This is a genomic window from Sphaerisporangium rufum, assembly GCF_016863395.1.
Lineage (GTDB): Bacteria > Actinomycetota > Actinomycetes > Streptosporangiales > Streptosporangiaceae > Sphaerisporangium > Sphaerisporangium rufum.
Window position 1 is genome coordinate 54,694 of record NZ_BOOU01000073.1, and the last position, 52,022, is coordinate 106,715.

Genomic DNA, 52,022 nt, shown 5'->3' on the forward strand with positions numbered 1-52,022 from the left:
CGCATGTGGTACCGGCCGACCGGCTGCTGCTGGCCAACGCGGTCACCCCGACGTCCGGCACCATCGCCACCTTCGTCGGAGCCGGTGTCGGCTACCTGCTCCGCGCGCTGTCCGGGGCCGAGCACACCGGCACCGCCGTGCTGCTCGTGGTCTCCGGCGTGGTGTTCGGCCTGAGCGCGCTGGTCGCCTCGACCATGCACCGCACGCTGCTCGGCCCGTCCTTCGACCCCGGACTGCCCGAGGCGCGCGAGGCGGTGCGGCACGTGCTGGCCGGCCTGGTGGACGGCGCCCGGCACGTCCTGCACGCGCGCACCCCGGCGGCGGCGCTGGCCGGCATGGCCGCGCACCGGTTCATGTACGGCCTGAGCATCGTGATGACCGTCATGCTGTACCGCTACTACTTCACCCACGACGCCGAGGCCGGGCTGAACCAGATGACCGGGGTGCTGGCCACCTCCGGGCTGGGCTTCTTCGCGGCCGTCCTGATCACGCCGTGGGCCACCCGCCGGTTCCGGCCCGAGGCGTGGATCCCCATCATGCTGGCCAGTGCCGGGGTGCTGGAGCTGGCCCTGTGCCTGCCGTTCCACCAGATCGGCTTCCTGACCGCGGGATTCGTGCTCGGGGTGACCGGGCAGAGCGTCAAGATCTGTGCGGACACCATCGTGCAGCGCGACGTCGAGGACGCCTACCTCGGCCGGGTCTTCTCGATCTACGACATGCTGTTCAACGGGGCGTTCGTGCTGGCCGCGGTGGTCGCCGCGTTCATGCTGCCGCCGGACGGCCGGTCCTACCCGGTGCTGGTGCTCGCCTCGGCCGGGTACGTGCTGAGCGCCATCGGATACCGGCTGATCAGCGGCGGCGCCGGTTCGCCGCGGCCCGAGCGGGTCGCCGGCTGACCGTGCCGGGCCGCGCTCAGCCGCGCGGCGCCGCGGTGGCGGCGACCATGGCGGCGGTGATGGCGGCCACGTCCTGGTCGCCGGTGACGTAGGGCGGCATCGCGTACACCAGCCGGCCGAACGGGCGCAGCCACACCCCGTGCGCCATGGCGATGTCCTGGACGCGCGGCACGTCCACCGGGTGCTCGGTCTCGATCACGCCGATCGCGCCCAGCACCCGGACATCGGCCACCCTCGGCGACCGCGCCGCCCGGGCCAGCCCGTCGGCCAGACCCGCCTCGATCCGCTTGACGTCCTCCCGCCAGGGGCGCTCGTCCAACAGCGCCAGCGACGCCTCGGCGACCGCGGCGGCCAGCGGGTTGCCCATGTAGGTGGGGCCGTGCATGAGCACGCCGATCCGTTCGGCCACCTCGGCGGTGCACAGGGTCGCGGCCATGGTGAGGTAGCCGCCGGTCATCGCCTTGCCGACGCACATGATGTCCGGCCGGACGCCGGCGTGGTCGCAGCCGAACATCTCGCCGGTGCGGCCGAAGCCGGTCGCGATCTCGTCCGCGATGAGCAGCAGGCCGTGCCGGTCGGCCAGCTCGCGCAGCCGGCGCAGGTAGGCCGGGTGGTAGAAGCGCATGCCGCCGGCGCCCTGCACCACCGGCTCGACGATGATCGCCGCGAGCTCGGCCGCGTGCCGGGCCACCATCTCGTCCAGGTGGGCCAGGTAGGCCTGGTCCACCGGGGCCTCCTCCCCGGCCGGTGCGCCGGGACGGACGCCGTACCCGCCGGGCGGCCGGTCGGCGAAGACGTGCCGGGGCAGCACGCCGGAGAACAGGTGGTGCATGCCGTTGACCGGGTCGCACACCGCCATCACGCCGAAGGTGTCACCGTGGTAGCCGCCCCGCACGGTCAGCAGCCGGCCGCGCCCGGTGCACTGCACGGCCATCTTGATGGCGACCTCCACCGCCACCGAGCCGGAGTCGGCCAGGAAGACCTTGTCCAGCCCGGTCATGGCCGACAGCCGCCGGGCCAGCCGGACGGCCGGCTCGTGGGTCAGCCCGCCGAACATGACGTGCGCCATGTCACCGAGCTGCGCGCGCACCGCCTCGTTGAGCCGCGGGTGGTTGTAGCCGTGGATCGCCGCCCACCAGGAGGACATGCCGTCCACCAGCACCCGCCCGTCGGCGAGCCGCAACCGGACGCCGTCCGCCCCGGCCACCGGATGTGCGCCGGCCGCGCCGGCCGCGGCGTAGGGATGCCACAGGTGACGGCGGTCGAGGTCGCGCAGCGTCTCGGCGTCCATGCCGTCACCCTACGGCGCGGCCGATCAGGCGGGAAGGACGCCTTCGGTGCGCGCCCATTCGAGCAGCGCCTCGCGGGCGGCGTCCTTGCCGAGCAGCCCGCGGTCCAGCCGCATGTCGAGCAGGAACTTGTACGCCCGGCCGACCACCGGACCGGGACCGACGCCCAGGACGCCCTGGATCTCGTTGCCGTCCAGCTCGGGGCGGATCTTGGCCAGCTCCTCCTGCTCGGCCAGCCGGGCGATGCGGATCTCCAGCTCGTCGTAGGTGCGCGACAGCGCCTGCGCCTTGCGGCGGTTGCGGGTGGTGCAGTCGGCCCTGGTGAGCTTGTGCAGCCGCTCCAGCAGGTGACCGGCGTCGCGCACGTAGCGGCGCACCGCGGAGTCGGTCCACTCGCCGGTGCCGTAGCCGTGGAAGCGCAGGTGCAGCTCCACCAGCCGGGAGACGTCGGCGGTCACGTCCTTGGGGAAACGCAGCTCGGTCAGGCGCTTCTTGGTCAGCTGCGCGCCCACCACCTCGTGGTGGTGGAAGGAGACCCGCCCGCCTTCCTCGAAGCGGCGGGTCTTCGGCTTGCCGATGTCGTGCAGCAGCGCCGCCCAGCGCAGCACGCGGTCCGGACCGGCCGCCTCCTGGGCGATGGCCTGCTCCAGCACGATCAGCGTGTGCTCGTAGACGTCCTTGTGCCGGTGGTGCTCGTCGATCTCCAGCCGCAGTTTCGGCAGCTCGGGCAGCACGTGCTCGGCCAGGCCGGTGTCGGCCAGCAGGGCGAGGCCCGCACGCGGGAACGCGCCGCAGATCAGCTTGTCCAGCTCGTCACGGATGCGTTCGGCCGAGACGATCTCGATGCGGTCGGCCATCGCGGTCATGGCGGCGACCACCGCCGGGTCGACCGCGAAGCCGAGCTGCGCGGCGAACCGCGCGGCGCGCAGCATGCGCAGCGGGTCGTCGTCGAAGGACCGCTCCGGCGGGCCGGGGGTGCGCAGCACCTTCGCGCCCAGATCGGCCAGACCGCCGTACGGGTCGACGAACTCGTGGCCGGGCAGCCGCACCGCCATCGCGTTGATCGCGAAGTCGCGGCGCTCGAGATCGGCCTCCAGGGTGTCTCCGTAGTCGACCTCGGGCTTGCGGGACCTGGGGTCGTACGACTCGCTGCGGTAGGTGGTGATCTCCAGGATCCAGTCGCCCTTGCGGACCCCGACCGTGCCGAAATCGATGCCGATGGTCCACACCGAGTCGGCCCAGCCGCTGACCATCTCCAGCACCCGCTCGGGCCGGGCGTCGGTGGTCAGGTCGAGGTCGTTGCCGATGCGGCCGAGGAAGACGTCGCGAACCGAGCCGCCGACCACGGCGAGCTCGTGGCCCTGGCGGGCGAACACCTCGCCGAGCTCGTCGGCGACGGGGGCGATCCGCCGGAACAGATCGGTCACGGCCTTCTGTTGGCTGACACTCAGGTTTGAGACGGACAAGCTGGGTAGGTCCTTCGGTTACGGACGAGAATCTCCGCGCTGGCCCTGGTCTGACCCGCCGGGTTCGCACCCTGCGCGATCACCAGGTTTGGTCGGTCGTAGATCTGCCGCGGGCAGCCGGGCAGGGCAAGGAGCACGAGAGATGAAAGACGCCCTCGCGATCCACCGCCGCCTGCTGTCGCTTCAGATCCACCATGAGATCGTACGACTTCCGCGCGCCATGACGTGCGCCGACGACCTTCCCGACATTCTGCACGTGGATCCGGCGAGCTGCGTGCGGGTCACGGTCTTCGAGGTCACCGCCCGTTCCGAACGCCGGCCGGTCGCCGTGGTCGGCGCCGTCGCCGCCCCGCCCAGACCCGGCGCGGTCGCCGCCCTGCTGGGCGCCCGTAAGGTGCGCCCGGCCCCCGCCTTCCTGGTGAACTCCGCCACAGACTACGCCGCGTCGGCCGTCGCGCCGCTGCTGCTGCCCGACGAGCTGACCGTGCTGGTCGACGAGCGGCTGGCGGCCGGTCTCGACCCCGACCAGCCGGTGCACACCCCGACCGGCGAGCGCCGTACGGCACTGCGGATCCGCGCCTTCGACCTTCTCTCCCTCATTCATGGAAAACATGTCGACCTCCAGGCGGCACGGCACCGCCACGGGCGGCACACCGCCCACCGCGAGGCCCGGCCGGCCGCGGGCGCCACGTGCTGACGACGCCGCCCGCCCCGCGATAGGCCATACCATTCTGGGCGTGCGCCGAACTCCACCCCTGGCCGGCACGTGACCCGCGGAGCCGCCCTCGTCTCCGTCCTCGCCGCGGCGTGCGCCACCGCCGCGGCGGCGCTCTGCGGTGCCCCGGCGGCGGACGCGCGCAGCGCGGCGGGTGCGCCGGCGACCGCCCAGGCCGTCTCCGCCCCGGTGCCCGGCCAGGCCGCCCGGCGGCAGGTGGCGCAGATCTCGATCGACTCCGTCTCGCCGCAGGCACCCCGCGATCCGGACCAGCCGATCAAGATCTCCGGCACGGTGACCAACACCGGCTCCGCCCCGCTGTCGTGGATCTCCATCCGGCTGCGCTTCTCCCGCAGCGCGTTCACCGACCGCGCGCAGATGCAGGCGTTCGCCGACGGCGGGCAGGTGCTCGACCAGACCAAGCAGAGCAGGCCGCTCAGCCAGCTGCCGGCCGCGGGCAAGGCCGCCTTCGAGTTCACCACCAGCCCGGCCGAGCTCGGCATCACCGGCTTCCGCTTCGGCGTCTACCCGCTCACCGTGGAGCTGGTCGACACCGCGGCCCGGCAGCTCGCCGCCCAGCGCACCTTCCTGCCCTACGCCCAGCGCGGCGTCGCGGTGTCCCGCACCCGCGTCTCCTTCGCGCTCCCGCTGATCGACCAGCCCCATCGCGGAGCCGACCTGCCCGGGCAGGCGGGCGGCAGCGCCGACGAGGTCTTCCTGGACGAAGGGCTGCGCGAGGCGGTCGCGGCCGGCGGGCGCCTGGACGACCTGCTGAAGATCGCCGAGGCGCCGGGCAAGGGCGTGACCTGGTTCGTCGATCCGGCCCTGCTGGACGAGGCGAGCGCCATGGCCCAGGGGTACCGGCTCAGGTCCAAGGACGGGACGACCGCCCGGCCCGGTGACCGTCAGGTCGCGGAGTGGCTGCGGCGGATGCGCGAGGCACTCGCCGACCGGACGGTCGCCGCCACCCCGTACGCGGATCCCGACGTGGCCGCCGCCGCGCACAACGGACTGGAGGCCGCCACCCGGACGGCGCTGGACAAGGGGGCCACCGTCGCGTCCGCGCTGCTCGGCCGGGAGATCGGCACCACCGTCGGCTGGCCGGCCGGCGGGGTGGTCGACCACGACGGCCTGGACGCGCTGGCGATGGGCGGGGTGCGCACGGTCCTGCTGGCCGCCACCGCGTTGCCGCCGCAGCCGCCGGTCACCTTCACCCCGAACGCCGCGGCGACGCTGGAGACCGTCCGGCACGAGGTCAAGGTGCTGCTGGCCGACCCGCTGCTCGGGCAGCTCTTCGGCGGGGCGACCGCCCCGGACACTCCCGCGCTGGCCGCGCAGCGGTTCCTCGCCGAGACGGCCATGATCAGCGCCGAGCCGGGCGGCGGGCCGCGCGGCGTGGTCGTCGCCCCGGCCCGCCGCTGGAGCCCTGATCCGGCCTACGTGACCGCGCTGCTGAAGAGCGCCGGTTCGGCGCCCTGGCTGCGCCCGGCCGGCCTCGGCTCGATCAAGGCGGCGGACGAGGTGCCGCGCGGTCCGCTGACCTACACCGACAAGGACCGGCAGGCCGAGCTCGACCGTTCCTACCTGACCAAGGTCCGCCGCCTCGGGCTGCGTGCCGAGGTGACCGCCACCGTGACCGACGACCACCGCCAGATCTTCGACACCGCGCTGCTCAACCTGGCCTCGTCGGCCTGGCGTGGGCGGATCAAGGAGGCGGGTCCGCTGTTCGACCAGGTCGACGCCGCGGTCACCGAGCGCACCGAGAAGGTGTCGGTGAACACCGTCACCCAGCGCACGCTCGCCGGGGACAACGGGGTGGTGCCGATCAGCATCCGTAACGACCTGGCCGGCCAGGACGTCGAGCTAGGGGTACGGATCACCTCGGGAAACGAGCGCGTGCTGGAGATCGGCCGCTACGAGTCGCAAGTGAAGATCAGCCCGGGCAAGACCAAACCCATCGACATCCCCATGATCGCGCACCGGGCCGGCAGCTCGACGACGGTCAAGGTGCAGCTCACCACGGCGGACGGCCTCATCCGGTACGGCAAGCCGGTCTCGGTCACGGTCCGGGTCACCGGCTACACCGCCATCACGCTGTGGATCGTCGGCGCCGGCCTCACCGTGATGCTGGCCGCGGTGGTGCTGCGCGTGCTGCGCCGGCACGCCCGGCGGCCGGCCAAGGGACGCCGGGCGGCCCCGCCCGAGCCGGTGGCCACCGTCCCCGAACCCGCCCGAAACCGAGAGGGGCCCTCTTGACCTCCCCCCCGCGACCGGCACCGGTCCGGTGCCGGGCCGCGCACCCGCCGGCGGGCCCGCGATGAGCCGGGTGCTGCGGGCCAGCGCCATCATGGCCGCCGGCACCATGGTGTCCCGGCTGACCGGTTTCGTGCGCACCGCGGTGCTGGCCTCCGCCATCGGCATCGCGGCGCTCGGCGACGCCTACAACGTCGCGTTCATGATCCCGATGATGCTCTTCGACCTGCTGATCGGCGGGGTGCTCAGCAGCGTCGTCGTCCCGCTGATCATCCGGGCGCAGAAGCAGGACGCCGACGGCGGTCGCGCCTACGAGCAGCGGCTGATGACGGTGGCCACCATGGTGCTGGTGGCGATCGCGGTGGCCGGCGTGCTCGCCGCCCCGCTGCTCGTCGATCTGCTGACCACCGACCTGTCACCGACGGAGGCCCAGGTCACCGTCACGCTCGCGCGCTACATCCTGCCGCAGATCGCCTTCTTCGGCGTCGGCGCGGTGGCCGGCGCCATCCTGAACACCCGCGACCGGTTCGCCGCGCCGATGTGGGCGCCGGTGCTGAACAACATCGTGGTCATCGGGGTCGGGCTGCTCTACCACGTGGTCAGCACCGCCGGCGGCGACATCTCCCGGGTGAGCGGCGCGGACCTCACCCTGCTCGGCCTCGGCACCACCGCGGGCATCGTGGCCCAGGCCATCGTGCTCATCATCGCCGTGCACCGGGTCGGGTTCCGGTTCGTGCCGCGATTCGACCTGCGCAACGCGCGCCTCGGCGAGATGGGGCGGATGGGCGCCTGGACGTTCGCCTTCGTGATCGCCAACCAGATCGGCCTGACCGTCACCAGCAACCTGGCCACCGGGGCGACCGGGCGGGCCGGCGCCGAACAGGTGGCGGGCATCGCCCAGTACAGCTTCGCCTACCAGTTCTTCCAGCTGCCCTACGGCATCATCGCCGTCTCGGTGATCACCGCGATGCTGCCGCGGATGAGCCGGTACGTCCAGGAGGGCCGGCCCGACCTGGTCCGCGACGAGTTCGCCTCGGGGGTACGCCTGGTCTCCTGCGTGATCGTGCCGTGCGGGCTGCTGCTCATGGTGCTCGGCCCGGCGGTGGCCGTGCTGATCTTCGCGCACGGCAACACCTCGATCAGCGACGCGATCAACCTGGGGAACGTCCTGCAGGTGTTCGGGTTGGCGCTGGTACCGTTCTCGATCTACCAGCTGCTGCTGCGCGTCTTCTACAGCTTCGGCGACACCCGGACCCCGGCGCTCATCGCCGTCGGCAACGTCGTGGTGAACATCGCCGGCAGCCTGATCGTCTACTACACGCTGCCGCCCCGATTCATCGTGATGGGACTGGCGTTCTCCTTCACCGTCGCCTACAGCGTCGGCGGCGCGGTGGCGTGGAACCTGGCGAGCCGGCGGGTGGGCGGCGGTCTCGGCGGCCGGGTGGTCGCGGCCGGCCTCTCGCGCATGTACGTCGCGGCGATCCCCGCGGCGGCCGTGGCGCTCGCCGCGCTGTGGGCGACGCAGCGGATCGCCGGGCTCAGCCCGCTGACCTCGGGAATCACCGTGGTGGTGGGCGGCGGGCTGGCCGGGTTGATCTACCTGGTCACGTCACAGCGGATGCGCATCGCGGAGATCACCTCGATCATTGGACTTGTGGCCGGCCGGGTAGGCCGCTAGGCATGGAAGGCCCGGACGTCCGCGCCGCCGGTGTCGCAAGCGCAACCCCGGCGGCACCCGCTCCGGACTACGATGGTGCGCACGCGCGGTGGAGATGTGGCACCACCGGCCGAAGGAGCAGCAGGAGGGGCGTGGGGATATTCGCTCGGACATCGCCCACGACCGGAGAGAGGACCGCCTCATGAGCGCCCCCGCCGTGGAGCCCGGCGGCCGGCTGGCCGACCGGTTCCGCCTGGAGGATCGCGTCAGCGAGTCAGGTGGCGCCACCCTGTGGAAGGCCATCGACGAGGTGCTGGCCCGGCCGGTCTGCGTCCTGACGCTGGCGCCGGACTTCGACCGGACCGCCGAGGTGGTGACGGCGGCGCGCGGCGCCAGCCGGCTGACCGATCCACGGCTCACCCAGGTCTTCGACGCCGCCGAGGAGGACGGGCAGGCGTACGTCGTGAGCGAGTGGGTCACCGGCGAGACCCTCACCGACATGGTGGCCGCCGGCCCGCTGGCCCCCGAACGCGCGGCCGCGCTGGTGGCCGAGGCCGCCGAGGCGGTCGCCCACGCCCATCAGTCCGGTCTCTCCCATCTCTGCCTCACTCCCGACCGGCTCATCTGGACGGCGGGCAACACCGTCAAGCTGCTCGGCCTGGCGGTGGACGCCGCGCTGTGCGCCGAGGAGAGCGACGATCCGGCCCAGGAGGACGCCCAGGGGCTCGGCCGCCTGCTCTACACCGCGCTGACCGGCCACTGGCCCGGCGGCGGCGACGTCGATCTGCCGCCGGCGCCGCTCGACGACGGGAAGGTGTGCACCCCCCGCCAGGTCACCGCGGGCGTGCCCGGCTTCCTGGACGCCATCACCTGCCGGGCCATGCTGCAGGAGGCCCGGCGCGGCCTGCCCGCGCTGGCCACCCCGGCCGAGGTGGCCGACGCGCTCGCCGAGGTGCCACGTCCGGCGCCGGTGCCGGTGACGTCCGCGCCGCCCGCGGTGGCGCTGCGGGCCGAGGCGCCGGAGGACCCCCGCGGCGGCTCCGCCACCGTCTCGCGGCCGGCCCAGCAGACGTCCCCGCACGCGCTGGGCGGTCCGCGCCGCCAGGGCGCGGCGGGCCGGGTAATGGTCACCATGGTGATCCTGCTGGTCATCGCCGCAGTCGGGCTCGGCGCGTGGAGCCTGGGCCAGAGCCTCGGCCGGCGGCAGCCGGAGCCGGGCAACACCCCGCAGGCCTCCCAACCGGCCCCGCCGAAGATCGTGACGGTCAAACCGGTCGGTGCCGACGGGTTCGACCCGCTGGGCGACGGCGTCGAGCATCCGGAGTGGGCCCGGATGGCGATCGACGGCAAGCCGTCCACCGAATGGCATACCGACAGTTACCAGAGCGCCGATTTCGGGCGGCTGAAGACCGGGGTCGGGCTGGTCCTCAACATGGGCAAGCAGACGCCGGTCTCCGACGTGGTCGTCTCCCTGGGCGACACGCCCGGCGCGTCGCTGGAGTTGCGGGTCGGCGACAGCACCGACCTGAAGTCCCTCAAGAAGGTCGCTGAGCAGGACAACATCTCCGGCACGGTGACCCTCACCCCGGAAAAGGCGGCCACCGGCCAGTACGTTTTGATCTGGTTTACGCGCCTTCCAGCATTTGAAGGGAAGTTTCGTGGCACCATCTATGACGTAGTGGTGCACTCTCCCGGATCGGCCTAACAGGACACGCGTTGTGAACCCTCCTCCCGACAGCCCGCCGGCGGCCCAGGCCTCCGCACGGTCCGCGTTGTCCGACGCCGACCTGCTGACGAGCCATATCGGCGGCGATCCACACGCCTTCAGCGAGATCGTCCGGCGACATCGCGACCGCATGTGGGCGGTCGCGCTGCGCACGCTGGGCGACCCCGACGAGGCGGCGGACGCCGTCCAGGACGCCTTCGTCTCCGCCTACCGCAAGGCCGAGAGCTTTCGCGGCGAGGCGGCGGTCACCACCTGGCTCCATCGCATCGTCGTGAACGCCTGCCTGGACCGGATGCGCCGCAAGGCCATCCGCCCGGTCGCCGACGACGAGCTGGTGGAGGCCGCCGAGCGCGACACGCCCGTGCCCGACCAGACCGGGGACCGCGACGTCTCCATGGAGGTCACGGCCGCGCTCAAGCTGCTGCCCTCCGACCAGCGGGCCGCGCTGGTGCTGGTCGACATGATGGGTTACTCGGTGGACGACGCCGCGCAGGTGCTCGACGTGCCCACCGGCACGGTCAAGAGCAGGTGCGCCCGGGGCCGCGCCAAACTCGCCCCGATTCTTGCGCATCTGCGGAACCGATCAGATCTCACTCGCGTCTCATCCGCGAAGGGAGCACAACTTCGTGACGGGTGATACGCACTACGACCTGGAGACCTTGGGCGATCTGGCCGAAGGTCTCCTCGACGCCGGTACGGCGGCGCGGGTCCGCGAGCATCTCGCGGTCTGCGATCCCTGTGGGGAGAGCCTCGCCGACCTGGCGGCGGTCCGCGAGGTGCTCGCGGCGATGCCGGTGCCGGCGATGCCCATGGGCGTCGCGCTCCGCGTCGACAAGGCCCTGGCCGCCGAGTCGGAGGCCCGGCAGGCGCGGGGCGGCCTGCAACTGGCGGAGGCGCCGGACTGGGACCGCATGATGGCCGGCGCGCCGTGGGAGGTCCCGGCCACGCCGGTGGAGCCGGCCGTTCCCCAGCTGCCCGCGGCACCGGCCCCCGAGCCGGTGCCGCGTCTCGGCGTGGTGGCCGGCGACGGTTCGATCACGCCGGCCAGGTCCCGGCGGCCCGGACGGCGCCGTCGCTGGCTGGCGCCGCTGGCCGCGGGAGTGGCCGCCGCGGGCGCCATCGGCGTCGGCGGTGTGACGGTCAATCTGCTGAGCGCCACGGGCACCGGCGCCGCGCCGGCGACCGTCGCCCAGGGACAGCACCCGGCCGACGTGCCGGGGGCGGCGCAGCGGCCCCCCGGTGGCACCGAGCGCGCGTCGGCCGGCCGCCGGTACGTGATCGGCAAGAGCGGCTACAACTACTCCGCCGCCGCGCTCAAGGGCCCGCTGAACACCTACCTCGGCGCGACCCCCGGATCGGGCAACGACGCCTCGGCCGATCCGGCGGTCACCCGCTGCGTGTCGCAGATCTCGGCCAGGGTCGGCCGCCGGCTGAACCTCCAGCGGTCGCCGAACCCGATCGGGGTCGACCGGGCGCAGTACCGCGGCAAGGACGCCACCATGATGGCCTTCTGGAAGGACCGCCTGCACAACGCGGTCTGGGTGTACGTGGTGGACGACCGCTGCCAGAACGTCCGCCAGCCGGTGGTCAGCCGCTGGCAGTGACCGTGCGTCCCGCCTGACGATCGGAGTCCCCCGCGGCGATCCGCGGGGGACTTCGCCATGTCGGGGCGGGGCGTCGGCCGGCCGGGAACACCAGGCGCCTAGGATCTGTTGACGCCACTGCACCGGCACGAAGACGACCCGGCCGGGGCACCGGGTGGCCGGGAGCGACTACCAAGGGCAGGAAAGGCGACAGGCGTGAGCGACGTCCGTAACGTGATCATCATCGGATCCGGGCCGGCCGGTTACACGGCCGCGATCTACGCGGCACGTGCCGACCTGCACCCGCTCGTGTTCGAGGGGTCCGTCACCGCGGGCGGCGCCCTGATGAACACCACCGATGTGGAGAACTTCCCCGGGTTCCCCGACGGCATCCTCGGGCCGGACCTGATGGACCATCTGCGCAAGCAGGCGGAGCGGTTCGGCGCCGAGCTGGTCGCCGACGACGTCGTCGAGGTCGACCTGGCGCGTACGCCGAAGGTCGTCAAGACGGCCACCGACACCTACCTGGCGAGCACCGTGATCGTCGCCACCGGTTCCGGCTACCGCGAGCTCGGCCTGCCGAACGAGAAGCGGCTGTCCGGCCACGGGGTCTCCTGGTGCGCCACCTGTGATGGTTTCTTCTTCCGCGACCAGGACATCGTGGTCGTGGGCGGCGGCGACACCGCGATGGAGGAGGCCACCTTCCTGAGCCGGTTCGCCCGGTCGGTCACCGTGGTGCACCGGCGCGGCGAACTGCGGGCCAGCAAGATCATGCAGGACCGGGCCTTCGCCAACGAGAAGATCCGTTTCGTCTGGGACAGCCAGGTGATCGACGTCCTGGGCGAGTCCAGGGTCACCGGCGTGCGACTGCGCAACCTGAAGACCGGAGACGAGAGCGAGCTTCCGGTCACCGGGTTGTTCATCGCCATCGGCCACGACCCGCGCACCGAGCTCTTCCGCGGGCAGCTCGATCTCGACGAGGAGGGTTACGTCGTCGTCGACGCGCCGTCCACCAGGACCAACCTGGACGGCGTCTTCGCCGCCGGCGACGTCGTCGACCACACCTACCGCCAGGCCATCACGGCCGCCGGCACCGGCTGCTCGGCGTCGCTGGACGCCGAGCGGTGGCTGGCCGACCACGCCAGCGCCAACAGTTAAGGGGAGATCATCATGGGCGCCATCAAGTCCGTCACCGACGCGACCTTCGACACCGAGGTCCTGCAGAGTGACAAACCCGTCCTGGTCGACTTCTGGGCGGAGTGGTGTGGTCCGTGCCGCCAGGTCGCGCCGATCCTGCAGGAGATCGCGAACGAGCACGCCGACAAGCTGACGATCGTCAAGATCAACATTGACGAGAACCCGCAGGTCCCGCGGGATTACGGCGTGCTGCAGATCCCGACGCTGAACGTCTACAAGGGCGGCGAGGTGGTCAAGCAGATCATCGGTGCCAAGCCGAAGGCGATGCTGCTCCGCGAGCTCGACGGCGTCATCTAGCCGGCCACGCTGAGCCCGCCGCGCCGGTCGCGGCGGGCTCTTCGCGTTTCCGGCGGTGCGACGCCGCCGGCGGGCGGCTCGGGGATCGCGACGTTGCCTCACCGGCACGCCTCGCCGCGTGGATCCGGCAGCGGGCCGGACATGTCCCGCGCAACCGGTGGTGGCCGCCGGGTCCGCGAACCGGGCGTGGCGGCGGATCCGGTCCGGCGCGGCGGCCACCGGAGCCGCTCAACCGGGCTCATACCGGGTTCAGACCGGGCGCAGCGCGCGTTCCGGGCTCATAGAGCCCAGCAGGCGCTCCAGCGCCACCTCGACGTCCTCCCGCCAGGAGACGGCGGTCTTCAACTCCAGGCGCAGCCGCGGATAGCGCAGGTGCGGCCGGACGGTCTTGAACCCCACGGCCAGCAGGTATTCGGCGGGCAGCACGCATCCTGGCTGCTCCCACTTCAGGTCGCCGAAGGCCTCGATGGCGCGCACCCCGCGCCGGGTGAGGTCCTTGGCGACGCCCTGGATCATCATCCGGCCGAGGCCTCCGCCGGAGAACTCCGGCACGATGTGCGCGGTCATGAGCAGCACCGCGTCCGCGCTGACCGGGGAGGTCGGGAAGGCGACCGCGCGAGGCACGTACAGCGGCGGCGCGTAGAGCACGAAACCGGCCGGCACTCCGTCCACGTAGCAGATCTTGCCGCAGCTGCCCCACTCCAGCAGCGTGGCCGAGACCCACGCCTCCTTCTCCAGGCCGGGATCACCCGCCTGCTGGGCCCGTTCCCCGGTCACCGGGTCGAGCTCCCAGAAGACGCACCGCCGGCAACGACGAGGCAGGTCGTCAAGGTTGTCCAGCGTGACGTTCACCAGCCGACGCGACACCCGGGCCCCCGATCCTGGCGAAGACGAACGCGAGTCATGGCGGAAAGGCGCGCCGATACGGCGTCTCCCGACTGGCATGGTAGCCGAGGGAAGGCCGCCGGCGGTGATCCCTCGCCCCGGGCCGCCCTTCCGGTCGCCCGCGCCGTCCGTTGGATGATCTGGGCGGCCGGCAGCCGGTACCACCAGGTCATATGTCATGAACTGCACCTTTAGTCAGTAAAACCGGAAGGGCTGGACGGCGCACTGCCGTACGCTGGACTCTCACGACGTCATAGCCCCGCTATTGACCTAGGAGGTGGACCGTGCCGGAAGAGCAGGATCACGGTCGGCGGACGGCGGCCCAGGGGTCGCGAATCGACACCTACATCGACCGGTACGCCGCGCGTGCCGCCGGGATGGTCGCCTCCGAGATCCGAGCTCTTTTCGCCGTCGCGTCGAGGCCCGAGGTGGTCTCGCTGGCCGGCGGCATGCCGTACGTCACGGCCCTCCCCCTGGACGCGGTCGGCGAGCTGGTCGCCGATCTGGTGGCCCGGCGCGGCACCGTCGCGCTGCAGTACGGCTCCGCGCAGGGCGACCCGCATCTTCGCGAGCAGATCTGCGACTTCATGCGCCTCGAGGGCATCGACGCCGCCCCCGACGACGTCGTCGTCACCGTGGGCTCGCAGCAGGCCCTGGACCTGATCACGCGTATCTTCATCGACCCGGGCGACGTCGTGCTGGCCGAAGGGCCGTCCTACGTCGGTGCCCTCGGCACCTTCGCGGCCTACCAGGCGTCCGTCGTGCACGTCGACATGGACGACGAAGGCCTGATCCCGGAGGTGCTGGCCGAGACCATCGCGTCGCTGGACCGGGCCGGCCGGCGGATCAAGTTCCTCTACACCGTGCCCACCTTCCAGAACCCCGCGGGCGTCACGCTCAGCGCCGCCCGCCGCCACCAGGTCCTGGAGATCTGCCGGCGCGCCGGCGTGCTCGTGGTGGAGGACAACCCGTACGGCCTGCTCGGCTTCGACGGCGAGCCGATGCGCGCGCTGCGCGCGGACGACCCCGAGGGGGTGGTCTACCTGGGGTCGTTCTCCAAGACGCTGGCCCCGGGGTTCCGGGTCGGCTGGGCCCTCGCCCCGCACGCCGTCCGCGACAAGCTGGTGCTCGCCCTGGAGTCGGCGGTGCTGTCCCATTCCAGCTTCACCCAGCTCGCCGTCGGGCAGTACCTGGCGACGCAGCCGTGGCGAGAGCAGATCAAGGCGTTCCGCGAGCTGTACCGCGAGCGGCGGGACACGCTGCTCGGCGCGCTGGAGGCGCTGATGCCGCCCGGCTGCAGCTGGACCCGGCCGGCCGGCGGCTTCTTCGTCTGGCTGACCTTGCCGGAAGGGCTGGACTCCAAGGCGATGCTGCCGCGTGCCGTCGCCGAGCGGGTCGCCTTCGTGCCCGGCACCGGGTTCTACGCCGACGCCGCCGGGGTAAGGAACATGCGGTTGTCGTACTGTTACCCCGAACCGGAGCGCATCCGCGAGGGCGTCCGCCGCCTCGCCGGGGTCGTCCAGCAGGATCTTCTGCTGCGCGACACCTTCGGCACCGGCTCGGTGCGTGCGCACGGCGGGGTGGACACACCCGGCCCCGACGTCACCTGATCCTGGCACCGGGTGACCGACCGGTGATTCCACGGCCGGCGACCGCACGAGTGGCGGGCGCCGGCCACCGTTTTCCGCTGACACGAGAAGGGCGCTAGATGAGCGATCTCGGCCATGTCCTGGTGCTGGCAGGCGGCCTGTCCTACGAGCGTGAGGTCTCCCTGCGCTCCGGACGCCGCGTGAGCGACGTGCTCCGGGCCGGCGGGATCGACGTGCAGGTGCGCGACACCGACGCCGGCCTGGTGCCGGCGGTGCTCGCCGATCCGCCGGACGTGGTTTTCGTGACCCTGCACGGCGGCAGCGGCGAGGACGGCGCCATCCGGTCGGTGCTGGAGCTGCTCTCCTTGCCGTACGTCGGCGCCACTCCCGACGCCTGCCGGATCGCCTACGACAAGCCGACCGCCAAGACCGTCGTGCGCTCGGTCGGCGTGCCCACGCCCGAGGCCGTCGTGCTACCCAAGGAGACCTTCCACGACCTCGGCGCGTCCGCCGTGCTCGCCCGCATCATCGAGCGTCTCGGGCTGCCGCTGTTCGTGAAGCCGTCTCGCGGTGGGTCGGCTCTCGGCGGCTCCATCGTCCGCAAGGCCGACGAGTTGCCGGCCGCCATGGTCGGCTGCTTCGCCTACGGGGACACCGCGCTGATCGAGCGGTACGTGGAGGGGGTCGAGGTCGCGGTCTCGGTGATCGACCTCGGTGACGGCCCGGAGGCCCTGCCGCCGGTGGAGATCGTCGCGGACGAAGGCGTCTACGACTACTCGGCCCGCTACACCGCCGGGCACACCGAGTTCTTCGCGCCGGCGCGGCTGCGCCCCGAGGTGGCCGACGCCTGCGCGGAGCTCGCGGTCACCGCGCACCGCGCTCTCGGCCTGCGCGACCTGTCCCGGACCGACATGATCGTCGACGCCGATGGCCGCCCGCACTTCCTGGAGGTGAACGTGGCACCCGGCATGACCGAGACCTCCCTGCTGCCGATGGCCGTCGAGGCCGCCGGCAAGGACCTCGGCGCCATCTGCCACCGTCTGCTCCAGGTCGCACGCGACCGCCGCTGATCCCCCGCCGCACTTTCTCGCCGGCGGGGCCGGGTGCCGCAGCCAGGTGCGGGCGGAACGGGCTTCCGTTCGGCGATCAGTCCTTCAGCATTCCGCGGATGTCGGCGACGAATCGATCGACGTCCTCCGCCGAGGTGTCGAAGGCGGTCATCCAGCGGACGACTCCGGCGGCCGGATCCCAGACGTGGAAGAGATAGCGGTCCTGGAGCTCACTGATCGCCGGTGCGGGCAGCGAGGCGAAGACCGCGTTCGACTCGACCGGCCAGCGGATCCGCAGATCCGGTAGATCATCGATGCCGTCGGCCAGCCGGCGGGCCATCGCGTTGGCGTGGGCGGCGTTGCGCCGCCACAATCCGTCGGTCAACAGCGCGGTGAGCTGAGCCGAGACGAACCGCATCTTCGAGGCGAGCTGGAGCGTTTGGCGGCGCAGGAACCGGCCGGGTTCGGCCAGCTCGGGGCGCAGCATCACGACCGCCTCCCCCGCCAGCGCACCGTTCTTCGTGGCGCCGAAGCTGAGGACGTCCACGCCGGCATCCGTGGTGAGGTCGCGCAGCGAGCAACCGAGGAAGGCCGCCGCGTTGGCCAGCCGGGCGCCGTCCATGTGCAGCAACATGTCGTTGTCGTGCGCGGTCCGGGCCAGCGCGGCGATCTCGTCCGGCGAGTAACAGGTGCCGAGTTCGGTCACCTGCGAGATGGACAGGACGCGCGGCTGGACCTCGCTGATGTTCCCGCGACCGCCGAGCCGTGCCGTGACGTCATCCGGGCTCAGCTTGCCGTCGGCGGTGGGCACCGTGACGAGCTTGACGCCGAGGACGCGTTCGGTGGCGCCGGTCTCATGCGTCGCGATGTGCGCGGTGTCGGCACAGACGACGGCGTCGTAGCGGCGGGTCAGCATCGCCCCGAGGCCCAGCATGTTGGCACCGGTCCCGTTCAGGACGGCCAGACCGGTCGCTGCCGCCCCGAACTCGGCACGGATCCGGCCGGCGAAGTCACTCGTCCAGCGATCGTCCCCATAGGCGGGCGCGTCACCGACATTGGCCGCGCTGATCGCGTCGAGTACCGCCGGATGCGTCCCGGCGTGGTTGTCGCTGGCGAAACTCTTCGGGTAACGGGAGTCGGTCACCCGGTAAGGCTACGCCGCGGCGGATCATCGGCGGGCGTCCCCGGGCATCGACCCGCTTCGACCCGGTCGAAGATCCACCGTCGGCGGCCCTGTGGCTCCTCGACCCTGTGGCTCCTCGGCCACCGGCGACGGCTGCCATGGGCGGTCGGCTCGGCCCGGGAACATCACCGGCGAACCTCACCGCCGCCCTCGATCGCCTGGGCCGGCACGCCCGATCGTGCTGCATGCGGTCACTGTTTCACGTGAAACCGGCCGACTCTTTCGCCCCCGCGGCAAGAACGTCCTCTAGCTGTTTCACGTGAAACCATGACGCTCGGCCGGAAGTCAGTCGTCGAGAACGTTCATGGCCGCGGCGGCTCCAGGAGCCATTGCGCCGATGATGCGCTCAAGGTCGTCCATGGAGGCGAACTCGACGACGATCCGGCCTTTGTGCCGGCCGAGGTCCACCTTCACCCGGGTCTCGAAGTGGTCGGACAGCCGGTGCGCGAGGGTGGCCAGTGCCGGCTCCGGCGCATCCTTCGCCCGCTTCGTCCGCGGCGCGGGAGCGGCGGTCGCCTCACCCATCGAGACGATCTCCTCCACGGTGCGCACCGAGAGGCCTTCGGCCACGATCCGGCCGGCCAGGTGCTCCTGAGCCGCCCCATCGCTGAGCGTCAGCAACGCCCGGGCGTGGCCCGCACTGATGGTGCCGGCCGCCACCCGCAACTGGACGTTGGGCGGGAGGTTGAGCAGGCGGAGGGTGTTGGTGATGTGCGAGCGCGAGCGTCCGATCCGCTGGGCGAGCTGCTCGTGGGTGGCGCCGAAGTCGTCGAGCAGCTGACGGTAGGCCGCCGCCTCCTCCAGCGCGTTGAGCTGCTCCCGCTGCAGGTTCTCGATGAGTGCGTCCCGGAGCAGGTCGTCGTCCTGAGTGCTGCGGACGATCGCCGGAATGACCTCGAGACCCAGGAGCGTGGAGGCACGCCAGCGCCGCTCCCCCATGATCAGCTGATACCGTCCCGGTCCTGATGCCCGGACCACCACCGGCTGCAGCAGGCCGACCTCCCGGATCGAGTCCGCAAGCTCGCTCAGCGCCTCGTCATCGAAGATCTCTCGTGGCTGCCGGGGGTTGGGCACGATGGCCTCCACCGGGATCTCCATGAAGTAGGCGCCCGCGACCGGCACCAGCCGGTCGTCGGCCGGCGCGGCCGGTTCCGGCACGGCCGCCGACGCGGCCGGCCTCTCGACGGCAGGCCCGGTGGGGATCAGGGCTCCCAGTCCCTTCCCCAGTCCACGCCTCTGCTGGGCCACGACTCCTCCTCGCCCGACATCCCACCCGGGAGACCGTCACCATCCCCGGGAGAACGTGCTGATTGCTGCGGATGTACTGATACGCCCGGCGAGCGGACCACTCCACAGGAGGGTACCGCCACCGGCCTCGATCACTCGGTGGTCGCCGCACCCCGGAAGGCGATCTCCCGTGCGGCGTCCATATACGCGAGGGCACCGCTGGATCCCGCGTCGTAGGTGAGCACGGACTGCCCGTAGCTCGGCGCCTCGGACACCCGGACGCTGCGCGGGATCACCGTATTGAGGACCGTCTCCCCGAAGTGCGACCGGACCTCTTCGGCGACCTGGGACGCCAGCCGGGTGCGGCCGTCGTACATGGTGAGCAGGATGGTGGAGACACGTAGTGCCTGATTCAGGTGCACCCGTACCAGTTCCACGTTCTGCAGCAGCTGGCTGACCCCCTCCAGCGCGTAGTACTCGCACTGGATCGGGATCATCACCTCCTCCGCGGCCACCATGGCATTCACGGTGAGCAGCCCGAGGGAGGGCGGGCAGTCGATGAAGATGTAGTCGAGGTCGATGGAGTCGAAGGCCTCCAGCGCCCGCTTCAGCCTGGCCTCCCGGGCCACCAGCGAAACCAGCTCGATCTCCGCGCCGGCCAGGCCGATGGTGGCCGGCGCACAGTAGAGATCAGGCATGTCAGGGACCGGGTTGACGATCTCCTTCAACGGCAGGTCTTCCACCAGAACCTCGTAGACCGACGGGATGTCCCCTCGGTGCTCCACGGACAGCGCGGTGGAGGCGTTCCCCTGCGGGTCGAGGTCCAGCACCAGCACTCGCTGACCGTGCATGGAAAGCCCCGCGGCCAGGTTCACCGCCGTGGTCGTCTTGCCCACCCCGCCCTTCTGGTTGGCGATGGTGATGACGCGGCGTTTCGGCGGCCGGGGCCATTGCCCCTCCCGGCTCGCGGACGAGTAGCCGACGGGGGTGGCGGCCGCCGGCGTGGACGGGGCTGTTTCACGTGAAACCACTGAGCTGAGCGCCTCTCGGACCAGGGGCGAATCGCCGGGACGGGCAGGGGGCTGAGGGGGCAAAGCGGTCGTCCTTTCGGCCGGCGCGGAGACAGCGGCGATCGGCCAGCCAAGACCGGTCGGCCGTCCCGCCGAGCGGGAGACATGACTGCGCGGCCAGCCCAGGCCACCTGCCGTATCCGGCATAACCGTCACCTCTTCCGTCGGCGCCGCGTACCCTGTGCGCTCCGAGCGGGCGGGCGTCCGGCGACCACCCGGACCAGAGTCGCGGGCGGATCGACCATATCGCGCCCGACCACGACAAGTTCGGCGGTCGCCGCCCCATAACGCGGCAATTGGTCGCGCACCTCCGCCAACTCGGCCGCGGCCCGCTCCCCCTTCATCGCCAGCAACTGCCCGTCGACCCGTAGCAACGGCATCGCCCAGGACAGCAGGCGCTCCAGGGGCGCCACGGCCCGCGCGGAGGCGACATCGAACTCGCCACTGCCGGCGATCTCCTCGGCCCGGCCGCGCAGCACCTGCACATTGGCCAGCTTCAGATCCCGGATGCACTCGTCGAGGAAGATCGTCCGGCGGAGCAGCGGCTCCAGCAGCGTCACCTGGAGATCAGGCCGGACGATGGCCAGCACGAGACCTGGCAGGCCGGCGCCCGACCCGATGTCCACCAGCCGGGCGCCCTGCGGAACCGCCTCGGCGACCACCGCGCAGTTGAGCAGGTGGCGGTCCCAGATACGCGGAATCTCTCGTGGGCCGAGCAGCCCGCGCACCACCCCTGGCCCGGCCAGCATCTCGGCGAACGCCTGCGCACGCGGCCAGGCGTCACCGGAAAAGACCTCGCGCGCCACAGCGGGCGCCTGGGGCAGCTCGTCGGTTTCCGCCATCACTCACTCAACTAGAACGGTCACAACATCTTCGCGTAAGAGTAGCCGCCCTGACCGGCGTTCCTCCCGGTGACGCGGCACCTGTGGACGAACGTGCCACGGCGCCGGCCCTCTTGCGGCCCGGCGGTCCCGCCGCCGAACGGGGCCGCACCCAGGCGCTCCGGCGAAAGAGGCACTATGCCAGAGCCACGGCAAGACGGCCGTGATCCCCCGGTCATTTTCCGCCCATGATCGCGACAAGCCGCCAGGTGCGGCGAGCCTGGCGGTGCCAGGAGGGCTACAAAGGAGATGACGCATCGGATCGCCGGTCCGGCCGAGCCGGACCGGCGCAGAACCGAAGGGCCGCCGATCCCGAACGGATCGGCGGCCCTCGTCGTCTCGGCCGGTCCGGCGCACCGGTCAGTGCACCAGGCGGAGGTCATCGTCAATCGCCGGTCGCCCGCGGCTACCGGCCGGTGTTCAGGACGGCAGCACCACGACGTAACGCTCCGGCTCCTCGCCCTCCGACTCGCTGCGCAGCCCGGCCGCGGCCACCGCGTCGTGCACGATCTTGCGCTCGAACGGGGTCATCGGGTGCAGGGACTTGGACTGGCCGGAACGCTTCACGTCCTCCGCGGCCCGCGCCCCGAGCTTGCTCAGCTCGGCCCGGCGGCCCTGCCGGTAGCCCGCCACATCCAGCATCAGCCGGCAGCGTTCCCCGGTGCGGCGGTGCACGGCGAGCCTGGTGAGCTCCTGCAGCGCCTCCAGTACCTCACCACCGGTGCCCACCAGATCGCTGCCCTTGATGTCGACGATGGAGACGACCGCCCGATCGCCCTCCACGTCCATGTCGATGTCGCCGTCGACGTCGGCGATGTCCAGCAGCCCTTCGAGGTAGTCCGCCGCAATCTCGCCCTCCTGTTCGAGGGCGGCGACGTCGGGCGCGGCCGGGGCGGCCTTTTCCTCGTTGACTTCGGTCACGTCCGGACTCTCCTTCACGACAACCGGCTACGACTTCTTGGAACCCGTGCGCTTGCTGCGCGGCTGCCGGGTCGGCTGCTGGCGGACGACCTTCGGCTCCGGCTGCGACTCGGGGGCCGGAGCGTCCTGCGGGGCCTTGGCGGAACGGCTCGGCAGGATCTTGCTCAGCACCCCGGGCTTCGGCTCGGGCTGCACCACATTGCCCTTGGCGTCGACGACCGGCATCGGATGGCGGCTGTAGAACCAGTGTTGCTGACCGAGCGTCCACAGGTTGGTGGTGACCCAGTAAAGGATAAGCCCGAGCGCGAAGTTCAGGCTGAACACCGCGAACAGTGGCGAGATGTACATCAGGATCTTCTGCTGCTGCGCCATCGGGTTGTCCGGCATCTGCGCCATGGACCGGGTGACGCTCTGCCGCACGGTGAGGAAGGTGGTGGCCGAGCTGATCGCGACGAAGATACCGAGCACGATCTTGGTGGCCACCGGGTCGGCGCCGAAGCCCATGATGTCCTTGGCGCTGGTGAAGAAGGTGGCCGGCACCGGCGCGCCGAAGATGTGCGCCGACCGGGCGCTGGCGACCATCGACGGCTCCATGCCGAATCGCGCCTTGTTCTGGGCGATGGCCTGGAGGACGGTGAAGACGGAGATGAAGATCGGGAACTGCGCCACCACCGGGAGGCAGCCACCGAGGGGGTTCGCGCCGCCCTCCTGGTAGACCTTCATGACCTCCTGGTTCATGCGCTGTTTGTCGTTCTTGTAGCGCTTACGGATGTCCTGGATCTTCGGAGCCAGCTCCTGCATCTTGCGCGACGAGCGCATCTGCTTCATGAACAGCGGGAAGATCAGCAGACGCATCAGCACGGTCAGCGTGATGATGGTCAGCGCCCAGTTGAGCCCGTTGTCCGGGGGGATGATGAGGGTGTACGCGTAGTGAATCCAAGCGATCACCGTAGCGACCGCCGTGTACAGCGGCTCCAGGAATGACAGCTCCACCGAGCTAGCTCCCTTGCGTTTCGTCGTGGGACCGGACCGGGCGCGGAGGCACCGGGTCGTAGCCTCCCGGATGGAATGGGTGACAACGCCCGATACGCCTGGCGGTCAGCCAGAGCCCGCGCAGCGCGCCATGCACGGCGATCGCTTCGAGGCCATAGGCACTACATGATGGTTCGAACCGGCATCGCGGCCCGAGAAGGGGGCTGATGAATGCTCGATAGAACCGGATGGGGGCCAGCAGGAGCCGCACGGGCACAGAAGGGGCCGCAGCCCGCTCTGGCGGGCCCGCGGACGCGACGGTAGCCGTCCCGTCCTGCTCCTTCACCCGCGGATCACCGCTGTTCATGCTCGTCCATCCGTAACCGCCGGCGATCGGGGGGTTCGTCCCGGCACCCGGCGCCCGATCAACCGGTCCAGCGCGACGTCGAGCTCGGCGGCGAGTTGCTCGCTGCGCGCCGACGCCGCCGGTGGATTGGCGCGTACAACAAGCAGGCTACCTCCCGGCAGCATGTCGAGCCTGGCCCGCACCAGATGCCGTAGCCGGCGCCTGACCCGGTTGCGCACGACGGCCCCGCCCACCGCCCTGCTCACCACGAAGCCCACCAGGGGGGCATGCCGCGGATCACCGCGGTCGCTCAGGTGGACCACCAGGGTCGGCCGGCCGGCGCGCCTTCCACCGCGGATCGCGGCCGCGAACTCTCCGGCCCGGCGCATACGGGAGTGGGACGGCAGCACGACGGGACCTGCTTTCAGACGGACATGTGCCCGGGCACGGCTATCGCCCGCCGGTCATCATTCCGACGGGCGAGGCGCGTGCACCGGGCGCTCGGCGCTGTCAGGCGGACAGCTCCGCACGGCCCTTGCGGCGGCGGGCGGCGATGATCGCACGGCCGGCCCGCGTGCGCATGCGCAGCCGGAAGCCGTGGGTCTTCGCGCGGCGACGGTTGTTCGGCTGGAAAGTACGCTTGCTCACGAGTGGGCTCCAGGCTTTATCTCACCCGCACACGGTGCGGGCGACTGACACACAGGGCACGGCCTGCCGAGTGGCGCGGGCACGCCGAAGTGGCGTCGCGCGACAAGCCGACCGTCGTACGTTACGGGGCGGGCGCCCCTGAGGTCAAACCGGCGCCCTCGCCGAGACTCGGGCGCCGGCCGGTGCGCCGCGGCCATCACATGCCGCCGGCATCACCCGCCGCGCCCGTCGCCACGCGCCCATCACGCTGAGTTATCCACTAATCCACAGGGTGGTTATCCACCGGCGTCACGTCATCCACAGGATGTGCATCGTGTTGCCCCCAGCCTGCCACTAGGCTGTGGACAACGTCTTCAACAGGGATGTGCACGGTGCTACCGTCGGCCCTTCCGTACCGTCTTTCATATGGTCAACGCACCCGGGCTCCGTGCCGGGCCTGTGGATACCGTGTGGATACGCTGTGGATCGCCGAAGGGAGCCTGCGGACAACGCTGTGGAGAGGGGCGTGCGGGCCCGGCGCCGGGAAGGCGACTCCGGCCGGCGCGACTGTGGATAACTAGCGCGGTGAGCGCACGGGGGCCGCGTAAGGGAGGAGGGCCGACCGATGGACGGTGTCGACCTCGGCCTGTTGTGGACACGAGCGCTCGAGAGCCTCTCCGAAGGTGCCATTCCGCACCAGCAGCGTGTCTGGCTGACCATGACCCGCCCGATCGGCCTGGCCAACGACACGATCATCCTGGTGACGCCCAACGATTTCGCCAAGGATGTCCTGGAGACCAAGCTGCGCACGCCGATCAGCCAGGCGCTGACCCGGCAGTTCGGCCATCCGGTGCGGGTGGCGGTCATCGTGGAGCAGCCGACCGACAACCCGCCGGCGCCCCGGGCCGAAGGTTATCCACAGGGTGTGCAGTCCGGTCATCCCCAAGGTGGACAACAGCAGTTGGGCTATGAACCCCCTGGTAGAGCGAGTTCTGACGGACGTCAGGGCTACGCCGGCTCCGGCTCGTCCACCGCTTATCCACAGGATCGGCCACAGGGGCAGGGTTATCCCCAGGGGTATGGCGGCGGGGAGGATTCCTACGCCGCCGACTCCGGCACCGGTCCTGGTGGTGGACATTCCCCTGGCGGTTACCCACCCGCCGAGGGCTTCGGCGGCCGCCAGGACGACGCGCACCAGGACCGCCGGCCGGCATCGACCGACGGCCGGTCCGCGCGTTTCGCCGGGGAGGACGACGGACGCCAGGCGTTTTCGCGCGGCGACCAGGGGCGGCCGTTCCCCAGGGACGAGGCGGCCAAAGGCTATCCACAGGACGACTCCACGTCCCGCCCCTATCCACCGGCGGACGGGGCACAGCCGTACCCCCGGCACGGCGGGGGCTTCGGCGGGCCGGCGCCGTTCGCCGATCGCCCCGACGACCAGCCCCGGCAGGCCCGCGACGGCTTCGACCGGCCGACGCAGAACCGGTGGGACGCCCGGGGCGGCAAGCCGAGCGAACCGGCCCGGCTGAACCCGAAGTACACCTTCGAGACCTTCGTCATCGGCGCCTCCAACCGCTTCGCGCACGCCGCCGCCGTCGCCGTCGCCGAAGCCCCGGCCAAGGCGTACAACCCGCTGTTCATCTACGGTGACTCGGGCCTGGGGAAGACGCACCTGCTGCACGCGATCGGCCACTACGCCCAGCGTCTCTACGACGGCGCGCGGGTGCGCTACGTGAGCTCGGAGGAGTTCACCAACGACTTCATCAACTCCATCCGCGACCACAAGGCGGACGGCTTCCGGGCCCGTTATCGGGCGGTCGACATCCTGCTGGTGGACGACATCCAGTTCTTGGAGGGCAAGGAGCAGACGCAGGAGGAGTTCTTCCACACCTTCAACACGCTGCACAACGCCAACAAGCAGATCGTCATCTCCAGCGACCGGGCGCCCAAGCAGCTGGTCACCCTGGAGGACCGGCTCCGCAACCGCTTCGAGTGGGGGCTGATCACCGACGTCCAGCCGCCTGAGCTGGAGACGCGGATCGCCATCCTCCGCAAGAAGGCCATCCAGGAGAAGCTGGCCGCGCCGGGTGATGTGCTGGAGTACATCGCCAGCAAGATCTCCACCAATATCCGGGAGCTGGAAGGCGCCCTGATCCGGGTGACCGCCTTCGCCAGCCTCAACCGCCAGTCCGTCGATCTGCAGCTGGCGGAGGTGGTGCTGAAGGACCTCATCACCGAGGACTCCAGCGGGGAGATCACGATCGCCACGATCATGGCCCAGACCTCGGCCTACTTCGGCCTGTCGATCGACGACCTGTGCGGCGGGTCGCGCTCGCGGGTGCTGGTGACGGCCCGGCAGATCGCCATGTACCTGGCCCGGGAACTCACCGATCTCTCGCTGCCGAAGATCGGGCAGCAGTTCGGCGGGCGCGACCACACCACGGTGATGCACGCGGAACGCAAAATCCGTTCCCTGATGGCCGAGCGTCGTTCTATGTACAACCAGGTAACTGAACTGACGAATCGCATCAAACAGAACTCACGAAGCGCTTGATGATCCACAGCCTGTGGATATCTCTGTGGATCAGGGCATAGTTCCGATGAATCGACCAAATCCCCCGCCGACCGACTCACAAGCAAGCGCTCGGCCGGATTCCCGTCTCGTCCCGCCTGTGGACAACTCTGGGGACATCCTGGGGAAGACCTGGGGACAACCGGTGGATGACCTGGGGACGGCCTGTGCGAACGCGCTTCGGTCGACACCTAGGTTGTCTTTTACCCCGTGGATAACCGGTGGAAACATGGTGGATGACCGGTGGATGAAGCCCCCGGAAACTGTGGACGGCCTGTGGGAAACCTTCGGTCATCCCCAGGCGGCGCCGGGTTGTCCACCGCCCACCCACAGGGCCGGTGGACAAAAAATGCCCCCTGACCTGCGGGGACATTAGACTTCCACAGTATCCACACCCCCTACTGAGATGACCTGTATCTCTCTCTACTAAGAACTCAAGACCCATAGAAGGGTTCTGGGCGCTCTCCCTGGCGGGAGGGTGAACACTTGAACCAGCGCCGGTCGGGCCGGGACCAAGGCCGCGACAAGCCACACACCACCCACAGGAGGCGGATCCACGTGATGTTCCGGGTCGACCGAGACGTACTCGCAGAGGCGGTCGCGTGGACCGCCCGCAGCCTGCCCGCCCGGCCCTCGGTGCCGGTGCTCGCCGGCATGCGGCTGGAGGTGACCGAGGAGCACCAGCTCAAGCTCTCCGGCTTCGACTACGAGGTCTCCGCCGAGGTGACGCTGGACCTGCAGACCGGGGACCCCGGCGTGGTGCTCGTCTCCGGGCGGCTGCTCGCCGAGATCACCCGCTCGCTTCCCGCACAGCCTGTGGATTTCGTGGTGGAGGGCGCCAAGGCCGTCGTCACCTGTGGCAGCGCCCGCTTCACCCTGTTGACGATGCCCACCGAGGACTACCCCACGCTGCCCGCCATGCCGCCGGCCGCGGGCCGGGTGGGCAGCGACGTCTTCTCCTCCGCCGTCGCCCAGGTCGCGGTGGCCGCGGGCAAGGACGACACGCTGCCGATGCTCACCGGGGTGCGGATGGAGATCGAGGGCGACACCGTCACCCTCGCCGCCACCGACCGCTACCGCCTGGCGGTCCGCGAGCTGAAGTGGCAGCCCGAGCAGCCGGACATCTCGGCGATCGCGATGATCCCCGGCCGCACCCTCGCCGACACCGCCAAGTCGCTCACCACCGGTGCCGAGGTCGAGATCGCGCTCAGCTCCACCGGCGGCACCGGCGAGGGCATGATCGGCTTCGCCAGCGCGGGGCGGCGTACCACGACCCGCCTGCTCAATCCGGAGTTCCCCAAGTACCGCTCGCTGCTGCCCACCGAGTTCTCCTCGCACGCCGAGATCGCCACGTCGGCGTTCGTGGAGGCCGTCAAGCGCGTCGCGCTGGTGGCCGAGCGCAACACCCCCGTCCGGCTGGCCTTCCGCGGCGGCGAGGTGGTGCTGGAGGCCGGCAGCGGGGACGAGGCGCAGGCCGTGGAGGTGCTGCCGGTCGACTTCGACGGCGAGGAGATCAACATCGCCTTCAACCACCAGTTCCTGCTGGAGGGGCTCGGCGCGATCGACTCCGACGTCGCGCGGCTGCAGTTCACCACCTCGACCAAGCCCGCCATCCTCACCGGTGGAAAGCCGGTGGACGACGGCGGCACCCCCGACTACCGGTACCTCATCATGCCGATTCGCCTGTCGAGCTAGGATCCTCCGCGTCGATCCCGATTGGACGGCCGGTGGCCGGGTACGGGGGCGCGCGGGCGGACAGGGGACGGCGGAGACCTTCACGAGGAGTGGCAGCGATGCAGATCGGCATGGTCGGACTGGGCAAGATGGGCGGCAACATGGCCGAGCGGCTGCGCCGCGCGGGCCATGACGTGGTCGGGTACGACCGTGATCCGAAGGTCAGCGACGTCGGCGACCTGGCCGAGCTGGTCGAGCGGCTGCAGGCGCCGCGCGCGGTGTGGGTGATGGTGCCGTCGGGCGACCCGACCAGGGCCACCGTCAAGGAGCTCGCCGCCCTGCTGTCCGACGGTGACGTGCTGGTGGACGGCGGCAACTCGCATTACCTCGATGACCGGAAGCACAGCGAGGCGCTGGCCGGCCAGGGCATCGGGTTCGTCGACGTCGGGGTCAGCGGCGGCGTCTGGGGCCTGGAGAACGGGTACGCCCTGATGGTCGGTGGCGACCCCCGCCACGTCGAGATGCTCATGCCGGTGTTCCGGTCGCTCAAGCCCGAGGGCGAGGACGGCTTCGTGCACGCCGGCGAGGTCGGTGCCGGCCACTTCGCCAAGATGGTGCACAACGGCATCGAGTACGGCATGATGCAGTCCTTCGCCGAGGGCTGGGAGCTGCTGGAGGCCACCGACATCGTCACCGACGTGGCGGGCACCTTCAAGAGCTGGCGCAGCGGCACCGTCATCCGCTCCTGGCTGCTGGACCTGGTCGCCCGCGCCCTGCAGGAGGATCCGGACCTGTCGGAGCTCAAGGGATACGCCGCCGACTCCGGCGAGGGCCGCTGGACGGTCCAGGCGGGCATCGACCACGCCGTGCCGCTGCCGGCGATCACCGCCGCGCTGTACGCCCGGTTCGCCTCCCGGCAGGAGGATTCGCCCGCGATGAAGATGGTCGCCGCCCTGCGCAACCAGTTCGGCGGTCACGCGGTCTCCGCGGTCCAGGGCCAGCGCGAGAAGGGCGCCGACGCGCCGGGTGCCGACGTGGCCCCGCCGGTCGATCCGCAGGGGTGATGCCGGCGCCGCCGGGGCCGATGTGAACGATCGGGGCGGGGCGTGCCCGTGTTGTCCTAGGGGCGGGCTAACCTTCGTGGGGTGCGTGTCGCCCACCTGTCGCTGACCGACTTCCGGTCCTACCCCGCCGTGGAGCTCGAGCTCGACCCCGGGGTGACCGCGCTGGTCGGGCCGAACGGCCAGGGCAAGACCAACCTCGTCGAGGCGATCGGCTACGTCGCCACGCTCGGCAGCTTCCGGGTGGCCACCGACGCGCCGCTGGTGCGCCAGGGGGCCGCGCGCGCGATCGTCCGCTGCGCGGTGGTCCGCGACGACCGGCGCGCGCTGGTCGAGCTGGAGATCAATCCCGGCCGCGCCAACCGTGCCCGGCTCAACCGGGCGCCGGTGGCCCGGCCGCGGGAGATCCTCGGCCTGCTGCGCACGGTCCTGTTCGCCCCGGAGGATCTCGCGCTGGCCAAGGGCGACCCCGCCGACCGCCGCCGCTTCCTGGACGACCTCCTGGTGGCGCGGGCACCGCGGTTCGCCGGGGTCCGGGCCGACTACGACCGGGTGCTCAAGCAGCGCGGGGCACTGCTGCGCACCGCCGCGCAGGCGCGCGGCGGCCGCCGGCCGGGCACGCGGCGGCAGGAGGCCGAGGCCGGGTTCGCCGCCGCCGGCGCCGGAGACCCGCTCAGCACCCTGGAGGTCTGGGACGCCCACCTGGCCCGGCACGGCGCCGAGCTGCTCGCCGCGCGGCTGGAGCTGGTCGTGGCGCTGCGCCCGCTGGTCGCCAAGGCCTACGCCCTGCTCGCCCCGGCCTCGCCGCCGGCGGACATCGAGTACCGCGGCACCCTGCCCGCCGGTCCGGCCACGGCCGCGGAGCTGGAGCAGGCCCTGCGCGCGGGCCTGCTCGAGGTACGGCGGGCCGAGCTGGAGCGCGGGGTCACCCTGGTCGGCCCGCACCGGGACGATCTCGGGCTCATGCTCGGTGATCTGCCCGCCCGCGGCTATGCCAGCCACGGCGAGTCGTGGTCGTTCGCCCTGGCCCTGCGGCTGGCCGCCTACGACCTGCTGAGGGCGGAGGGCGGCGACCCGGTGCTGATCCTGGACGACGTGTTCGCCGAGCTGGACGCCCGGCGGCGGGCCGCCCTCGCCGACATCGTGGCGCCCGCCGAGCAGGTGCTGATCACCGCGGCCGTGCCCGAGGACGTCCCCGCCCGGCTGGCGGGCGCGCGGTTCGACGTGTCGGAAGGGAGCGTGACCCGTGTCCGATGAGCCGGAATCCCCCGGCGGCCGGTCCGCGGACGGCGTCACGGCACGCGGCGCCGCCCTGGCGCGCGAGAAGCTGGCCCAGGCGAAGGCCGACGCGGCCCGGCGCGGCCGGCTGCCCCGCCGGGAGCCGCGGCGCCGCGGCGCCGCCCGCCGTGACGCCGGCGATCCGCAGCTTTTCGGACGTGCCATCCGGGAGCTGCTCGCCGACCGGGGCTGGGAGCAGCCGGTCGCCGTGGGCGGGGTCTTCGGCCGGTGGCGGGAGATCGTCGGCCCCGACCTGGCCGCGCACACGAAACCGGAGAGCTTCACCGAAGGCGAGGTGGTGGTCACCGCCGACTCCACCGCCTGGGCGACCCAGGTGAGGTTGCTGGCATCGACCCTGGTCAGGCGGCTGAACGAGGAGCTCGGCGACGGTACGGTGCGACGGGTCACGGTGCGCGGCCCGCAGTACGGGCCCCGCCCGGCGGGCGGTCTGCGGGTCACCGGCAGCCGCGGCCCGGGCGACACCTACGGCTGAGCCCGCCCGTCCGGCCGACCGATCGGCGAACCCGGGGCGTCACCCCCGGGGAAACCGGTCAGAATCACGGTGACGGTAGCGACCCCCATCCTCGTGGGGGGGTGCTGACCGGGGTGGTGAACGGACGACAGGCCATCACAGCGGCCGTCAATGCCACCTGATGCGCTCGCGGGCGGTAGAATGAATTCGGATTCCGGACACGTCCGCTGCGAGTCACCCCCGGCTTCGCGCCGATCCCCACGGGTGATCGCATCGAGGCACTCACGACGGTGACGGGCACGGCAGGGCGCCGCAGGTCGGCATCGCCTGCCGCGTGTCCACGGCAGGAGGATTTCGCACTTGTCCTACGACGCTAGCTCTATCACCGTTCTCGAAGGACTTGAGGCGGTTCGTAAGCGCCCCGGCATGTACATCGGCTCGACCGGAGAGCGTGGCCTGCACCACCTCGTCTACGAGATCGTGGACAACTCCGTGGACGAGGCGCTGGCCGGGCACGCCGATCACATCGAGGTGACGCTGCTCGCCGACAACGGCGTGCGGGTCGTCGACAACGGCCGCGGTATCCCGGTCGGCATCGTGCCGGGCGAGCAGCGCCCGGCGGTCGAGGTCGTGCTGACCGTCCTGCACGCGGGCGGCAAGTTCGACAGCAAGTCCTACGCCGTCTCCGGCGGCCTGCACGGCGTCGGCGCCGCGGTGGTGAACGCCCTGTCCAGCCGCCTGGAGGTGGAGGTCAGGACGGAGGGCCACTTCTGGCGGCAGGCGTACGACCGCAGCAAGCCGACCGCGGCGCTGGCCAAGGGCGAGCCGACCGCCGACACCGGCACCACGATCACCTTCTGGGCCGACGAGACCATCTTCGAGACGACCACCTGGAGCTTCGAGACGCTGTCGCGCCGGTTCCAGGAGATGGCGTTCCTCAACAAGGGCCTGACCATGGTCCTGCGCGACGAGCGCCCCGACCACGTCAACGGCGAACCGCGTGAGGTCACCTACCACTACGAGGGCGGCATCTCCGACTTCGTCCGGCACATCAACGGCAAGAAGGAGCCGGTCCACCAATCGGTCATCGACTTCGAGTCCGAGGGCGACGGCATCTCCGTCGAGATCGCCATGCAGTGGAACTCCTCCTACGCCGAGTCGGTGTACACCTTCGCCAACACCATCAACACCGCCGAGGGCGGCACTCACGAGGAAGGCTTCCGCGCCGCGCTGACCAGCATCGTCAACCGCTACGCGCGCGAGCAGAAGTTCCTCAAGGAGGGCAAGGACGACAACCTCACCGGAGACGACATCCGGGAGGGGTTGACCGCGATCATCTCGGTGAAGCTGGCCGACCCGCAGTTCGAGGGGCAGACCAAGACCAAGCTCGGCAACACCGAGGCGAAGTCCTTCGTGCAGAAGGCGTGCAACGACTTCATCCGCGACTGGTTCGACCGCAACCCGGGCGAGGCCAAGGAGATCATCAACAAGTCGCTGCAGGCCTCCCGCGCCCGCATCGCGGCCCGGCAGGCGCGTGACCTCACCCGGCGCAAGTCGCTGCTGGAGGCGGGGTCCGGCCTGCCCGGCAAGCTGGCCGACTGCCAGTGGACCGAGCCGGCCAAGTGCGAGCTCTACATCGTCGAGGGCGACTCGGCGGGTGGTTCGGCCAAGGGCGGGCGTGATCCGAAGTTCCAGGCGATCCTCCCGATCCGCGGCAAGATCCTCAACGTGGAGAAGGCCCGCATCGACCGGGTGCTGAAGAACAACGAGGTCCAGGCGCTGATCACCGCGCTGGGCACCGGGGTGCACGCGGAGTTCGACATCGCCAAGCTCCGCTACCACAAGCTCATCCTGATGGCGGACGCGGACGTGGACGGCCAGCACATCACCACCCTGCTGCTCACCTTGCTGTTCCGCTTCATGCGCCCGCTCATCGAGGCCGGGCATGTCTACCTCTCGCAGCCGCCGCTGTACAAGATCAAGTGGGACCGCAAGGGCGAGGACGCCAGCTACGCCTACAGCGACCGCGAGCGGGACGCCATCATCGAGACCGGCATCCAGCAGGGCCGGCGCGACCCCCGCCTGCACGACGGCGTGCAGCGCTTCAAGGGCCTCGGCGAGATGAACGCCTCCCAGCTGTGGGAGACCACGATGAATCCCGACACGCGGGTCCTGCTGCAGGTCACCCTGGACGACGCCGCCCAGGCGGACGAGATGTTCACGGTGCTGATGGGCGAGGACGTCGAGGCGCGACGGTCGTTCATCATCAGGAACGCACGAGATGTCCGGTTCCTGGACGTGTAACGGCAGCCGTACCGACTCACCTTCGAAAAGGACATACCACCTGTGACCGAAGTCAACATCCCGTCGGGCACGCCGGCTGACCGCATCGAGCTCGTCGACATCCAGTCCGAGATGCAGCGCAGCTACATGGACTACGCGATGTCGGTCATCGTGTCCCGCGCGCTGCCCGACGTGCGGGACGGCCTCAAGCCGGTGCACCGCCGCGTGCTGTACGCCATGTACGACGGCGGCTACCGGCCGGACCGCGGATATTTCAAGTGCTCCCGCGTCGTCGGCGACGTGATGGGCTCCTACCACCCGCACGGCGACGGCGCGATCTACGACGCGCTGGTGCGGCTGGCGCAGACGTGGTCGCTGCGCTATCCCCTGGTCGACGGCCAGGGCAACTTCGGCTCCCCCGGCAACGACCCGGCGGCCGCCATGCGGTACACCGAGTGCCGGCTCGCGCCGATAGCCATGGAGATGCTCCGGGACATCGACAAGGAGACCGTCGACTTCCGGCCCAACTACGACGGCCGCTCGCAGGAGCCGGCCGTCCTGCCGTCCCGCTTCCCGAACCTGCTGGTCAACGGCTCGGCCGGCATCGCGGTCGGCATGGCCACCAACATCCCGCCGCACAACCTCCGCGAGGTGGCCTCGGGCGTCCGCTGGGCGCTGGAGAACCCGGACCTCACCGACGAGGAGCTGCTGGAGGGTCTGATCACCCGGGTCAAGGGCCCGGACTTCCCGACCGGCGCGCTGATCGTCGGCCGGCGCGGCATCGACGACGCCTACCGCACCGGGCGCGGCTCGATCACCATGCGGGCCATCGTCGAGGTCGAGGAGGACGCCAAGGGGCGGCAGAACCTGGTGGTCACCGCCCTGCCGTACCAGGTAAACCCGGACAATCTCGCGCTGACCATCGCCGAGCTGGTCAAGGACGGCAAGGTCACCGGTATCGCCGACGTGCGAGACGAGACCTCCTCGCGCACCGGTCAGCGCCTGGTGATCGTGCTCAAGCGCGACGCGGTCGCCAAGGTCGTGCTGAACAACCTGTACAAGCACACCCAGCTGCAGACCACCTTCGGCGCCAACATGCTCGCCCTGGTCGACGGCGTGCCGCGCACGCTGCGGCTGGACCAGTTCATCAGGCACTACATCGCCCACCAGATCGAGGTCGTGGTCCGCCGGACCCGTTACCTGCTGCGCAAGGCCGAGGAGCGGGCCCACATCCTGAGCGGGCTGCTCAAGGCGCTGGACCGGCTGGACGACGTCATCGCGCTGATCCGGCGGTCGCCCTCGGCCTCCCAGGCGGTCGGCGGCCTGATGGAGCTGCTGGAGATCGACGAGATCCAGGCCCAGGCCATCCTGGACATGCAGTTGCGCAAGCTGGCCGCCCTGGAGCGCCAGCAGATCATCGACGAGTACGAAGCGCTGATGACGCAGATCGCCGACTACCAGGAGATCCTGGCCTCCGAGCCGCGCCAGCGGCAGATCGTCTCCGACGAGCTGTCCGACATCACCACCAAGTTCGGCGACGACCGCCGGACCGAGATCATCGCCTACGACGGCGACATGTCCATCGAGGACCTGATCGCCGAAGAGGACATGGTCGTCACGATCACCCGGGGCGGCTACGCCAAGCGCACCAGGACCGACCTCTACCGGGCGCAGAAGCGCGGCGGCAAGGGGGTGCGCGGCGCCCAGCTGCGCCAGGACGACATCGTCGAGCACTTCTTCGTGACCACGACGCACCACTGGCTGCTCTTCTTCACCAACAAGGGCCGGGTCTACCGCATCAAGGCGTACGAGCTGCCCGACGCCGGGCGCGACGCCCGGGGACAGCATCTGGCGAACCTTCTGGCGATGCAGCCCGACGAACATGTCATGGAGATTCTCGATCTGCGTGACTATCAGGTCTCGCCCTATCTGGTGCTGGCCACCCGCAGCGGTCTGGTGAAGAAGACCAGGCTCGGCGAGTACGACTCGCCGCGGTCGGGCGGGCTCATCGCCATCAACCTCCGCGAGGACGACGAGGTGATCGCCGCGCGGCTGGTCTCCGAGGACGACGACCTGCTGCTGGTCTCCCGCGGCGCCAAGTCCATCCGGTTCACCGCCTCGGACGACACGCTGCGCCCGATGGGCCGCGCCACCAGCGGTGTCATCGGCATGCGCTTCCTGGACGGCGACGAGCTGCTGTCCATGAACGTCATCGGGGACGGCGCGGACGTGTTGGTCGCCACCGAGGGCGGGTACGCAAAGCGGACACCGGCCGACCAGTACCCGCTGCAGGGCCGGGGCGGGCAGGGCGTGCTGACTGCGAAGATTGTCAGTGCCCGTGGCAAGCTGGTGGGAGCAGTCATGGTGAGTCCCGAAGACGAGGTGTTCGCGATCACTTCGGCGGGCGGGGTCATCCGGACCAGTGCGGGCGAGATCAAGCAGTCCGGCCGCCAGACCATGGGAGTACGCTTGATGAATCTCTCCGAGGGAGACAGCGTCGTTGCCCTCGCCCGCAACGCCGAATCGCTGGACACCGAAGAGAACCTTGGAGATGAGGAATGAGCCCTCAGGCCGGCTCCGGCGGTGCCGGCGGCTCGGGCGGAGCCGGCAAGACCGGCACCCCGGCGAACCGCAAGCGCAACACGCCAAAGGCAGCCCGTCCCGCCTCCTCGGTGAACTCTTCCACGCGCAACCAGGTGACGGAGAACGTGAACACCACGGACGGCAAGGGTAAAGGCCCTGCCCCGGCGGACCGCAATGATGACAGTGTTGTCGTCGTGTCCAGCGAAGACGCCGGCGTGACGCCGGAGGACGAGGGCAAGGGGGCCGACCCCACGCTGCGCATCCGGTCGTCCGCCGCTCCCGAGAAGTCGTGGTCACCGGCCGCCGACGGGCCGGGTGGCGGTCCGACACGGCCCGCCCAGCAGCCGCCGGCCAAGCCGGCCGATTCCGACTCCGCCGCCGCGAGCCCGGCCACCGGTGCGGCCGCCCGGCGTCCCGCGCCCGGCGCCGCCGCCCGGCCCGGCCAGGCGCCCGCCAAACCGGCTTCGGCCGGCAAACCGGGTCCGGCCGGCGCTCCGTCGCGTCCCGCGCCGGGGCCCGCCACCGGGCCGGCGCCCGGTGCGCGCCCGCAGCCGCCCGCCGGCCCCGGTGCCCGGCCGGGCCAGGCCGCGCCGTCCGGCCCGGGTGGCCGTCCCGGGCAGTCTCCGGTGGGGCCGGCTCCGGGTGCCCGCCCGGGCGGCCCTGGCGCCAAGCAGCCCGCGCCGCCCGCCGCCCGGCCGAAGCCGGGCACCGGCTCGGCGCAGCCGGGCGGCCTCGGCGCGGTCTCCTCGCTGGCCACGCCCGACCCGGCGCCCCGTCCCGAACAGCGGCAGAAGGCCACCGCGAAGGCGCCGCGCAAGGCCCATCTGGTGCTGCGGCGCATCGAGCCCTGGTCGGCGATGAAGTTCAGCTTCGTCGTCTCGCTGGTCTGTTTCGTGGTGCTGTTCGTGGCCGTCGCGGTGCTCTACGGCGTACTGTCGGCGCTCGGCGTCTTCGACTCGATCGTGAACACCGTCACGCAGCTCACCGTGCCGGACGGCAAGAGCACCAACGGCCTGGACATCCGGTCGTGGTTCGAGCCGGCCCGCATCCTGGGCTTCACCGCGCTCATCGGCGCGGTGAACGTCGTGCTGATCACCGCGCTGGCCACCCTCGGCACCGTGATCTACAACGTCGCCGCCGACCTGGTGGGCGGCGTCGAGGTGACGTTCAGCGAGGCCGAGTAGCCGGGCCGCCGCCGTCGATGGCCACCGGCCTTCGACGGCGGCCCGGTGCCGGATCGGCGGGACGAAGTGCCCGCCGGCTGGCGCGGACACCGCCAGAGCACGGTAAGCTTTCCGTTGTCAGAGCGACGATTCGCTTCCCTTCATGGGAGGCGCTAGTCTTCTCTGCACCGCCTAGCGGGGCTATAGCTCAGACGGTTAGAGCGCTTCCCTGATAAGGAAGAGGTCCCAGGTTCAAGTCCTGGTAGCCCCACCCGCTTGACCAGCAAAGGCCGCTTTCCGATCTCCGGAAGGCGGCCGTTTCGCTTTCTGAGTGTCCAGCTGAGTGACTATCGTTCCCGATCACGTCTCGAAGATGTGATCCACGACGACCGCTCCCCTCGGAGCACCGGCCGAAGCTTCGCTTCCCTGGTGAAGAGGCATCGCCTTGGCTCGGAACGACCGGCGGGCTTTCATGGGGCGAGGATGAATGACATGCTCATCTGGGTGATCGTCATGGGCGTCGTCTGCCTGGGCGCGATCATCATGGAAATCCTGTCGGCCGCGGAAACGTAGGCCCGGCGGGCATAGGTCCGCGGGTTCTCCGCGCACCCCGAGTGGGAGAAGTCTCACGAAAGCCCGGCCGTCCCGCTGGTCGGCCGTCAACCCGCGGTATCGGGAGAACCGGTGGCGGAGGTGATGGCGCTCTGGCCGGGGCCCCGTGGCGGTGTGGGGGGCGAGGGCCGCAGCGAGGGGAGGCCGGCGGCCAGCCAGGCCTGGAAGCCGCCGATCACGTCCGTCGCGTCGGCCAGCCCGATCCGCCGCAGCGCGGCGGCGGCCAGGCTGGAGGAGTAGCCCTCGTCGCACAGGACGATCCAGTGGACGTCCGTGGACGTCGCCTCCGGGATCCGCGCCGCGCACCGCGGATCGAGCCGCCATTCCAGGTGGTTGCGTTCGACCACGATGGCACCGGGGACCTCGCCGTCGCGGCGACGCTGGAACTCCGGCCGGGTGTCCACCAGGTACGATCCCGAGGTCACCGCGGCCCACGCCTGCCGGGGCGTGAGCCGGTGCAGGCCCATCCGGGCCGCTCTCAGGTATTCGTCGATGCCCACAGAACCTCCGGGGAAGATGGCGGAGACGGACGGGAGCCGAACCCGCCGCGCCGAGGTCCTCGGCACCACCGGTTTCGAGCGGCCGAAAGGGCCGCCAGGTACCTGCACGTCTCCCGGAACCTACCAACCCGCCGATCTTCTTTCATCTGGCCGCCGGTGCCCTCCATGGCCGTCACGCCGGGACCGGTCGCTGCGACCCACATCTGCGACCCATATCGTGCGGTACCGGCGGAACCGGCGAGTTACATTGGGGGTATGGCCGCTCTTGATCGGTACGACAGCGTCGATCTGTCGCGTCCGCCGGTGCGGCGGCCGTCCCGGTCCCATCCGGTGATCGAGGTGGTGGACGCGGTCATCTCATGGCCGTTCACGGTCGGGATGGGTTTGCTGCTGGCGGCGTGGAAGGTCTGGCAGACGCGGGTGCCGCGCCTGATCAAAATCCTCACGGTGATCGTCCTGGTCCCGCCCGGCGTTCTGCTGATACTGGTAGAACTCGCTCAACAGTTCTGCCCGGCTGCCGCGAGCCGTTCCACCCCGGCGGTGGGCGAGATGGCCGGCCCGGGCGGTCCGGCCAGGTCCAGGGCCAGGCCGGCGACCGGCGGTCGCCGGCCGGCTCCCGATCGCAGTGGATGTTCACTTCCGCCGGTGGAGCGGCCGGACCGGAGGTGGTGGAAATACGGCCTGCGGACCGGCCACGGCGGGCGGGGCGCGGCTAGGCGGTCGGCGGAGCGACGACCAGCTCGGTCTCCGGGTCGTGGTCGATCAGCGAATAGCCGGCGACGATCATGGTGGCTCGGGCCCAGGGCTGTTCTCGCAACAGGAAGGGCAACTCCTCCTGCAGCCAGCTCGCCACGTGCGCCAGCTGCTCCGGGGAGTCGCCGTCCCGGGCGACCAGGAGGCGTTCCTGCTCGTCGAGGTCGCCCTGGATCCACACCGAGGCGTCCAACCATGGAGCGAGCTCTCGGCGGATGATGCCGGTGCCCTCGACCCAGACGTAGTCGGCACCGGCCGGGACGGTGATCGACCCGGGCCGGCCATGGGTGGTCCAAGCCTCCGGCCGGAAATCCACCGCCTCCCCCCGGTGCAGGGGGCGCAGGATGTTCTCGAGGAGTAGGGTGCCCCAGTCGAAGTAGGCGTGGTTCCAGGCGATGTCGTCGGTGTGCACGATGGCGGAGCCGGGCACCACCTCGCGCAGCCGCTCGGCCAGGGTCGTCTTACCGGCCCCGCCCCGGCCGTCGATCGCGATCACTCGGGGCCGCCCGATGACGTCGGGGGCCGCGTCGCGAAGTCGCCGGACGGCGTCGAGCAGGGATACGACCTGCCGGCCCACGGCCTCGGGCTCACCTTGATGTAGACGCATTGACGACCTGTCTCCGAGAGGTGCGGACACCGGGTCGGCGGGTCCCGACGAGCCGCCGGTCATCCGACCCTATCCGAGCTGATCGGTGAACCTGACGGCGATCGGCCGGTGGTTGCGGACGGCCCGTTCCCGGCCGGCCGCCGTGCCGCGGGAAGGCGGGAAGGCGCCGTTGTTCGGTTCCGCTCGACAATGAGGGGATCCGTGGTCAGCCGGGGGTGGGCCGGCATGCTCCCGGTGCCGCCCCCGCCCGGGCGGAGGAATCAGAAGTCGCGGTTATCGGCCACCACGGAGCTGCCGGTGATGCGGACACTGTCGCCGTCGGCCGCGCTCGGGCCGGCGGAGACGGTGATGACCGCGACGGCGGCCGCGCCCGTTGCGAGCAGGGTTGCGATAAGGCGTCGCACGATGAACTCTCCTTCGACCGGAAGAACTGCATCGACAATGCTGGTCGCCGGCTCTTGTTTCCGGCAAGCCGAAAAACGCAATGCTGCGCGTGCTTCGCGACACGATCCGTGGGATCCACGGCACCGGCCGGCGGCCACGGTGACCAGGCCGTTGCGACCGCCCTTCCCGGGCATGGCATGACGAAGGCCGGCCCGGACGGGCCGGCCTCGGTCGGGCGGTCAGGCCCAGAGGTACCAGCGGTTGCTGGCGTAGTCCAGGTCGCAGTGGTAGTAGGTCCACCAGCCCCACTGGATGCCCAGGTTGCCGCCGTTGTAGCAGTCCGACTGGAGGTAGTAGACGTACCGGATGCTCTCCGCGTGCGCGGGGGCGGCGGTCGTGGACAGCAGCACGCCGGTGCCGATTGCGGCGGAGAGCAACAGGGCCCGTAACTTGCGCATCCGATTCCTCCAGAGGTCGAACTTGGCACGCCGCTGCTGGGCACCCGCGGTCCGGGCGGGCGGCACTCGCACTATCGCACCGACGTATCGCGGCGGCCAGGTCCGTCCCACCCGCCCGGGACACCGGGCGGGTGTGACCACGGGGGACTGATGGAACGGTTCGGCGGACGGCTGAAAGGTTCACCGTACGGGTGACCCGGTGGCCGGAAACGCCGCTCCACCAGGGGATCGGCGCGGTCAGGCCTGGCGGCCGGTGAAGGCGAGGAAGGCGGCCTGCGCGTCGGCGCCGGGCGGCGGGTCGAGCCGGGGGAGGAAGGCGCCGGTGGCCTGCAGGTCGTCGTAGTGGGCCAGCAGTGCCTCGTGGGTCCGGGCGACCGCCTCGGCGTCCAGGGTCTGGTCGCCACCGACCGCGCGGGCCAGGTCCCAGGTGTGCACGAGCAGCTCCAGCGCGCCGACCACGTCCACCGCCCGCTCCAGCGGGACCAGGCCGATGGGCGCCGGGAAAGGGCGGGCGGCCAGGTCGCGGTCGGCGAGCACGGCCAGCAGGTTCGCCCGGCACTCGGCGAACGCGGCGGCCAGGTCGGCGTCCGGATGCACCTCGGGGGCGTCGCCCATACCGGAAAGACCGACGCCGTGCCCCGGCTGTGGACGGGTGCCACGCGCCATCGCGACGATCCCGCGGTGCCCGTTGACCACGTGCGCCACCACGTCGCGGGCGGTCCATCCCTCGCACGGGCTCGGGCGGTCCCACCGGTCGGCCGGGGTCGCCTCGATCCGGGCCAGGAAGTCGCCGGACAACCGGGTGTATCGGTCTGCGATATCGGACATGGCACTGCCTTTCATGGGGTCGGGGGTGCCCGCGAGGACGCGGGTCAGGGCGGGCAGCAGCCGGGTACGCCAGCCGCCGTCCATGATCTGGCGCACCCGGGCGTGCAGCGGGTGGCCGGGGTCGGCGCCCTCCTGCATCAGGAACAGCCGGGTGCCGCGGCCCTCCGGCCGCAGGGTCCAGGTGATCGTCCAGGCCATTCCATCGCCGGCCGGGCCGGCGTCCGACCAGCGGACGCGCAGCATCTCCGGCACGGTGAAGGCCAGCACCTCGGCCTCGACCACCCCGGAGAAGCCGGCACCCGGCATGGCGGGGACGCGCATGGTGTACCGGTGGCCGATCTCCAGCCGGAAGTCGCCGGGCATCAGCCAGCGGGCCAGCAGGTCCGGCTCGGTCAGCGCCCGCCACACCTTGGCCGGCGGGTGCGGCAGGAATTGGTCGGCGTGGATCGCGTCCGGGTCACCGGTCACGGCAGGCCGTCCGCGTCCCGGCTTCCGGCGTCTCCGCTTTCAGGGTTCCGGCCTCCGGTGTCCTGGTCTTCGCGGTCCGGGCCGCGGGACGGGTCGTCGGGGAGCTCGTCCAGCAGGTCGCGCAGGCCGGCCAGCCGCTCCCGCCAGAAGTGCTCGAACGGGCCGAGCCAGTCGCGTACCTGCGCCAGCGGGAGCGGCTCCAGCCGGTAGAGCCGTTCGCGGCCGGCCCGGCGCTCGCTGACCAGGCCGGCGTCGCGCAGCACCTTGAGGTGCTCCGACAGGCTGGGCCGGGCCATGTCGAACCGGCCGGCCAGTCGCCGCACCGGCTGGGGGCCGTCCTCGCGGAGCAGGCGGAGCACCTCGCGGCGCACCGGGCTGGCCAGCGCCGCGAAGACCTGGTCCACCGTTCCGGCCGGCCGGTCCCCGGTCGTCGTCATGCCCGGAAGTATAGGTAGGAGATTCCCTACCTATCAACCAGGGCGTCGCGAGGAGCGGGGCCCGGCGGGACGTCCACCGGGCCCCGCCTGCGGGGGAGGTCAGATCTTTCCGACACCTGCCCCGGCGGTGACCAGGGATTTCACCGAGTTCGGGTCATCGAGGACGTAGCTGTAGTAGCTGCCAGGCTCCTGCACGGTGCCGCTGCAGTCGGGCTGTCCGGACTCGTTGACGAAGACGTTGTTCCGCGCGACGCACCGGCCCGCCGGTCCGGCGTAAGAGTTGGTGACCGGCTCCTCCGCCCGGTCGAAGTAGTTGCCCTCGACCACGCAGCCGGCGTTGGCCTGGCAGGCCACCCCCACGTCGGTGTTGTAGTAGTAGTAGTTGTTGAACACGTGCACCGGCTCGCCGAACCGCACCCGCGGGTTGCGCTGCGGGGTCGCGTTGAACCAGTTGTGGTGGTAGGTCACCTTGAGCCGGCCGATGTCCTGCGCGCCGTTCCCGTCGTCGTGACCGAGCAGCATGTTCTTGGTGTGGTTGTGCAGGTGGTTCCACGACACCGTGACGTAGGACGAGCCGCGCTTGATGTCGATCAGGCCGTCGTACCCACTGGCCAGGTCGTTGTGGTCGATCCAGATGTGGTGCGAGAACATCTGCACGTTGACGGAGTCGTCGCTGGCGTTCCGGAACGACAGGTTCCGGATGATGACGTTGTTCACCGCGTTCGCCGGTGGCGTGGTGACCGCGTCGTCGATCGGCAGGCCGATGTTGAGGCCGCCGCCGGAGATGCCCGCGCCGGCCCCGACTCCGACGATGGTCTTGTCGGAGGCGACGTTGTACATGCCGGCCGGGACGGTGATCATGCCACGGACGCAGATGTTCAGCGGTCCGCTCTGCCCGATCGCGGCGATCAGCTCGCTCGCCGTGTCCACCTCGACGGTGGGCCCGCCGGCGCCGCCGGTGGTGCCGGACCGCCCCCAGGCGTTGACCGAGGCGAAGCCGATCGGCGAGCCCGAGGTGGCGCAGGTGCCGGGCGGGACGCTCACCGTCGGGGTCGGCGTCGGCGAGCCGGTAGGACCGCCGACATCGGTTACCAGCACGTCGTCGAACGAGGCGGCGGCGTAGTGGCCGGCCAGGCCGGCCCGGCCGGAGGAGAAGGTCGGGTCGGTGGCCGTGACGACCTGGACGCCGTCCACGAAGCCGCGGAGCGTGGTGCCGAACACCTCCAGCCGCAGCGTGTACCAGGTGCCGGTCGCCACGCTCGCGCCGGCCGAGGCCAGCGTGGTCAGGCCGCCGCCGTTCCGCACGCCGAGGACCACCGAGCCGGCGTTGCTCAGCCCCAGGTAGTAGTAGGCGCTGGTGCTCTGCGCCCGGGCCAGCACCGCGACGTTGCGGCCGGTGCCGTTGAACGAGATCGGCTTGACCCGGGCCTGCACGGCCTGGTCGGTCCAGCCCGCCCCGACGATGGCCCGGGCGTCCGCGCTGGTGCCGCTCTGGCGCAGCGCCCGCGATCCGTCGGTGACCACCGACCAGCTACCGCCGGATCGTGACCAGCCCGCGGTGTCGCCGCCTTCGAAGTCGTCGCCGAACAGCGTGGCGGCCGACGCGCCTGGTATGGCGGTGAGCAGTCCGATGAGCAGGGCGCCGATCGCTGTGACGAGTGCGGCGAGTGCCGGTCGAGCGCCGCGCTCCGTTCCTGTCCGCACGGGGAACCTCCAGTTCCGTCATTCCCGGCCGGCCCGTGCCGTGGGCCGGCCGGGACGTGGCGCGGCGGGAGGCCGCGGCCACGTGCTGGCGTGACGTACCGCACCCGGGACCTCCCGCCGGGACGCGCACCCGCGGGCCCGCCGCCGCCACCTGGCCGGTGGCGCGGGCCGGGCCCGGCGTGCCGGAAGCGGCGCGCCAGACGGGTCGTCCATGCGGGCGCTCCGGATGGTGGAAGGAAGCGCTGTCCGACTCCTCGGTTTTTGTATGTGCGACGGCACCGGTGGTCAAGCGTCGCCGCGGCGATGCTCAGCGCGGCGCGATTGGTCTATACCGCGGAACGCTGTTCTATCACATGAAACGCTTCCTGGAGGTATGCCGAAGAAATGAACGTTTCACATGAAACATCGTGCTCACTCGGTGATGGCATCCCGGTCGAGGAAGGCCAGCCGGGCCCGCTTCTCGGCCAGATGTATCTCCGGGCCGAGAGTGAACCCGGTCCGGAGCAAGCGGTCGATCACCTTGGCGTTCTGGGCGTCCGGCTCGGCGACGATCCGCCGGGTGGCCGGGTCGGCCAGGACGAACCGGAGGAACGCCCCCAGCAGGTGGCCGGTGAAACCCGGCTCCGGTCCGTCCTCGGGTGGGCCGATCATCAGATGCACGCCCATGTCCCCCGGCTGGACGTCGTAGCACTCGCCGACCGGGTCGGCGTCCGGCCGGTAGGTCTGGAACAGGGCCACCGGCCGGCCGTCCCGGCGGACCAGGTAGGCGTGATGGGTGGGCAGCGCGTCCAGGTGGGTGTAGATCTCCGCCACCTGTTCCTGGTCCAGGCCGAGCATGCCCCAGAACCGGGCACGCTCCTGGTTCACCCAGCGGTGGACGACCTCGATGTCCTCCGGGACCCGCAGCGGGTCGATCCGGACGGTGCCGAAGCCGTCGATCACCTGGACATGGGGGAATTCAGCCGTCATCTCGCTCCTCGGTCAGCAGGCGCCGGTCACAGGTCACCGGAATCAACTCGCCGCGCAGCCAGTGCGGCAGCTGGTCGTACCGGTGCGGGTCGCCGGGCACGCCGGAGGCGCCGAGCGGGACCACCCACCGGCTGCCGTCGCGCCGGGCGAGGTCCCACACGTAACGCGCCGCCGGGCCCCGGGCACAGCGATCGGTGACCCCGGGCACGCTGGAGGTGGCCAGCACGCAGTCATGGTCACCGGACAGGCCCGGCCCTTCGCCGGTCGCCGCGCCGGGCAGCGCCGACCACGGCGCCAGCCGGTGCGTCCGTCCCCACGGCTCGGTTCCGGTGTCGGCCGCCTCCGCGACGGCCGCCCGTACCAGCCCGGGCAGGTCGGCCCGGTGCCCGGGCGGCCCGGTGGCCAGCAGGCCGGGCAGCGCGAAGCCCACCCGAGAGACCAGGTCCAGCCACGGTGCGAAGACCTCCGGATGGCCCGACGGCGCGGCGAGGGGCGCGAGCGCCGGATGCGCGGCGAGCCGGCGGACCAGCGCGGATCGCACGGCCGCGTACGCCCCGGCGCCGGCGCTGCCCGCGTCCATCCGGCGGTCCCAGCCCACGATCAGGTCGCGCAGCCGGCCGGCCGGTGCCGCGGCCGCCACCAGCGCCACCAGCGGCTCGGCCGACCCCAGATGGGTGTCGGTGTGCACGGCGGCCATCGCCCCCGCGGACCAGGCCGGCGCGGCCGCCAGCAGCTCGCGGATGCGGCGGGCCCGGTGCGGCGGCGCGAAGTCGACGCCGAGCGGCGCGGCGAGCCCGCGCTCGTTGGCCATCACCGCCACGCCGTCCACCGGCGCCCGGGGCATCGGCGCGTGCCGCCCGCGCCACTCGTGGCCGGGCTCCCAGGCGGGCACCACCCACCGGGAGTTGTCCGGATGGCGGACCGGTACCACGCCCGCGACCCGGTGCAGCAGCCCGCCCGCGGTGTCGGCCGCCAGCACCACGTTGACCGGCTCGACCCAGCCGGCCAGCGCCCGGTCCACGTCGGCGACCGACCGCGCGCGCAGCAGCGCGGGCAGCGCGGCGAAGCCCAGCTCGCGGTAGACCCGCGGCGGGTACCGCAGGCTGACGGCGGCGCCCTCGCCGTCCGGCCCGCCGCTCACCACCGGGCCACGCCCGGTCTCGATGACCTCGACCGGCACCGGGTCGCCGCCGGCCACCTCGACGACCTCGACGGACACCGCGACCGGACGCCAGCCGTCCGGGCCGAGCGCCTGCACGCCGGCGCCGCGGCGCCGCAGCCGCTCGTGGTAGAGGTCTTGATAGTCGGCCATGGCATTGGTGATCGCCCAGGCGACCGGGCCGGCGTGCCCGAAGTGCGGGATGCCGGGGACGCCGGGAACGGCCAGCCCGATCACGTCGTACCGCGGGCAGGTCAGGCGGATCTGCTGGTAGACGCCGGGGTCCTCGATGAACCGGTGCGGGTCGCCGGCGAGCAGGGCGGCGCCGGTGGCGGTGCGCGCGCCGGACACCAGCCAGCCGTTGCTGCCGGCCGGGCCGGGGCCTTCGGTGGCGAACAGCTCGGCCGCGCCGGGGCCGAGCCGCCGTGCGACGGTGTCCCGCCAGAGCTTGCCGGGGAATCCGGCGAACAGGATGTGGTGTGCCAGCCAGACGGCGAGCGGCGTACACGGCGCCCAGCGGCCGGGTGCCAGCCCGGTCGCGGCGAACTCCGGTGCCCGGCGGGCACCGCAGGGCAGCCCGGCGTTGACCCCGTCGACGTAGGCGCCCACCCAGGACGCGGTGTCCGGGTCCAGCGTCCGGAAGCAGCGGCGGGCGGTGTCGGCCAGCCGGGCGCGGCGGGCGAAGACGTCCCAGGCGGCGGCGGACGGGCCGAGGAAGGCGGCCGAGGTGCCGCCGGCCCGGTGCCGTTCGACCTCGATCTGCCAGGCCCGGTCGCGGGCGGCGTTGCGTCCCTGGGCGAACGCCAACTCGCGGTGATCGCCGGCCCGCAGGTGCGGGATGCCCCAGGGGTCCCGGTAGGTGCGGATCGTCAACCCCACTCCTCGGTGTCGGTCCGGCCCTCTGGACATTTACTTAGGTTAGGTTAACCTAAGTTCCTGCCGAGCGCCGGGCTTTCCGGACGACGCCCGCCCGACGCGACCCCGATGCGACCCCCCGACGAGAGGAAGACGGACGCATGCCGCCTCCCCCGCCCGACCCGCGCCCCGCCGGCCGGCCCGCACCGCGGCACCACCTGCTCAACGAGCACACCGCGGACGCCTACCGGCGGGCCATGGCCGACGGCGTCGTCCGGGTGGCCGCCCGGATCGCCCGCACCGACCGCCCGTGCACCGGGATCACCCCCGCGCCGCTGGCCGCCGAGATCGCCGGCATCGACCTGGACCGGCCGCTGTTCGGCGCCGCGGCCGCGCTGGAGGAGCTGGAAGAGGTCTACCTGCGGGACGCGGTCTACTTCCACCACCCCCGCTACCTGGCCCATCTCAACTGCCCGGTGGCCATCCCCGCGCTGGTCGCCGAGGCGGTGCTCACCGCGGTCAACTCCTCGCTGGACACCTGGGACCAGAGCGCCGGCGGCACGCTCATCGAGCGGCGGCTGATCGGCTGGACCGCCGGCCGGGCCGGCCTCGGCCCGCACGCCGACGGCGTCTTCACCAGCGGCGGCACCCAGTCCAACCTGCAGGCGCTGCTGCTCGCCCGGGAGGAGGCCCGCGACCGGGCCGGAGACGGAGCGCTCCCCCGGCTGCGGGTGCTCGCCTCGGAGGCCGCCCACTTCAGCGTGCGCAAGTCGGCCCGGCTGCTCGGCCTGGCCGCCGACGCCGTCGTCCCGGTGGCGACCGGCCCGGACCGGCGGATGAACCCCGCCGCGCTGGAGCGGGCCCTGGACGGCTGCGCCCGAGCCGGCCTGCCGGTCATGGCGGTGGTCGCCACCGCCGGCACCACCGACTTCGGCTCCATCGACCCGCTGGCCGAGATCGCCGCGCTGCGCGACCGCCACGGCTTCCGGCTGCACGTGGACGCCGCCTACGGCTGCGGGCTGCTGGTGTCGCCCACCCGCCGGCACCTGCTGGCCGGCATCGAGCACGCCGACTCGGTCACCGTGGACTTCCACAAGTCGTTCTTCCAGCCGGTCAGCTCCAGCGCGCTGCTGGTACGCGACGGCGCGGTGCTGCGGCACGCCACCGACCGCGCCGACTACCTCAACCCGGCCCGGATGGCCGAGCGGCTCATCCCCAACCAGGTGGACAAGAGCCTGCAGACCACCCGCCGGTTCGACGCGCTCAAACTCTGGCTGACCCTGCGCGTCATGGGCCCGGACGCCATCGGCGAGCTGTTCGACGCGGTGGTGGACCGCGCGGCCGAGGTCTGGGCGCTGCTGGACGGCGACCCGCGCTTCGAGGTCGTCACCCGCTCGCAGCTCAGCACGCTGGTGTTCCGCTGCCTGCCCGCCGGAGCCGGCCGGCGCGTCACCGACGCGGCGAACCTGCACGCCCGCGAGGCGCTGGCCGCCTCCGGCGCGGGCGTCGTGGCCGGGACCACGGTCGGCGGGCGCGCCCACCTGAAGATCACCTTGCTGAACCCGGAGACCTCGCTGGACGACGTCGCCCACGTCCTGGACCTGCTCGCCGGGCACGCCGAGCGGTACGCACGCGAGCAGGCCCCCCGCGCGGCCGCCTGGGCGAACGCCGGCTGACCGTCCCGTCCCCGACCCCCGTACCGGAGGACCGAATGTCGACGCACGACTTCATCGCGATCGGCCTGGGCCCGTTCAACCTCGGCCTCGCCTGCCTGACCGAACCGATCGACGAGCTCGACGGCCTGTTCCTGGAGCGCCGGCCCGGCTTCGGCTGGCATCCGGGCATGCTGCTCCCCTCGGCCACCCTGCAGACGCCGTTCCTGGCCGACCTGGTCACGCTGGCCGACCCCACCTCCCCGTACTCATTCCTCAACCACCTCAAGGAGACCGGGCGGCTGTACCCCTTCTACATCCGGGAGAACTTCCACGCGCTGCGCGCCGAGTACGACGCCTACTGCCGGTGGGCGGCCGGCCGGCTGCGCGGCGTCCGGTTCGGCCACGAGGTGACCCGGGTGGAGCACGACGCGGCCGCCGGGCGGTACGTCGTGCACGCGGTCCGGGACGACGGGCGGGCCACCGAGCACCGCGCCCGGCACCTGGTGCTCGGCACCGGCACCCCGCCGCACCTGCCGGACGCCTGCCGGGAACTCGGCGGCGACCTCGTGCACAGCTCCGGCTACCTGGGCGCCCGGGACGCGCTGCGCGTCAAGGAGAGCATCACCGTGGTCGGCGGCGGGCAGAGCGCGGCCGAGATCTTCCACGACCTGCTGGCCGGCATCGGCACGCACGGCCCCCGGCTGACCTGGATCACCCGGTCGCCGCGGTTCTTCCCGCTGGAGTACACCAAGCTCACCCTGGAGATGACCTCGCCCGACTATGTGGACCACTTCCACGCGCTGCCCGCCGGCGTCCGCGACCGGCTGGACCGCGAGCAGAAGGGCCTGTACCAGGGCATCGACGCGGAGCTGATCAACCGGATTTACGACCTGCTGTACGAGAAGACCGCCGCCGGGCCGATCCCGGTCCGGCTGATGACCGCCACCGAGCTCACCGGCGCCGCGCACGACGAGCGCCGCGGCGAGTACACGCTGACGCTGCGCCATCTGGACCAGGGCCGGGACTTCACCCTGGCCACCCAGGGCCTGGTGCTGGCCACCGGCCACCGGTACCGCCCGCCGGACTTCCTGGAACCGGTGCGCGACCGGCTGCTCCTGGACGACCAGGGCCGGCCGGCGGTGGCGCGCAACTACAGCGTGGACGTCACCGGCCGCGAGATCTTCCTGCAGAACGGTGCCACGCACGCGCACAGCGTCACCTCGCCCGACCTCGGCATGGGCCCGTACCGCAACTCGTGCATCATCCGGGAGATGCTCGGCCGCGAGCATTACCCGATCGAGAAGGCCATCGCCTTCCAGGAGTTCGGCGCGCCCGAGGGGGCGATCCGGTGACCGGGATCGTCTTCACCCGCACCGACCCGCGGGCCGGCGAGCTGTCGCTGCGGCCGGTGGACCCGGCCGCGGACGCCGGGATGCTGCACGCCTGGGTCACCCATCCGAAGGCCGGGTTCTGGATGATGCGGGACGCCGACGTCGCCCGGGTCGCAGAGGTGTACCGGGCGATCGACGCCGACCCGCACCACGACGCGTTCGTCGGCCTGGCCGATGGCCGGCCCGCCTTCCTCGCCGAGCGCTACGACCCGGCCCGCGTCGAGCTGGCCGGGCTCTACGATGCCCGGGAGGGCGACGTCGGTATGCACTTCCTGTGCGCGCCGGCCGAGGCCCCGGTGCACGGCTTCAGCCGCGCAGTGATCACCACGGTGCTGGAGATGCTGTTCGCCGACCCGGCGGTCCGCCGGGTCGTGGTCGAGCCGGACGTGCGCAACACCGCGGTGCACGCGCTCAACGCCGCGGTCGGGTTCGAGGTCGCCGGGCCGCTGGCCAAGCCGGAGAAGACGGCGCTGCTCTCCTTCTGCACCCGCGAACGGTTCCGGGCCGCGGCCGGGGAGGTGGCCGGGTGAACCCGCGATCCGCCGTCGGCCACCTGACTCCGGACGCCTGGGCCCGCGCCAACCGCGCGCTGGTCCGCAAGGCGCTGGCCGAGTTCGCCCACGAACGCCTGATCACCCCCGAACCGCTCGGCGGCGGCCGGTACGCCGTGCGCGGCGACGGCGGCGCGGTGGAGTATCGCTTCACCGCGACCGTGCTGTCCCTGGACCACTGGCACATCGACGCCGCCGGCATCACCCGGCACCGCGACGGCGTGGACCTGCCGCTGGACGCCGCCGACCTGATCGTCGAACTGCGTGGCGCCCTCGGGCTGAGCGACGAGGTCCTGCCGGTCTACCTTGAGGAGATCTGGTCCACCCTGGCCGGCGCGGCGTTCAAGCTCGCCGGGCCGCCGGTCCCCGCGGCCGAGCTCGCCGGGGCCGGGTTCCAGGACGTCGAGGCCGGGATGACCGAGGGGCATCCGTGCTTCGTCGCCAACAACGGGCGGCTCGGGTACGGCGTTCACGACCACCTCCGGTACGCGCCGGAGGCGGCCCGGCCGGTGCGGCTGATCTGGCTGGCCGCGCACCGCGACCACTGCACCTTCACCTGCTCGCCGGACACCGACTACGACCGGCTGATGCTCGGCGAGCTCGGCGCGGCCACCCTCGACCGGTTCGCCGGGGTGCTGGCCGGCCACGGCCTGGACCCCGCGGACTACCGGCTGCTGCCGGTGCACCCCTGGCAGTGGTGGCACAAGATCTCGGTGACCTTCGCCGCCGAGCTGGCCGAACGCCGGCTGGTCTGCCTCGGCCCCGGCGACGACCGGTACCTGGCCCAGCAGTCGGTCCGCACCTTCTTCAACCGGGACACCCCGGAGCGGCACTACGTCAAGACCGCGCTGTCGGTGCTCAACATGGGCTTCACCCGAGGCCTGTCCGCCGAGTACATGGCGGGCACCCCGGCCATCAACGAGTGGGTGGCCGGCCTGATCGCCGGTGACGAGGTGCTGCGCCGCACCGGCCTGACCATCCTGCGCGAGCGGGCCGCGATCGGCTACCACCACCGGCGGTTCGAGGCGGTCACCGGCCGGTCTTCCCCGTACCGGAAGATGCTCGCGGCGCTGTGGCGGGAGAGTCCGGTGCCGGGCCTGGCCCCCGGCCGGCGGCCGGTCACCATGGCGTCCCTGCTGCACGTGGACCGGGAGGGCCGGTCCTTCGCCGCCGCGCTGATCGAGCGGTCCGGCCTGCCGCCCCGCGCGTGGCTGCGCCGCTACCTCGACGCCTACCTGATCCCGGTGCTGCACTGCCTGCAGGCCTACGACCTGGCGTTCATGCCGCACGGCGAGAACGTCATCCTGGTGCTGCACGGCGACGTGGTGGAGCGGGTGATCTTCAAGGACATCGCCGAGGAGGTCGTGGTGATGGACCCGGACGCCGACCTGCCGCCGGAGGTCCACCGGGTGCGCGCCCACGTCCCCGAGCACGAGCGGCCGCTGGCCGTCTTCACCGACGTCTTCGACTGCTTCCTGCGCTTCCTCAACGCGATCCTCGCCACCGGCGGCGTGCTCGCCGAGGACGACTTCTGGCGGACGGTCGCCGAATGCGTGGCCGGCTACCAGGACGCGGTACCCGAACCGGGCGGGCGGCCGCACCGGTACGACCTGTTCGCCGCCACCTTCCCGCGGTCCTGCCTGAACCGGCTGCAGCTGCGCGACAACCGGCGGATGGTCGACCTCGCCGACCCATCGGCGGCCCTGCAGTTCGCCGGAGAGCTGGCCAATCCCATTGCTGTGTTTCTTGGCGCGCGCTTCGCGCGCGCGGGTTCGG

At 71.6% G+C, this 52,022-nt stretch carries 45 protein-coding genes and 2 tRNA genes (1 of these 47 running past the window's edge); 24 read left to right on the top strand and 23 right to left on the bottom strand.

Annotated elements, in window-relative coordinates:
* On the top strand, positions 1–896 hold the 3' portion of the coding sequence (locus tag Sru01_RS26935) for an MFS transporter (RefSeq protein ID WP_203991144.1). Its footprint begins 403 nt before the window's first position; only the last 896 of its 1,299 coding nucleotides appear in the window; its start codon lies off the left edge, out of view; its stop codon occupies positions 894–896.
* A 16-nt stretch (positions 897–912) separates the two neighbouring features.
* On the opposite strand, the gene Sru01_RS26940 is transcribed toward Sru01_RS26935, so the two are convergent.
* Together Sru01_RS26940 and Sru01_RS26945 are read right to left on the bottom strand one after the other, a co-directional pair.
* The gene (locus tag Sru01_RS26940) at positions 913–2,187 is read right to left on the bottom strand and encodes an adenosylmethionine--8-amino-7-oxononanoate transaminase (RefSeq protein WP_203991147.1); all 1,275 of its coding nucleotides are present in this window, start codon (positions 2,185–2,187) and stop codon (positions 913–915) included.
* Between the two features lie 24 nt (positions 2,188–2,211).
* Positions 2,212–3,651, bottom strand: coding sequence for a CCA tRNA nucleotidyltransferase (locus Sru01_RS26945; RefSeq protein WP_203991151.1), 1,440 nt, complete (start codon positions 3,649–3,651; stop codon positions 2,212–2,214).
* A 142-nt stretch (positions 3,652–3,793) separates the two neighbouring features.
* On the opposite strand from Sru01_RS26945, the gene Sru01_RS26950 reads away from it, so the two are divergent.
* The 8 genes from Sru01_RS26950 (at position 3,794) to trxA (ending at position 13,079) form a co-directional block, all read left to right on the top strand.
* The gene (locus tag Sru01_RS26950) at positions 3,794–4,348 is read left to right on the top strand and encodes an aminoacyl-tRNA deacylase (RefSeq protein ID WP_203991154.1); all 555 of its coding nucleotides are present in this window, start codon (positions 3,794–3,796) and stop codon (positions 4,346–4,348) included.
* A gap of 69 nt (positions 4,349–4,417) precedes the next feature.
* A complete protein-coding gene (locus Sru01_RS26955; RefSeq protein WP_203991157.1) occupies positions 4,418–6,622 on the top strand; it encodes a DUF6049 family protein in 2,205 nt (734 codons plus the stop codon).
* Positions 6,623–6,683: 61 nt separating this feature from the next.
* A complete protein-coding gene (gene murJ, locus Sru01_RS26960; RefSeq protein WP_203991160.1) occupies positions 6,684–8,297 on the top strand; it encodes a murein biosynthesis integral membrane protein MurJ in 1,614 nt (537 codons plus the stop codon).
* A gap of 181 nt (positions 8,298–8,478) precedes the next feature.
* Positions 8,479–9,981, top strand: a complete 1,503-nt coding sequence (locus Sru01_RS26965) for a protein kinase family protein (RefSeq protein ID WP_203991163.1) — start codon at positions 8,479–8,481, stop codon at positions 9,979–9,981.
* Positions 9,982–9,994: 13 nt separating this feature from the next.
* Positions 9,995–10,639, top strand: a complete 645-nt coding sequence (gene sigM, locus Sru01_RS26970; protein ID WP_203991166.1) for an RNA polymerase sigma factor SigM — start codon at positions 9,995–9,997, stop codon at positions 10,637–10,639.
* Positions 10,629–11,606 (top strand): anti-sigma factor family protein, encoded by a 978-nt coding sequence (locus Sru01_RS36360; RefSeq protein ID WP_203991168.1) that lies wholly within the window; start codon positions 10,629–10,631, stop codon positions 11,604–11,606. Before sigM ends, Sru01_RS36360 begins: the two co-directional genes overlap by 11 nt.
* 195 nt (positions 11,607–11,801) lie before the next feature.
* Positions 11,802–12,743 carry a thioredoxin-disulfide reductase gene (gene trxB, locus Sru01_RS26980; protein ID WP_203991170.1) on the top strand — a complete coding sequence of 314 codons (942 nt, stop codon included), beginning with the start codon at positions 11,802–11,804 and terminating at the stop codon, positions 12,741–12,743.
* A 12-nt stretch (positions 12,744–12,755) separates the two neighbouring features.
* Entirely contained in the window at positions 12,756–13,079 is a 324-nt protein-coding gene (gene trxA / locus Sru01_RS26985) for a thioredoxin (RefSeq protein ID WP_203991172.1), read from the top strand.
* Between the two features lie 249 nt (positions 13,080–13,328).
* Here the strand turns inward: trxA and Sru01_RS26990 are convergent, their stop codons facing one another.
* Entirely contained in the window at positions 13,329–13,946 is a 618-nt protein-coding gene (locus tag Sru01_RS26990) for a GNAT family N-acetyltransferase (RefSeq protein WP_203991175.1), read from the bottom strand.
* 395 nt (positions 13,947–14,341) lie between these two features.
* On the opposite strand from Sru01_RS26990, the gene Sru01_RS26995 reads away from it, so the two are divergent.
* Together Sru01_RS26995 and Sru01_RS27000 are read left to right on the top strand one after the other, a co-directional pair.
* Positions 14,342–15,574 (top strand): aminotransferase-like domain-containing protein, encoded by a 1,233-nt coding sequence (locus Sru01_RS26995; protein ID WP_203991262.1) that lies wholly within the window; start codon positions 14,342–14,344, stop codon positions 15,572–15,574.
* Between the two features lie 98 nt (positions 15,575–15,672).
* A complete protein-coding gene (locus tag Sru01_RS27000) occupies positions 15,673–16,623 on the top strand; it encodes a D-alanine--D-alanine ligase family protein (protein ID WP_203991178.1) in 951 nt (316 codons plus the stop codon).
* A gap of 76 nt (positions 16,624–16,699) precedes the next feature.
* Here the strand turns inward: Sru01_RS27000 and Sru01_RS27005 are convergent, their stop codons facing one another.
* The 9 genes from Sru01_RS27005 to rpmH all read right to left on the bottom strand — a co-directional run bounded on the left by Sru01_RS27005 (position 16,700) and on the right by rpmH (position 23,850).
* The gene (locus Sru01_RS27005; protein ID WP_203991181.1) at positions 16,700–17,746 is read right to left on the bottom strand and encodes a threonine aldolase family protein; all 1,047 of its coding nucleotides are present in this window, start codon (positions 17,744–17,746) and stop codon (positions 16,700–16,702) included.
* 324 nt (positions 17,747–18,070) lie between these two features.
* The gene (locus Sru01_RS27010) at positions 18,071–19,033 is read right to left on the bottom strand and encodes a ParB/RepB/Spo0J family partition protein (protein ID WP_203991185.1); all 963 of its coding nucleotides are present in this window, start codon (positions 19,031–19,033) and stop codon (positions 18,071–18,073) included.
* A 131-nt stretch (positions 19,034–19,164) separates the two neighbouring features.
* The gene (locus Sru01_RS27015; RefSeq protein WP_239137769.1) at positions 19,165–20,043 is read right to left on the bottom strand and encodes a ParA family protein; all 879 of its coding nucleotides are present in this window, start codon (positions 20,041–20,043) and stop codon (positions 19,165–19,167) included.
* Between the two features lie 191 nt (positions 20,044–20,234).
* Positions 20,235–20,924: a 16S rRNA (guanine(527)-N(7))-methyltransferase RsmG gene (gene rsmG, locus Sru01_RS27020; RefSeq protein ID WP_203991191.1), complete on the bottom strand. Its 690-nt coding sequence runs from the start codon at positions 20,922–20,924 to the stop codon at positions 20,235–20,237.
* Between the two features lie 459 nt (positions 20,925–21,383).
* Complete coding sequence (locus Sru01_RS27025; RefSeq protein WP_203991194.1) at positions 21,384–21,884, bottom strand: Jag family protein; 501 nt, start codon at positions 21,882–21,884, stop codon at positions 21,384–21,386.
* A 27-nt stretch (positions 21,885–21,911) separates the two neighbouring features.
* Entirely contained in the window at positions 21,912–22,877 is a 966-nt protein-coding gene (gene yidC, locus Sru01_RS27030; protein ID WP_203991195.1) for a membrane protein insertase YidC, read from the bottom strand.
* Between the two features lie 4 nt (positions 22,878–22,881).
* Positions 22,882–23,133: a membrane protein insertion efficiency factor YidD gene (yidD, locus tag Sru01_RS27035; RefSeq protein ID WP_239137773.1), complete on the bottom strand. Its 252-nt coding sequence runs from the start codon at positions 23,131–23,133 to the stop codon at positions 22,882–22,884.
* An 86-nt stretch (positions 23,134–23,219) separates the two neighbouring features.
* On the bottom strand, positions 23,220–23,612 hold the full coding sequence (gene rnpA / locus Sru01_RS27040) for a ribonuclease P protein component (protein ID WP_203991202.1): 393 nt from the start codon (positions 23,610–23,612) through the stop codon (positions 23,220–23,222).
* 100 nt (positions 23,613–23,712) lie between these two features.
* The gene (rpmH, locus tag Sru01_RS27045) at positions 23,713–23,850 is read right to left on the bottom strand and encodes a 50S ribosomal protein L34 (protein WP_203991204.1); all 138 of its coding nucleotides are present in this window, start codon (positions 23,848–23,850) and stop codon (positions 23,713–23,715) included.
* Between the two features lie 604 nt (positions 23,851–24,454).
* On the opposite strand from rpmH, the gene dnaA reads away from it, so the two are divergent.
* The 7 genes from dnaA to gyrA all read left to right on the top strand — a co-directional run bounded on the left by dnaA (position 24,455) and on the right by gyrA (position 35,731).
* The gene (gene dnaA, locus Sru01_RS27050; protein ID WP_203991206.1) at positions 24,455–26,383 is read left to right on the top strand and encodes a chromosomal replication initiator protein DnaA; all 1,929 of its coding nucleotides are present in this window, start codon (positions 24,455–24,457) and stop codon (positions 26,381–26,383) included.
* Positions 26,384–26,959: 576 nt separating this feature from the next.
* Positions 26,960–28,096, top strand: a complete 1,137-nt coding sequence (gene dnaN / locus Sru01_RS27055) for a DNA polymerase III subunit beta (protein ID WP_203991208.1) — start codon at positions 26,960–26,962, stop codon at positions 28,094–28,096.
* A 32-nt stretch (positions 28,097–28,128) separates the two neighbouring features.
* Complete coding sequence (gnd, locus tag Sru01_RS27060; protein ID WP_275412215.1) at positions 28,129–29,139, top strand: phosphogluconate dehydrogenase (NAD(+)-dependent, decarboxylating); 1,011 nt, start codon at positions 28,129–28,131, stop codon at positions 29,137–29,139.
* 81 nt (positions 29,140–29,220) lie between these two features.
* Entirely contained in the window at positions 29,221–30,393 is a 1,173-nt protein-coding gene (gene recF / locus Sru01_RS27065; protein WP_203991212.1) for a DNA replication/repair protein RecF, read from the top strand.
* Entirely contained in the window at positions 30,383–30,907 is a 525-nt protein-coding gene (locus Sru01_RS27070) for a DciA family protein (protein ID WP_307812086.1), read from the top strand. The genes recF and Sru01_RS27070 overlap by 11 nt, the downstream gene beginning before the upstream one ends.
* 339 nt (positions 30,908–31,246) lie before the next feature.
* Entirely contained in the window at positions 31,247–33,190 is a 1,944-nt protein-coding gene (gyrB, locus tag Sru01_RS27075) for a DNA topoisomerase (ATP-hydrolyzing) subunit B (RefSeq protein WP_203991214.1), read from the top strand.
* 42 nt (positions 33,191–33,232) lie between these two features.
* Positions 33,233–35,731: a DNA gyrase subunit A gene (gene gyrA, locus Sru01_RS27080; protein WP_203991216.1), complete on the top strand. Its 2,499-nt coding sequence runs from the start codon at positions 33,233–33,235 to the stop codon at positions 35,729–35,731.
* A 4-nt stretch (positions 35,732–35,735) separates the two neighbouring features.
* On the opposite strand, the gene Sru01_RS27085 is transcribed toward gyrA, so the two are convergent.
* Positions 35,736–35,888, bottom strand: coding sequence for a hypothetical protein (locus Sru01_RS27085; protein ID WP_203991219.1), 153 nt, complete (start codon positions 35,886–35,888; stop codon positions 35,736–35,738).
* A 58-nt stretch (positions 35,889–35,946) separates the two neighbouring features.
* Between Sru01_RS27085 and Sru01_RS36485 the strand changes: the two genes are divergently transcribed.
* The gene (locus tag Sru01_RS36485; RefSeq protein WP_307812087.1) at positions 35,947–36,936 is read left to right on the top strand and encodes a DUF3566 domain-containing protein; all 990 of its coding nucleotides are present in this window, start codon (positions 35,947–35,949) and stop codon (positions 36,934–36,936) included.
* A gap of 176 nt (positions 36,937–37,112) precedes the next feature.
* A tRNA-Ile gene (locus Sru01_RS27095) sits at positions 37,113–37,186 on the top strand.
* A gap of 388 nt (positions 37,187–37,574) precedes the next feature.
* Here Sru01_RS27095 and Sru01_RS27100 read toward each other — a convergent pair.
* The 10 genes from Sru01_RS27100 to Sru01_RS27145 all read right to left on the bottom strand — a co-directional run bounded on the left by Sru01_RS27100 (position 37,575) and on the right by Sru01_RS27145 (position 46,667).
* Complete coding sequence (locus Sru01_RS27100; protein WP_239137770.1) at positions 37,575–38,027, bottom strand: rhodanese-like domain-containing protein; 453 nt, start codon at positions 38,025–38,027, stop codon at positions 37,575–37,577.
* Between the two features lie 17 nt (positions 38,028–38,044).
* A tRNA-OTHER gene (locus Sru01_RS27105) sits at positions 38,045–38,141 on the bottom strand.
* A gap of 598 nt (positions 38,142–38,739) precedes the next feature.
* Positions 38,740–39,357 (bottom strand): uridine kinase family protein, encoded by a 618-nt coding sequence (locus Sru01_RS27110; protein WP_203991222.1) that lies wholly within the window; start codon positions 39,355–39,357, stop codon positions 38,740–38,742.
* A 290-nt stretch (positions 39,358–39,647) separates the two neighbouring features.
* Positions 39,648–39,791: a hypothetical protein gene (locus tag Sru01_RS27115; protein WP_203991225.1), complete on the bottom strand. Its 144-nt coding sequence runs from the start codon at positions 39,789–39,791 to the stop codon at positions 39,648–39,650.
* 219 nt (positions 39,792–40,010) lie between these two features.
* On the bottom strand, positions 40,011–40,229 hold the full coding sequence (locus Sru01_RS27120) for a hypothetical protein (protein WP_203991228.1): 219 nt from the start codon (positions 40,227–40,229) through the stop codon (positions 40,011–40,013).
* A 237-nt stretch (positions 40,230–40,466) separates the two neighbouring features.
* Entirely contained in the window at positions 40,467–41,525 is a 1,059-nt protein-coding gene (locus tag Sru01_RS27125) for a TIGR03086 family metal-binding protein (RefSeq protein ID WP_203991231.1), read from the bottom strand.
* The gene (locus Sru01_RS27130) at positions 41,522–41,962 is read right to left on the bottom strand and encodes an ArsR/SmtB family transcription factor (protein WP_203991234.1); all 441 of its coding nucleotides are present in this window, start codon (positions 41,960–41,962) and stop codon (positions 41,522–41,524) included. Before Sru01_RS27130 ends, Sru01_RS27125 begins: the two co-directional genes overlap by 4 nt.
* 99 nt (positions 41,963–42,061) lie before the next feature.
* On the bottom strand, positions 42,062–43,666 hold the full coding sequence (locus tag Sru01_RS27135) for a pectate lyase family protein (protein WP_203991237.1): 1,605 nt from the start codon (positions 43,664–43,666) through the stop codon (positions 42,062–42,064).
* A gap of 411 nt (positions 43,667–44,077) precedes the next feature.
* Positions 44,078–44,635 (bottom strand): GNAT family N-acetyltransferase, encoded by a 558-nt coding sequence (locus tag Sru01_RS27140; protein WP_203991240.1) that lies wholly within the window; start codon positions 44,633–44,635, stop codon positions 44,078–44,080.
* Positions 44,625–46,667, bottom strand: coding sequence for a penicillin acylase family protein (locus tag Sru01_RS27145; RefSeq protein WP_203991243.1), 2,043 nt, complete (start codon positions 46,665–46,667; stop codon positions 44,625–44,627). The genes Sru01_RS27140 and Sru01_RS27145 overlap by 11 nt, the downstream gene beginning before the upstream one ends.
* 143 nt (positions 46,668–46,810) lie before the next feature.
* Between Sru01_RS27145 and Sru01_RS27150 the strand changes: the two genes are divergently transcribed.
* From Sru01_RS27150 to Sru01_RS27165, 4 genes are all read left to right on the top strand, one after another.
* Positions 46,811–48,325, top strand: a complete 1,515-nt coding sequence (locus Sru01_RS27150; protein ID WP_203991245.1) for a pyridoxal phosphate-dependent decarboxylase family protein — start codon at positions 46,811–46,813, stop codon at positions 48,323–48,325.
* A gap of 35 nt (positions 48,326–48,360) precedes the next feature.
* Complete coding sequence (locus tag Sru01_RS27155; RefSeq protein ID WP_203991247.1) at positions 48,361–49,656, top strand: lysine N(6)-hydroxylase/L-ornithine N(5)-oxygenase family protein; 1,296 nt, start codon at positions 48,361–48,363, stop codon at positions 49,654–49,656.
* Positions 49,653–50,225 (top strand): GNAT family N-acetyltransferase, encoded by a 573-nt coding sequence (locus tag Sru01_RS27160; RefSeq protein WP_203991249.1) that lies wholly within the window; start codon positions 49,653–49,655, stop codon positions 50,223–50,225. The genes Sru01_RS27155 and Sru01_RS27160 overlap by 4 nt, the downstream gene beginning before the upstream one ends.
* A partial coding sequence (locus Sru01_RS27165; RefSeq protein ID WP_203991251.1) for an IucA/IucC family protein occupies positions 50,222–52,022 on the top strand: 1,801 nt, incomplete at its 3' end. The genes Sru01_RS27160 and Sru01_RS27165, both read left to right, overlap by 4 nt.

Bases quoted from the DNA above. Each gene is read 5' to 3' on its own strand.
- rsmG (WP_203991191.1), bottom strand. From the start codon at position 20,924: ATGGCGGAAACCGACGAGCTGCCCCAGGCGCCCGCTGTGGCGCGCGAG.
- Sru01_RS27120 (WP_203991228.1), bottom strand. From the start codon at position 40,229: ATGCGCAAGTTACGGGCCCTGTTGCTCTCCGCCGCAATCGGCACCGGC.
- Sru01_RS27150 (WP_203991245.1), top strand. From the start codon at position 46,811: ATGCCGCCTCCCCCGCCCGACCCGCGCCCCGCCGGCCGGCCCGCACCG.
- trxA (WP_203991172.1), top strand. From the start codon at position 12,756: ATGGGCGCCATCAAGTCCGTCACCGACGCGACCTTCGACACCGAGGTC.
- Sru01_RS27140 (WP_203991240.1), bottom strand. From the start codon at position 44,635: ATGACGGCTGAATTCCCCCATGTCCAGGTGATCGACGGCTTCGGCACC.
- Sru01_RS27130 (WP_203991234.1), bottom strand. From the start codon at position 41,962: ATGACGACGACCGGGGACCGGCCGGCCGGAACGGTGGACCAGGTCTTC.
- murJ (WP_203991160.1), top strand. From the start codon at position 6,684: ATGAGCCGGGTGCTGCGGGCCAGCGCCATCATGGCCGCCGGCACCATG.
- Sru01_RS26950 (WP_203991154.1), top strand. From the start codon at position 3,794: ATGAAAGACGCCCTCGCGATCCACCGCCGCCTGCTGTCGCTTCAGATC.
- Sru01_RS26940 (WP_203991147.1), bottom strand. From the start codon at position 2,187: ATGGACGCCGAGACGCTGCGCGACCTCGACCGCCGTCACCTGTGGCAT.
- Sru01_RS27155 (WP_203991247.1), top strand. From the start codon at position 48,361: ATGTCGACGCACGACTTCATCGCGATCGGCCTGGGCCCGTTCAACCTC.
- Sru01_RS26965 (WP_203991163.1), top strand. From the start codon at position 8,479: ATGAGCGCCCCCGCCGTGGAGCCCGGCGGCCGGCTGGCCGACCGGTTC.
- dnaA (WP_203991206.1), top strand. From the start codon at position 24,455: ATGGACGGTGTCGACCTCGGCCTGTTGTGGACACGAGCGCTCGAGAGC.
- Sru01_RS27000 (WP_203991178.1), top strand. From the start codon at position 15,673: ATGAGCGATCTCGGCCATGTCCTGGTGCTGGCAGGCGGCCTGTCCTAC.
- Sru01_RS26995 (WP_203991262.1), top strand. From the start codon at position 14,342: ATGGTCGCCTCCGAGATCCGAGCTCTTTTCGCCGTCGCGTCGAGGCCC.